Source organism: Jeotgalibaca sp. MA1X17-3 (assembly GCF_021513155.1).
GTDB lineage: Bacteria > Bacillota > Bacilli > Lactobacillales > Aerococcaceae > Jeotgalibaca.
Genome location: NZ_CP090983.1, coordinates 1686373 through 1744043 on the forward strand (window position 1 = coordinate 1686373; position 57671 = coordinate 1744043).

Sequence of the window (57671 nt, forward strand, 5' to 3'; positions counted from 1 at the left end):
ATGAGTCTTTACTGTTTTTAATGTTATAAAAAGCTTATCAGCGATATCTTGATTGGAGCACCCTTCTGCTATTAGCAACAGAACTTCCATCTCTCTTGCGGTTAAATCTTCGTGAAGGTAGTGCGGAATTCGTTTTGTTAGTTTTTGAAGCATTTTATCAGTAACTTCTGGCTCTAGTACTCGCTCTCCTTTATAAGTAGATCGAATGGCTTCAGCAATTTCGTGTGCTGATGATGTTTTTAACATGTAACCAGCTGCTCCTGCTTCTAATGCAGGATATACTTTCTCATCATCAAGAAAGCTTGTTACAATGATAATTTTAGCTTCTGGCCATTCTTTTAGAATTGCTTTTGTTGATTCGATTCCATCCATCACTTCCATTACTAAATCCATTAAAATAATATCTGGACGGAGTGAAAGTGCCATTTCACATCCTATTTTCCCATTTTCAGATTCACCAACTACTTCAATATCATTTTGAATAGATAAATAAGCAGAATATCCTAACCGAACCATTTCATGATCATCTACTATTAAAACACTTATCATTTTGACACCTCTTCCTTAACTTTCCATCGTATTAGGGATACGAATATCTATAATCGTACCCTGATTAGGAAAACTGATAATTTTTAACGTTCCACCTAAACTGGTCACTCTTTCTTGTATGTTCATTAAACCATAACTACCTGTTTTTTGGATGGATGTATCAAATCCAATCCCATCATCAAAAATACGTAGATTGATTTCTTTTGAATTTTGAGTGAGATAAACTTCTAAGTTTTTTGCTTTCGCATGACGTAGAGTATTGGATAGTAATTCTTGAATAATACGAAAAAGATGATCCTCAATTCCCGGTATCGTATCAATCGAAGATATTTCTCCTTTTAATTTAATTTGAATTTTAGTTCGTAATTCATTTAATAATTGCTCGATGCCTTTTTTCAAAGTTTTTCCTTCTAATTTTACCGGTCTTAAATGTAACAGTAACGCTCTCATCTCTGATTGAGACTCATTTACAATTGATTCAACCATCGCTAATTGCTTTTGAATATTCTCTGGTAATGTATCTGCTTTTTCATTTATTGCCGATAAAATCATCATTCCTGCAAATAGCTGCTGACTTACTGAATCATGTAACTCTCTTGCAATTCGATGTCTTTCTTGTGACAAAATTTCTTCTTTTGTCTCTTTTCGAGGGATACGAGGTAAACTACTCAATTCTTGTACTTCTCTAGAAAGTAAAACAAGTTTACTTCGAAGCAGATTAATCTCTTCTTTTATTATCTCAGAACCTTCTGCTAAAAATAAGTTGTTCGTAACAGAATTTTCAGACTCAACGATTGTATAGTTTCCTTTATTTAATAATTGTAGTCTTTCTACGATTTCTTTTTCCAATTTAACTAGAGAATGCTGCAGTACCCATGAAAAGGTAAGGCTAAGAAAAAAAATAACCGCACCTAAGAAGAGAAAAATTGGAACACTAAAATTTTCAATACTCAATAAATCCGGAAAAGATAAAAAAGAGCGTAAGGAAAATAACGTTGCAAGTACCGTTAATAAAAGAATAAGACCTAAAGTGAAAAAAAATCGAAAGAACGTCTTGATTTTCATAAATAGATCACCTCAACATCTCCAATTAACGTACTACAAACAATCTTTATCTTCCTAGAAGCACTATGATAATCCTCATCAACTATCGTAATTGTTTCATTAGATAGGTGGTAAACTTCTTGATTAAAAATCAGGTTACCTTTTAGAACAGAATGTTGAACGGATACTCCGACCCCTAACGGAATAATGACCTTCGTATGTCCCAATCCTTTTCGAATTAAAATTACATTTTGTTCATCGGGAAGTAGTGTATTTCCTAAATCAATGATAGTATCTCCCATTAAGATAGAAATATTGATATTATCCCACTCAAAAATATCACTGCCAATTTCTTTGTTTCCAAGCCACTGTTGCTTTCTTCGAACACCTACTTTGGAATCTGGCTCTCTACTTTCAACACCAACGTATCTTTTTTTCTTCCAAGGGATATCAATAAGTGAATCTAAATTTAAATCTTCTAAAATATTTCCACCTTGCATAATAAAATAAAACATAAGTAAGCCAACCATTACCCACGTAGTAAAGATGGATAAAACACTCAGAATAAGCATGAACCAACCAATTGAGAGATACAAATTCCTCTTTTTCGGTTTTGTTTTACTTAATACAATTAGGATAAATCCGATTAATGAAATCAATAATAAATCAAAGTTACGAAACAGTTGGTAGAGAGTAAAAAGGAATAACAAGCTTTCTAAAAACAAAAAAAGCTTTAAACCGATCTTATCCAAATTGCTCGCCTCCCATTCTATAGTTTTCTTTAAGTATACAGGAATCTTCTCTAAAAAAACGCAAGCTAAAGGCGGGTTGTAGATGCGACTTTAGTCTCATTGTTTTCTTTTCCATTTAAATATCTGAAAAAAAGACAAGAAATAGCCCTTTTGCTATTCCTTGTCTCTACACCTATATTATTTAAAACGTCCTACATTAGTAATTTTAACCATCATATCTCCACCCGGAGTTGCGATTGCTACTTCATCACCAATTTTTTTACCGATTAAAGCCTTTGCAATTGGAGAATCATTAGAAATTTTACCTTCTAAAGGATTAGCTTCTGCACTACCTACTATTGAATAGGTTTCTTCTTCGTCGTCAGGTAATTCTTTGAAGGTAACTGTTCTTCCTAAAGAAACAATGTCTTCAGCAATATCTGAATCATTAATAATCTCTGCAAAGCGAATCATCTTCTCAATTGTTGTAATACGACCTTCTACAAAAGCTTGTTCATCTTTAGCAGATTCATATTCTGAGTTTTCTGAAAGATCACCAAAACTTCTAGCAATTTTAATTCGTTCTACAATTTCTCTTCTTTTATTTACAATTAAATTTTCTAATTCTTCTTCTAATTTCTTTTTACCTTGTTGAGTCATTGGATATACTTTTTCAATCATTAAAATCAAACTCCCTTTTGTCATGTTCTATTCGTCACAAAAGAAAAATGGGTACGCTTTAGTCCTCTTATTACAGCTACTCATTTTGGTAGATGTGATAAAAGCAGGCATCCATTTTTAACGGATACCTGTCTCTAAAAGCTGTTTCGATTGTGTGTATCTATTCTTAATATCAGTGATAACAAAATAACATTATCTATAAGAAAAAGCAATATTTTTTTTGCTTTTATGATTGTTTTTGGACATTATCATCACTTGTTAAGATAGTGGCTATTTTTGTAGTCATCAAATCGATGGCTACTTGGTTTTTTCCACCTTCTGGGATAATAATATCAGCATATTTTTTTGTAGGTTCTAGAAATTGTTGATGCATCGGTTTAACTACAGAAAGATACTGTTCAATTACTTGGTCCAAAGTGCGTCCTCGTTCTTCAATATCTCGTTTGATGCGGCGAATAATTCGAATATCATCATCTGTATCGACATATACCTTGATGTCCATTAAATTTCTAAGTTCTTCATCCTCTAAAATAAGAATTCCTTCTACGATGATGACCTCTTTTGGTTCCCGATGGAACGTATCATCACTTCTAGTATGACGAGTATAATCATAAATTGGTTGATCTATACTTTTCCAAGAAATCAATTGTTTTAAGTCTGATATGAATCTTTGATTATCAAATGCAAAGGGATGATCATAATTGGTTTTTAATCGTTCCTCAAATGGGAGATGACTTTGATCTTTATAGTAGAAATCTTGTTCCAATAGTAAGATTGATAAATCAGAAAATTTATCAAAAATGGCTCGACTGACACTTGTTTTCCCACTGCCAGAACCACCCGTTACACCAATTACGATAGGTTGTTTCATTTATTTCTCCCTTTCTGTTTCTTCTGAGTTCTATTCCGAAGACTTTTCTTCAATATATTTATTTTGTAGTTCTAGATGTTCTTCAAATGTCTTTGAGAAGTATACATCACCTGTTGTTAAATCTGCAAGGAAATAATAGTATTCCGTTTCCTCTGGATTCAAAGTTGCCTGTATCGCTTCTTCACCAGGATTATCAAAAGGTCCAGGTCCCAATCCTTTATGAGCATAAAGATTATAAGGTGAATCAACTTCAGTATTTTTAATGGTAACGTATTCGAGGTGCTTATTTAGAGCGTAAAGAATACTAATATCAGATTGTAACGGCATATCATCTTTTAAACGATTAAAAAATACACCCGCTATTTTTTTACGATCTTCAAGATTAACTCCTTCTTTTTCTACTAAAGAAGCGATCGTCAGTAAAGAGTGAACCGTCAAATCTTTTTCTGCTATTGTATGATAATAGCCGCTCATAATCTCATCCGTTTTTCCTACCATCGTAGTTATCACTTCTTCGATTGTGTAGTGTGATAAATAGTCATAGGTTGCCGGGAATAGATATCCTTCTAATTTATACTTTATATCTTCATTTTTAATTGCATCTGTTAAAAGTTTTGGGTAGGTGGAAGACAATTGTTCAATGAATGCTTCATTCGTAGCAACTTTGATGAAATCTTTTTTAGAGTAATTAGATTTCCGAGAAAATTCTTCTGCTATTTCTTCTAATGTTGCGCCCTCTTTTACTAGAATTTTATAATCATCTGAAATAGGTGTATTGTTTCCACCCTTTTCTAAAACATCTATAATTTCTTCCAGCTCCATTGAAGGTGAAAATTCATAAAAACCCGCTTCGAATTCAGCTACATTTTTTGTTTTCAAGAAATAATTAAAAATGGTAGAATCTTTAACGATTGCCTCTTCCTCTAAAATTTCTCCAATCCCCTTTGTCGAAGTTCCAACAGGTACCTCTACTTCGATTCGTTCCCTATTGGCAGAGTCCAATGGTTGCAAGGAATCCATTACATAGTTATAACCAACAAATGCTACTATAAAGAGCAAAACGACACCTATAAAAATAATAGAAAAAACTATTTTTTTTACTAACGAGTTTTCTTTTTTACGTATATCTCGCTTATCCATTACATATTCTTTTGGATGTTCTTTAGGTATATGCTTTTCGGTCCTCTTCTTTACCTTTTTTGGTCCACCGGTATGTTTGTCTACCAAATGATAACCTCCTTATGCTATGAAGCTCTTTTACACATTTGTATTCATAACTTCAGTCATTATACATGAAAAATCAAATTAAATGAACATCTATAAGGAGATTCATGGTATTTGATCCTTCTTTCCATTAAAAAAACGCCCTCCATATAGGTCACTAAATATGACCTATACTTTAAGGGGCGAATCTTTATTTAAAAAAAGATTTTAGAAATTCAATCATTTAAACGAATTACATGTCTTCGTCTTCCATGAACGTGTTTAAAACTTCCTCAATCATATCCCATTCTTTTTCTGTTTCGATTGCTTGTAAATCGCCTTCTGTGCCATCTTCATTTTCAACATACGCGTATGCTTGTAGTTCAACCTCATCACCTTCAGGAGCTCCTGCAGGATAGATAAGAACATAAGATTTTCCAAAATCTTCTGAATCAAAAGTAAATAGAATCTCAAAAAGCTCTTCGTTTCCATCTTCATCTACAATTGTGATATGTTCGTGATTATGTTCATGTCCTTCTTCGTGTTCATGATTGTGATCATCGTGGTTATGTTCTGTCATCGTGATACCTCATTTCATTTTTTTCGATTAGTGATTCATTAGTATATCGCAATTTAAAAAGCAATTCCAATTATTGAGAATCGAGATAATTTTGCAACAAAATAACTGCTGCTAATTTATCAATAACTTTCTTTCTTTTTTTCCGCGATACATTTCCTTCACTAATTAACATTTTTTCTGCCTGAACAGTAGTCAAACGCTCATCAATATAAGCTACCGGGATTCCTAGTGTTTCAACAACTAGGTCTCCGTAAGCTTGTGAAGCTTTCGCACGAAAACCTATACTGTTATTCATATTTTTAGGGAGGCCAACTACAATCGTTTCAGGTTCATACTGGTCCGCTAATTCTTTTAAACGAACCATTCCAAACTCTCCAGCCTCTTCATCAATACGAATAATTTCTAAGCCTTGGGCAGTCCATCCCATTGGATCGCTAATAGCAACACCAACTGTTTTCGATCCAACATCTAACCCCATAATTCTCATGCGTCTTCTCTTTCCTTTTCAGACAAATAACTTTTTAGCAACTCTTCCATAATTTCATCACGTTCAAATCTTCTGATCAAATTACGAGCGTCTTTGTGACGCGGTATATAAGCTGGATCACCTGATAATAAGTAACCCACAATTTGGTTGACTGGATTATATCCTTTTTCTTCCAAAGCTTGATAGACCCCTGCTAGTATTTCCTTCATATTTTTTTCTTGGTGATTATCTAGATCGAATAACTTTGTTTCGTCTTTCGAGTTCATACTGACACCCCAATTTTTTTTATATAAGCTCATTTTACAAGACTTCTGACTAAACTACAACCCACAGAGACTATATTATGAAATCATTTCCATTTTTATACAGATTATTTATTATTTTTCTGATAACCAAATCGAAACTTGTTTTAGTGCATTCGGGATTCCAGCTGGATTTTTCCCGCCTGCTTGAGCCATATCAGGTCGTCCACCGCCACCACCACCTACAAGTGGAGCAATCTCTTTAATTAAATCTCCTGCTTTTAGACCTTCTTTAATCTTCTCTTTAGAAACGGCAGCTAATAGACTAACTTTTCCATCTAATTCAGAAGCAGCAACAAATACATCGGAATGAGCCTTTTGCTTCCACTGGTCAGCTAGTTGACGTAACGCATTCATATCTTGATTTTTTGTTTGATAAGTAATATAGGTAACGCCACCAGCTTCTGCTACATGATCAAAAATACTTTGAGATTCAAGTTGCATCCATTTTGCTTTTAAAGATTCTTTTTCTGATTCAGAATTCTTTAGTTCTTGTTTCAATTGTTGGATTCTAGGTGTTACTTCTTTCGTTTTCTGAACTTTTAATGTATGAGCTGCTTCAAGTAACTCATTTTCTTTCGTGCGGAAATATTCATAGGCTGCCTGCCCGGTTACTGCTTCAATTCGTCTTACTCCTGCTCCGATACCTGATTCAGATGTAATTTTAAACAGTCCAATATCTTGTGTATTTTGAACATGTACTCCTCCACAAAGCTCTAATGAATAATCACCTACCTGTACCAAGCGAACTTCTTTTCCGTATTTTTCACCGAACAAAGCCATGGCACCCATTTCTTTAGCTTTATCAATCGTTGTTTCGATGGTTTCTACTTGTAAAGCATCCCATATTTTTTGATTGACAACTCTTTCCATTTCTACCAACTCTTCTGAAGTTGCTTGTCCAAAATGAGTAAAATCAAATCGTAAATGTTCCGGTGTAACTAAGGAACCTGCTTGATTAGCATGAGTTCCTAAAACATCTTTCAAAGCTTGGTGTAACAAGTGAGTAGCCGTATGGTTTTTAGTAATATTCCGACGACGAGACTCCTCTACTAGTAACGTATATTCTTCATTCACTCGTATTTCTTTATATACTTCTACCTTATGTAAATTCTGACCATTCGGTGCTCGTTTCACATCCGTCACTTTAGCAACTACTTCACCATCTTCATTTTGAATGATTCCATGATCGGCTACTTGCCCACCCATTTCAGCATAGAAAGGTGTTTGTTGGAAAATCAATTGAGCAGTATCGCCTTTTTCTACAAGTTCTTTTAGTTCATCATCGGAAACAATTACTGACAATTCAGAATGTACTCTAGTATGAGTGAATCCAACAAAGTCACTTGGAACAACAATGTCTACAAGAACAGTAGATTGAACTGAAAATGAATCATCGACTTGACGAGCAGCACGTGCACGATTCCGTTGACTTTGCATTTCTTCATTAAAACCATCTTCATCTACAGTAAATCCTTTTTCTTCTGCATATTCTTCTGTTAGTTCCAATGGGAATCCATATGTATCATATAGTTTAAAGGCATCTTTTCCTTTTAAAATAGTCTCTTTTTCTGCAGACATTTTTTCAAAAACTTCTTGTAAAATTTCTTGCCCTTCGTGAATCGTTTCTTGGAAACGTTGTTCTTCGTTAGAGACTACCTTTATAATAAAATCTTGTTCCTTTTTAACTTCAGGATAGAATTCTTTCATAATATCTGCAACAACTGGAACTAGTTGATTTAAAAATAAACGCTTGATTCCTAATCTTTGTCCATGCATTACAGATCGTCTAATCAAACGGCGTAAGATGTATCCACGTCCTTCATTAGATGGCAAAGCACGGTCTCCAATTGCGAAACTCACAGCACGAATGTGATCTGCAATTACTTTAAAAGAAACATCAGTTAATTTATCTTGTCCATAAAGAGTACCGTCACTTAATGTTTCAATTTTTTTGATAATCGGCATAAATAAATCCGTTTCAAAATTGGTCGGTGCATCTTGCACAATACTAACAACACGTTCCAATCCCATTCCCGTATCAACGTTTTTATGTGGTAATGCTTCATAACTACCATCTGCCTGATGATTGTATTCAGAAAAAACTAGATTCCAAATTTCTAAATATCGTTCATTTTCTCCACCTGGATACATTTCAGGATCTTCATCAGGAAGATCTTGGAAGGATTTTCCCCGATCATAAAAGATTTCAGTGTCTGGTCCACAAGGTCCTGCACCAATATCCCAAAAATTATCTTCTACCGGAACAACATGGTCTTCTGTTAGTTTTACTTTATCTAACCAAATTCTTTTAGTAGATTCATCTTCTGGATAATAAGTGACGTACAATAACTCAGGATCAAAAGCCATCCATTTTGGACTTGTTAAAAATTCCCATGCCCAAGGAATTGCGTCTTCTTTAAAATAATCTCCAATAGAAAAATTACCTAACATTTCAAATAACGTATGATGTCGAGCAGTTACCCCTACATTTTCAATATCATTTGTACGAATACTTTTTTGTGCATTTGTAATTCGTGGGTTTTCAGGGATAATCGTTCCATCAAAATATTTCTTCAAAGTAGCTACGCCAGAGTTAATCCAAAGTAGTGTCGGATCATTTATAGGAACTAATGAAGCACTCGGCTCCACCTTATGTCCCTTTGATGCCCAAAATTCTAAAAACATTTGACGGATTTCATTACTCGTTAAATTCTTCATTGTTTACCTTCCTTATCCATTCGTTTTATAGTTTATCTATTGAGAAAATAAAAAAACACTCCCTTGCATTCAAGGACGTTGGAGCGCGGTACCACCTTGATTGCAATGGAATGTTATGCAGTATACATTCTTCATTACCTCTTCAAGCCTGTAACGCTGGCAGCGATGATGTTTCCATCATACATTAAAGAAAGCGAGCATCATCCGGTTTGTCTCCTCGCACCATTGGTAGACTCTCTTTTTTCCGGTTGATATGGTCTTTCTATATCGATACAAGTATAGCCAAAAATTGAAAACCAAGCAAGTTTAAATCTCACTTTTTTTAAAGAAGATATCCTTTTTTTACATTTCAATCCGAATCGAACGTCTGCTACAGTAATAGCCAGGAGGTAGTTCTAAATCTTCTTTTCCAAACAATGACGATTTGCTATTCACATAGTAACTAGAGTAAGGAAGCAGTTTTTCTAAAATATTTTGTGAGCGAGTGTTCATCCATCCACCTTTTATTAAACTACCATCTTCCACTAATTCAGGGCCCCATCCCATATTTCCTATCATTAAACCAAACATATTTTTTTGTTCCAATACACTTTCTCCTGGTTCAAACATTTTTCGTTGGATTTTATTCCCCCATTTGAATAAACGTCGTGTAGAACCTCCGCAACAATATTCCCACTCATCAGAAGAAAGAAAGCCCATTCCTGTCTTTTCTATTTGCTTTTTGACTTCTTGATAATGAACGGAAGTTGTTCCATAAACGGTATAGTGATCTAAATCATCATTTTGAACAAGGAAATATTGATCTGTCTCATATACATAAGCAGGAAAATCCACAAAAGATTGACTCAAGGTTGGTTCACTAGAAAATAAATGTTTCTCTATTTTATCTTTTATGGAAGAAAACCATTCTTGGTCACCATCAAACATTCCGGATACAATAGAATATTCTCCTTTTTTCAACATCCCTACATAGGAGGGTTGTACCTCTACAAAAAGGGAAGGAATGGAGACAGATCGTAAAGGGGATGTCTCCGAATTAACCAAGTTGTCTAAATCGTCTGGAAGATGTTTGCTTTGATCGGTAAATGTACCAATGTCTGTAAAATCCCATTCTTGTACCCAATGATGAAGACATTTTTCTAACGAAACATAAATTTCTCTTCTATCATCGGCAATATCTAAATAGTTCAATCCATTCGTGCCATTATCCCACCCTAAAATAACTTCTTTTTGACCCGGAACAAATACAAAAGGTGAACCATCAATATCAACCAAGAATGTTTCTGTCTTTATTCCTCCATAGTGAAAGGTAGTAAAACGAATATTCTCAACTGACAACAACGGGTTAATAAAGTATCGAATGATACTACCAGCTAACACCTCTTTATGTTCACGAGAGATTGTTTTCCAAATAGGATTAGTAATTTGTTGAAAAAAGTCCATATTTTTTTCTCCTTAAAAAAACATTTGCATTTTCATCTAGTATAACAAACTATTTGCTCCCTTAATAGCTGAAACCTACTGGAAAAATCTCTACTAAACTTTATTCCCTTCCCCGTAAGGTTCTTCTCAGTATCCATCCATTTCAAAACTATTTTATTTGTGCTATTCTTTCTATAGACAAGATCACTACATACATTCAATATCCAGAATAATTTCGAACATATTTTAATTTTGTGTGGAGGAAAAAAGAATGAGAAACCTATGCTGCCACATTATCGTCAATCAACATTCCGGAAACGGAACAGGTAAAAAAATAGCATTAGATTTAGAGGAATTATTATTAGAAAACAAAATTGCATACTTTTTTTATATGACACAGTATCCTGGACATGCCATTCCCTTAATGGAACAAGTAACCTCATTCATTCATCATGATGATGACAGAATTTGGGTTGTTGGTGGAGATGGTACTCTTCATGAAGTGATTACCGGATTGAAAAAACTAGACCTCTCTATCCCAATCGGATACTTTCCTTCTGGAACTGGTAATGATTTTTCTCGAAGCTTGGGATTGCCAAAGGATTTAAAGAGTAATTTTGAAAATCTTCTATCTATACAAACCCCTTCAACCATCGAATGCTTTATTTATGAAGATATTAATTCAGGAGTAAAAGGGGTTGGTTTAAACAGTCTTGGAATTGGATTTGATGCAAAAGTAACTCAAATTGCAAAAGAAAGTAACTCAAAGAAAAGTATTTTTTCAACTTTAAAGCTCGATCAATTTATTTATTTTTGGAGTATTACTCAAGCCTTTAAAAATCGAAAAACCTTTTCAGCAGAAATTTTGGTTGATGGGGAAAAAATAAATGCTTCTAATCTACTAATTGTCGCAGTAATGAATCACCCCTATTTTGGTGGTGGTATAAAAATTGATCCCGAGTCATCTGCTAATAGTCATGAATTAGCTGTTATGATCATTAAGAATTTTTCTGTTTCAGTTCTTGTTAAATTGTTATGGAAAGTAATAACGGATGGTTCCCACATCCATTCTGCTTATTTTCAAAGAATTCCAGGAACAGAAATAACGATTCAAACAAAAACAAGTCAACTCGCACAAGTAGATGGGGAGCTTATAGAAGAAGAAAATCACCATCTTCAGTTTCAAATGAGTACGTTCTTACTGTGGAAATAGAAAAAAGCATCACTCCTGATTTTTTAATAGGAGTGATGCTTTTTTTATAATAAAAATTCTGCAGGAGTTATCTCTTGCATTCCAATCATGGGGTCCACTTCTTTATTTTTAATAAGTTCCATGGTTAACATATAGCCTTTTGTCTTTTTAGAAGGTTGTTCTTTTTTCTTCTTTTGAGAAATAGAGGGCTTCTCCTCAACAGAATCTTCTGGTTTCTTTTCTTTAAATATGGATTCACTATTTTGGTTACGAATTAGTTTTTCTACGAGCATTGTTTTGCGTAAATCACCCGTATTTTCTGCCGCAAGTACAAAAGCTTCCTGCTCCCCACAAAGAATCAGTTTATTTTTGCTACGTGTAATGGCAGTATATAATAAATTTCGTTTTAGCATTCTACCATATTGTCGTACCATCGGTAAAATAACCATGCTGAATTCACTACCTTGAGCTTTATGAATGGAACAACAATATGCTAACGAAAATTTATTCCATTCATTTTTTTTATAGGTAACTTCTACTTTATCAAAAAGAACGGTTATTTCATCTACCTTATCTTCTGTTTCCTTTGCAAACTGAATACTTGTTATCTCACCCATATCTCCATTGAAAACGTTCGATTCCGGAAGGTTCACTAACTGCAATACCTTATCTCCTACTCGATAGACTACATCAAAATATTGAACTTCTCTTCTTCGCTTCCCAGGGTTAGGATTTAAAATTTCTTGCATCATTTCATTTAAAGCATTAATTCCAGCCGCTCCTTTATACATAGGAGCAAGAACTTGAATATCTTTTGAAGTGTATCCTTTTGCACTTGCTTTTTCAACAACCTTACGAATCAGTGGTTCAATTTGCGCTGCTCGACATGGGAAAAAAGAACGATCGGGTTGATTCTGCATGAAACTAGCAGGAAGAACGCCATTCTTAATCTCGTGTGCCAAAGGAATAATAGAGGAATCATCACTTTGTCTATAAATCTGTGATAGTTCACGATGAGGAATAGCTTTACTACTTAACAAGTCAAAAAGAACCTGTCCAGGACCTACTGACGGTAATTGATCTTTATCTCCTACTAAAATCACTTGCATTCCTGCTGGAATAGACTTCATTAATCGATTCATAAGCCACGTATCTACCATAGAAGCCTCATCAATAATGAGTAGTTTCCCTTCTAATTCTTGCGTATAAACCTCTTCATTTTGATTTTCCTGACCCGTTAACCCCAGTAAACGATGAATCGTACTGCTAGGAATACCCGTCGTCTCATTCATTCTCTTGGCAGCTCGACCTGTAGGTGCAGCCATAATAATAGGATAGACTCCTTTTTGATAGTCCTGATAATCAACCGGTATATCATTCAATTCACAAAACAAGTGTACAATTCCATTTAAAACAGTGGTCTTCCCAGTTCCTGGACCTCCTGTAAGGATGAAAAATGAGGTAGTGATTGCTTCTTCTATCGCACGAGTTTGTGTTTCATCATAATGAATATCAAGCTCTTTTTGAGTTTTTAATAACTCTATTTTGATATCGACACCTGGATAACGAATGTCTGTATTTTTTTTAATAAACGATCGATACTCGAGGCTATTCCCTCTTCGGAAAAATAGAGACTCGGTAATGAAAAACGACTCTGATCTTCAATCATTCTCATCTCTTGAATTAATTCCATTAACGACTCAATGAGTAAATCATCGTGGATGACGAAGCGTTGAGACGATTCCATTAGTTGGACAGCTTTATCCATTAGCTCATTGCTCTCCGCATACGTATCTCCATTTGAAAGACTAATTTCTTGTAGAGATGCTAAAAGCGCACCTTTAATTCTATTTTTATCATCAGGTGGTACATTCATTTCTTCTGCCCATTCATCTGCGCGTCGAAAGCCAATCCCTTCAATATCTTCAATAAGCTGATATGGATTTTCTTTTAAAACTTCCAAAGCCTTCGTTTGATAAAAATGTAGAATAGCTGCAGCTTGATTGTTTGTAAAACCATAATTTGCTAGTTCAATCAATATTTTTTCAGTACCTTGTGTTTGCAAGAGAACTTCATAAATCATTGTACGTTTCTTAGAATTCAATCCGGCAACAGTCTTTAAAGCGTCTGGGTCTTTGATAATTAAATCAATTGCACTCTCACCTAAATCATCCACAATCCGCTCTGCTGTTTTTACACCAATACCTGGAAATCGGTCTCCAGAAAGAAAGGAAATCACTCCATTTTTTCCAGCTGGCTTTTCTCTTTCATAGCTTACCGATTGAAATTGCTTTCCATATTTAGGGTGGTCAACTAATTTCCCACTAAACCGGTACTCAGTATCAGAGGTTATTTCACCAAAATTACCGGTGACTACCATTTCATCTTTATCAAGAGGAAAATTTTTCTCCTGCACTTCAATTAGCAGAACTTTATAGAAGTTAGATGGATTTTCATAAAACACTGCTTTTAATTCACCAAGCAGATAGAATTCATCCTCAATCACTTCGTCATTTCCCCCTTTTTTATTTACGATTCCTGTTTTAGGTTCCAACAAAAAACATACCACAGATAGAGTCAAAAAGAAAGAATCAGATCAACTAAAAAAGCCAGGGTATAAGACCCTGACTCCATTTTTTAAACGTATTGTAATTCTTTTTCATTTTGGAATGCCTTATCAATGGTTCCACCACCGAGACATTCCATACCGTCATAAAAAACGACCGCTTGTCCGGGTGTAATGGCCCGTACTGGATTCTCAAAAATAACTCGTGCTTCTGTTTGGTCTTCATTTAGATAAACGGTAACAGGTGTATCCTCTTGGCGATATCGAAATTTAGCTGTGCAAGTAAACTCAGACGGCATTGGTTTCTTTCCTGTAAAGTGAACATCAGTTGCATATAAACTTTCAGCATACAAGCGTTCGTGATGATACCCTTGACCAACGTATAATGTATTGGTTTCCAGGTCTTTTCCTATTACAAACCAAGGTTCATCGGATTCTCCACCGCCGCCGATTCCTAGCCCTTTTCGTTGCCCAATCGTATAATACATCAATCCGGTATGGTCTCCCATTTTTGTCCCATCTAACGTTACCATATGACCCGGTTTAGCTGGAAGATAGGTAGATAAAAATTTTGAAAAGTTCTTTTCACCAATAAAACAAATTCCAGTAGAATCTTTTTTCTTTGCAGTGGCCAATCCGGCAGTTTCTGCAATTTCACGAACTTTTGATTTATCCATTCCCCCTAAAGGAAACATTGTTTTAGAAAGTTGCTCTTGTGATAGTTGGTTTAAAAAATAAGTTTGATCTTTGTTATTGTCTACCCCTCGTAGCATATGTGTTGTTCCATCTTCATCACGAGTTACTTGTGCATAGTGACCAGTCGCAACATATTCTGCTCCCAAATCCATCGCATAATCAAGAAAAGCTTTAAACTTAATTTCTTTATTACAAACTACGTCTGGATTTGGCGTTCTACCTTTTTTATATTCATCTAAAAAATATTGAAACACATTGTCCCAATATGCCTTCTCAAAATTTACTGAGTAATAAGGAATTCCAATTTGTTGAGCTACTGCCTGCACATCTTTATAGTCTTCAGTTGCTGTACAATAACCAAATTCATCTGTATCATCCCAATTTTTCATAAAAATACCAATGACATCATACCCTTGCTCTTTCAATAACAAGGCGGTCACAGAGGAGTCTACTCCCCCACTCATCCCTACTACTACTCGAGTTTTAGAATGATCTTTCATTATTTCTCCTCCTCACTTTCACTAGTTAACTTGTTTACTATTAAAAAATAAGTGTTATTTATACAGTTACAAATGATACACCAATTCCATTTAAAACTCAAGAGTTTAAACTTACAAAAAGTAAGCATTGTTCTTCTATGTGTATCTTTAAAAAATAATATAAAAAAATCCCAGAGCACATATTGTCTCCAGGATTTCTTATTTGTTATTTTTTAATCGTAATAAACGGTTTCTCCTCGATTTAACCATGAATATACGAAACCGATTAACAATCCTCCACCAATGTAATTACCAACTAGAGCAAATCCCCAGTTATTTAGTACAGTGGCTATACTCATATTAGAAACAGGTCCACCATTCACAAAGAATGCCATCGTAAATGATGCAAAGTTGGCAATCACGTGTTCAAAACCTAAAAAGGCAAAGATAAAAATAATAAAGACAACTGCAAATAGTTTACCTGCGTCATCCTTCATACGAGCAGAAGCGATGACTGCAGTATTAACAATAACATTCGCAAAAATACCTTCAGATAAAATTTGCACGTTTGTTTTTGCTAACTTTCCAGATACCGCTGTAAAAAGAAAATGATCTGCTGGAAGATTTTGGAAAATATTTGTTTTAGAAATTAAGAATGAGAAGACAATACCACCCAATAAATTAAGAATAATACAAGTAACTAAAATTTTCACAGCACCCATTGGTTTTAATATTTTCCGATGAACTGCAGAAGTTAGATACATCATATTACTTGTACCAAGTTCTGTATCCATATAGATGATCATAACTAAAGACCAGCTAAACATAAAAGCAAAGAAAAACTTACCTAAATCTGGGTGAATATGATTTCCTTGTTCTCCAACCATTACTGCAATAGAAGTTCCAATCGTTAAAAACATACCAGCAAAAAAACATCGAACCATATATTTGGGAATAGAATGTTCAAAAAGATGGGCTTTCTTTTTTGCATTTTTATCTAGCATAGCCATAAGCCCTTGATTGTCCAGTTCCAATAACTTCATCTCCTGTTTTGTGATTTCCTGAATAAGTATAGCATAAATCAATCAAAAAGGAATGAAAAATAGTCATTTTTTTGAAAAAAACGTTTGTTTATTATAATAAAATTGTTTTGCTATTATTTTCAACAAAAAAATATTCGCCAGTTACTCACCAGCGAATATTTCTGTTTTTTTAAATTTCTTCCAAAACTTTTTCTGAAACTAATCCTTCTAAGATATATTCCAAGTTATCTCGAAGAGCTTGCATCCCTTTATTCCCGTATACATCAACAAATTTTAAGCCATTCGCTGTTGTAGTGGACATTTTAAACGAGGATAAATCTTTTGTGACTGTTATTTTTAACATCACTCCTTGTTTATTTCCTACAACAGTATCTAAACTACGAATTAATTGGAAATTCCCAGATTTTGTTTCTGTAAATCCATGATCTCGTAACGTATATCGTTTTGCCTCAGAGTTTAAACGATATTTTTTTTCAGAACCTTTAAGTGATCCTTCATTTTCAAATGCCATAGTATCCTCCCTATAATCTTTTCTTTATTTTACCATAGCAACCGCTAACCGACCATCTCAATGGGTATATTTGTTTTGTAAGTCAGAAATCACGTTCGCCAAAATAGTTACTTCTTCTTGTGTATTTTGTTTGCCAAAAGAAACACGAATTGATTCGTGAATTCGCTCGTCCTCTTCTCCAAACATCGCTTGTAACACATGACTTGGCTCTAGACTTCCAGCTGTACAAGCGGATCCAGCAGAAATCATAATTCCCTTCAGATCACATTGAATCAATAATTTATCTGATTGTAAGTGTGGGATCCAAAGGTTAAGAATATGTGGCAAACTATCATCTTTCATTCCATTTATATGAAAGATCACTTCTTTATTTTTGAGTTCTTCTATAAAAAAATCTTTTAAGTCCTGTTTATGTTGATTATTTCGTTCCTGATCAACCATTAATTTTTCAACAGCTTTAGCAAACCCTTCTATATAGGGAACATTTTCAGTGCCTGCACGGTGATCATTTTCTTGACTACCTCCGTGAATAAAATGTGGTAAATGAAGCTGATGTTTCCGGTATAAAAAGCCAATACCTTTTGGACCATTTAATTTATGGGCGGTTACCGACAACAAATCAATGCCCTCTTTCTCCACATTAATTTGTTGATTACCATAGGCTTGTACTGCATCCGTATGGAATAGAATATCTTTCTTCCCCAGTGCTGCTCCAATTTCAGAAATGGGATTGATTGCACCGACTTCGTTATTACCGTAGATAATAGAGACCAAAATCGTATCTGGACGAATCGATTGCTCTACTTGTTGAGCGGTCACTCTTCCGGTCTGATCAACAGGTAAGTAGGTTACATCAAACCCTAACGTTTCTAAGTAGTTCATCGGATGTAAAACAGAATGATGTTCGACTGATGTAGTAACAATGTGCATTCCTTTTTTTGAAGAGCAAGAGCGGTTGCGATAATTGCAGTATTATTAGATTCAGAACCACCACTGGTAATAATAATATCTCTTGGATCAGCATGAATTGAAGAAGCAAACGCAACTCTTGCCTCTTCCACAATTTTCTTTGCATCACGGCCCACTTGATACGTACTGGACGGATTACCAAAATGCTCCTTTAAAGATTTGTAAATTGTGTGGACAACATCGTCATCTATTGGTGTAGTTGCAGCGTTATCTAAATAAATCATCACTCTTTCCTTTCTTTTTCTATACGTTTATCATAAAGGTTTGAAGCCAGTCAATCAAAATGAGTTCCGTTTTCCGGTCTCCTTCAACAGTCTCTTTCATAAAATCTGAATCAACAAGATTCAATGTTTGCTGTGACTTTTCTACACTAGTCTCAACAAAATATTCATAAGCTGCTCTAATGCGTATTGACTTTGTATAGTACCCACGCACACTTGGAAATTTATGAATCTCTTCCCACTTTTTTCGGGCACTTTTTTTCTACCAAACAATGCATCGCAAAAAAGTTCTTCACACATTAGAAGTGGTGCATAAACAGAGGTACGATAATTCGTATGGGCTAAAAATTCTGCTAATCGTTGATCTGCTAATGCAAAATCTAGTTTTGTTAACTGTCGACGATATTCACAAATTTGAATGTACTCACCTAAAAAAGATTCTCTGGCTCTACCTGTCTCCGCTTCTTCATAATAAGAATCAGGAATCTCTAAAAAACTATGTCCCTGATCAAGATAAAAAGCCATTTCCAATTGTTGAAAAAACAACTTCTTAGTTAGGGAATTCTTTTTTATTTCCATAATTACTTTCCCATCCGTATATCCCATGGGAATCATATTGAGAAATAGAAATAAAATCGGAATGATGCTTAGTAGAAAAGAATAAAATCCCCATTTTCCAGGGAAGTAAAAGGAGCCTACATATAATAGTATTCCCGTTATTGCATTAATGAAAAGTCCCCCTGCTAAATAGAAAAAATATGGTTTTTCTTGATAATCTTTTGACTTAGGGGGAACCATCAAACATTGTCCAAGCATACCTGGAATACTATTGTCTTGTTTGGTAATTTTCTTTGTTTTAGCTTCATATCGGTAATTTCCTGCTTGGAAAAATAAAAGAGAATATCCAGTAAGCTTACCAAATAATAAGTGGCCACCTTCATGCAAAAACGTATGAATATAAATAGAGTAAAACATCATCATTAGTATAATAAATAATTCTAAAATAGAAACTTGATTGAAAACCTCAATAAAATGAAGATTATTTCCATACATATAATAGATAAAAAGAGGGATGACAGATAGATAGACTAGACCTCTTAAAGGTTTTTTCATGAATAAACACCCCTATTTTAGTGTTTCATTTCTGGGAAAAGTAAAGCCAATATATCCAAAGTTAATCTTCTGCTTTTTCCTTGATATGGATAAATATGCATCATCATCATTGGATTAAAGTTCGCCTCAATAACTCCATAATTACCTTCTTTTGATTCAGCTGGATTTTTATAATCGATAATCATCATATCAATACCAGAAACATTTGCTCCCAGTGTCTTTGAAATTCCAACGGCTATTTCTTTGTAGCTTTCATCTACTTGATCCGTGTAATCAATGGAGTCTCCACCCGTACTAACATTGGAATTGTCGCGTAAGTAAACATTTTCTCCTTTGGCAGGAATATCTTCTTTATTAAATCCTTGTTCTTCTAGCGTGATTTTTTCAGTTGCACCCATTTCTATTTTTTCTAATGGAGTACGGTGGTTATATCCTCGTAAAGGATTGTCATTCTTAATAGCAACCAATTCTTCAATGGAATGGATGCCATCCCCTTGGACGTTTGCAGGGACTCGTAGAAGAACCGCTTTTGTTTCATCACCAATTACAAAGAAGCGATATTCAGTGCCTTCAACAAAATCCTCTAATAAAACTGTTTCGTCTTCTTGAAAGGCAATCTCAATTGCTTTTTCAAAATTTTCTTGACTAGCACCATTTCGGAAAATATTTATTCCTAACCCAAAGTTGGTTGATTTTGGTTTTACTACAAAACTTTTCTCTCGAAAAAGAGTATAATCTTTTATAGCATCTTCCGCATTTTCATATTCTATACTCTTAGGAACAGAAAATCCGTGGTCTGCTAATATTTTTTTGGTAACTACTTTATTTTCCATAATTAGAGGTGCAATGTATGTATCTTTGGACGTCATATTTCCATTTTTTATATACTCGACATGGTCTTTATACTTTAAGGAAATAAATTGGTCTTTTCGATCAAGAATCTCTATTTTCAAACCTTTTTGAATGGCATCAAACAATAAAATTTGAGTAGATAATTCCATATCTTCGAATCCAGTTAGACTATAAGGCTGCTCTAATGCTATTTTTTTATTTTCTTTTGCTTTTGAAATCCCCCACTCCAAAAGACTACCGCCTGTTTGAATAACTTCAACCATTTTCCCACTTAAAGTTTGAGATGGATCTTCAAAAGCATTTATTTTTTTATCCACAGTTGTAATTCTTGCAGGATCATTTCCTAATTCTACTAGCATTGCTTTCATTCCTTCAAGAATCTCTATTCCCTCTTCTTTAAATGTTGAAGGTTTCAAAGGAGACTCAAAGGCGGTTACAAAGTTCATTTCTTTTCCTTTTTCTCGATTAGACTCATTAGCATCTTCATCCATCCATAACATATACATCAAAAAATAATGAATGAAATTCATATCTTCTTCTAAGATTCCATATGCTGCAAAAGGATTCAAATCAAATAGTCGAAATTCTAAGTAAGCAATTCCCTTTTCCAAAATCTCTTTTGCATTTTTTCCACCACGAAAACGTACGGTGCTATAAAATTCTTTTTCTTCTATTAATTTCCCTTCATCTACCATTGCCTGAATGGTTTCTACATAATCTTCCAGAGTTTCAAAAGAAACATCAACATCATCATTATTAACATATCCATATTTACTACTTCTTAAACTTCTTATATACCCATCAGGAATATCGGATGGGACCACATTATCTTTGAAATACTCTTTTTCTGCTTCTATGGCTGCCCCCATCAAATAAGTAAGAATCCATTGGTAGCGTAAAAAATTATGCGCTACTTTCAAATATACTTTATCTTGAAAATCTTTATAGTGTTCAATTTCATTTTGTTGTTGAAACACATGATTTAAAAAATCTTGATTAAATTCAAAATTATAATGAATTCCACTAACCATTTGCTTTCTTTTTCCGTAAACAGCCGCTAAGTATTCTCTATATTTTCTATCTTCAGGATTATCTAATTTTGCTATTTCTATTTCTTCCTCTTCTGGCATTAATACCGGAACACTTAATGGAAGTAAATACTCCTCTTCTGGAATCGTACCTAAAGTGACATCATGAATAGCGGCAAGCCACTGCATGGTACCTTCAACAGAGTCCACGGGTGGTGTAATCAACTCTAATTGAGCTTCCGCAAAATCAGTTTGAACATACGGATGAAAATCACGGTTTCCAAATTGATGAGGATGTTCTATTTTTGAAATAATTCCCTTCTCATTTATTCGTTGGGATTCCTTTTCAAGTCCGAAGACTCCTTTCATAAATAGGTTCTCCCATGTATTTTCCTTTATAATGGCTTGTATATTCATTTATATAATCCTTCTTTCTTCTGCATTTTTGCACTAGTCCTATTATAGCGATTATCTAGTGCTTTGATAAGAAGAATGCCTATAAGTTTTTCACATTCGTTTATATTTATGATATTATCACTGTTTTTTTCGAATGTTTGTTCTTATTCGTCGTATCCCTTATAATACAATTACAATAAGGAGAGGAACTATATTATGAAAAAACCACTTGCTTATCGCATGCGTCCTACAAATATCGATGAAGTTGTCGGTCAGCGACACTTAGTCGGTCCAAATAAAATTATCCGACGAATGGTAGAAGCTAAAATGCTTTCCTCTATGATTCTTTATGGTCCTCCTGGAACAGGTAAAACAAGTATTGCTAGTGCTATTTCTGGATCCACTCATTCAGCTTTTCGACAGCTAAATGCAGCTACCGACTCAAAAAAAGATTTACAGATTGTTGTGGAAGAAGCAAAATTTTCAGGACAAGTTATTTTACTTCTTGATGAAATCCATCGCTTAGATAAACCCAAGCAAGACTTTTTACTTCCTCATTTAGAAAGTGGAAAAGTTATTTTGATTGGTGCAACTACTGAAAATCCGTATATTAGTATCAATCCTGCAATTAGAAGTAGAAGCCAAATATTTGAAGTTGTTCCCTTATCACAAGAGGATATTCTAATTGCTCTGCATCGAGCTTTAGAAGACGATGAAAGAGGTCTTGGACAATTGGACATTCAAGTGGAAGAAGACGCTCTTCTTCATCTTTCTCGTAGTTCTATGGGAGATTTAAGAGGTTCTTTGAATGCACTTGAATTAGCTGCCTTATCTACTCCACCTAATTCAGATGGGAAAGTGGTTATCACTTTGGATGTTGCCGAAGAATGTCTCCAACGGAAAGCTTTGGTTCATGATAAAGACGGCGACGCTCACTACGATGTTATTTCCGCTTTTCAAAAATCCCTTCGTGGAAGTGATGTAGATGCTTCTATGCATTATCTCGCACGTCTTTTAGAAGCGGGAGAGCTGATCATTGCTTGTAGACGATTGTTAGTATGTGCCTATGAAGATGTCGGGTTAGGTAATCCAGCTGCTGTAGCGAGAACTCTTTCAGCAGTTCAAACTGCTGAAAAATTAGGCCTACCAGAAGCTAGGATTCCTCTAGCACATGCTGTAATTGATCTTGCCCTATCACCTAAATCAAATTCTGCCATAGAAGCAATTGATCGTGCTTTGGCTGATATTCGTTCAGGAAATGCTGGTCAAGTTCCCGCTCACTTAAAAGATACACATTACCAAGGTGCTAAAGAGTTAGGACGGGGATTAACCTATCAATTCCCACATTCATTTGAAAATCATTGGGTGAAACAACAATATCTTCCGGACACGTTGAAAATGAAAATCTATTACGAACCGGTCACAACAGGAAAATATGAAAAAGCACTTTCTTTACAATTAGAAAAACTAAAAAAGATGAACTAAGTATTTTGTATAGTACGCGTTTCCATTGTGATAGGTAAAACGTTTAAAGAATAATTTATATTCTCAACTTCTTGCGTAACAGAAAGTGATGTGGTATTATTTGTATATAGAAGTCTGAGGTGTACGATTTATTCTCAATGTATTGACCGAACAATTAATTACTATTTTGGGATCCTTGATGTAGTTGTTAATAGCAAGCCACTCATATGGTAGCTAGATGCAATACTGTGGAGCCCACCTGCTAACTATGCGGGTTCAAAACTAGTAGAATTACTTAACCCGGCACCACCGGATTTCTTTATAAAGTATTACACTTTAGAAGCCGCTCTTTGAGCGGCTTTTAATGTTTTACACGGTTGTTTTCTAGGAGGAATAGGATGATAAAAATAGGAATGTTTTTTTTAGGAATTTTACTTCTTCTCGTAGGTTGGTTTGTTTTCAAAAAAGCAAAAGATGCTTTTATACTCCTACCTGAATTATATGCAGAAAAAGAATTAGAACAATTTCATCGTTTTTTCCAAACATATGGTAGTCTTTATATTGTTTCAGGTATTCTTTCTTTTCTCACTATTTTAATCGATTATAAATTACTATACGGAGGATTTCTTGTTCTAATTTCTATATTCACAGCTTCCTTTTCCTTACAATTAAGTAAGAAAGTTAGAGTGAAATAAGTCCTATATTTTCCTTTTCTTTTCATTTTGTATAAATTAAGTTAAAATGAAAGTAAGAATAAATTATATTCAAAGGGAGTGGAATATTATGATGCAAGAATACAAAAAGATTCTAGTACCTGTAGACGGTTCTGGAGAAGCTGAACTCTCATTCAGAAAAGCAATTCAAGTAGCAAAAAGAAATAATGCAACAATGATTATTGCCCATATTATTGATACGAGAGCCATTCAGACACCAACCGGTTTCGAAGGAAATTTTACTGATGAAATTGTTCACCAAACAAAACTATTGATGGATGATTATCAAAAAATGGCTGAAGAAAAAGGTGTAGAAGATATTCAAGTACGCATTGAATATGGTTCACCTAAAGTTGTAATCGCAAAAGATCTTGCTGAAGAATACGATGTCGATTTAATAATGATTGGTGCTACTGGACTAAACGCAGTTGAAAGATTATTTATTGGTTCTGTTTCAGATTATGTAATCAGAAATGCTCCTTGTGATGTTCTAGTCGTTCGTACAGATCTAGAAAACGAGCGTAATGAAGAAGTAGATAAGTAAGAAAATATGATTCGCTTTTTTTAATTGTATGATCTGATACTATAAGCTTCTACTAAAAAAATTTAACATATAAAAAAGAACGCTACACCCATAATGGATGTAGCGTTTTTTATTGATTTACTTGCCTTCACCTAAGCGAATAACATCAAGTAGAATTGCTTTTTCTTCATCTGTTGGAACTAATAATACTTTTATTTTTGAATCATCAGTAGAAATAATTCGTTCTTTTCCACGAACATCATTTTTTACATCATCAATTTCGCAGCCAAACCAACTAATTCCATCAATGATAATTTGACGTGTACTTGCTGAGTTCTCACCAATTCCAGCAGTGAAAACAATTGCATCCACACCATTCATTGTTGCAATATATTGACCAATATACTTTTGAATACGGTTATGGAATATATCTAAAGCAATTTGTGAGCGTTTGTCGCCTTCTTCAGCAGCGACTTCTACATCACGCATATCACTTGAAATACCAGATAATCCTAAAAATCCAGATTTCTTATTCAAAATGTTAACCATTTCTTTAATATCTGTAATTTCTAGTTTATCCATTAAATATGGTAATAGAGAAGCGTCAATGTCACCACTACGTGTTCCCATTGTTACACCTGCAAGGGGAGTGAATCCCATGGATGTATCCACAGATTTCCCACCATCTACAGCTGTAATAGACGCGCCATTCCCTAAATGACAAGTAATAATCTTTAAATCTTCGATTGGCTTGTTCAACATATCAGCAGCACGTTCTGCAACGTATTTATGACTAGTTCCGTGTGCACCATATTTACGAGCAGCAAAATCTTCATAGTACTCCATCGGAATACTGTATAGATAATTTACTTCTGGCATCGTTGTATGGAATGCTGTATCAAATACAGCTACACTAGTAATATTTGGTAATAGCTTTTTAAAAGCACGAATTCAGTAGCATTTGCTGGATTATGCAAAGGAGCAAGCTCACCTAGTGCTTCAATTTTTCTTAGTGCTTCATCGTCAACAAGGGCAGATTCTTTAAAATCTTCTCCTCCAGCTACAACTCTATGTCCTACACCAGTAATTTCATCAAAACTTTGGATAATATTTAATTCTTCTAATTGATTCAATAGTTTTTCAACAGCAATTTCATGATTTTCAATATCTTCTACTACTGAATATTTTTTTCCTTCACCATATTTAATAGTAAAGATTGAGTCATTTATACCAATTCTTTCTATGATTCCTGTAGCAATATCTGTTTGTTCAGGCATTTGATATAAAGTAAATTTCAAGCTAGAACTACCGGCATTGATTGCGATTATTTTAGACATTAATTTTTCCGCTCCTTAAAAGTTCAAATTTATATAGCAATGCTACTATTATAGCATCTTTTCAGACCAATTGTGGAACAGTTCTATGAATTCCTTCATTTTTCTTGCATCTTTAATATTAGGGATGTCTCCAAGCAGTACTTGCTTAGCTTGTTTCGCGTTTTCTCCCTCTTTTTGAAGGATTAAAATTGCTTTTTGCATGCTAGCAGATTGGAACAGAGTTTCCGGTAAGTTTAGTACAGCTTGTAAGTACCCTTTTCCTTTTAACCATTTAATTAAAAGACTATTTTCATCACTTTCAAATAAATTCTTAGGAATAATGAAAAAGCCCCAACCAGAATCTTTTACATACTTGAGGTGTTGTTCAATCATCAAAAAATGTGCAAAAGAATGTCCTTCTTCAAAAGAAGTTTCAAATTTCTTTGCTCGATCATCCATTGGATAATAACCTACTGGAAGATCAGCTACAGCTATATCTGCTGGTTTAATCAATAGTTCCTGCAAACTATCTGAATGAACAAACTGAATCTGATCGTTCCAATTTTGAAGGTTTGCACTATTGGATGCAAGAGCAACTAACAAATCATCATTATCTACTGCTTCAGCACTCACCGTATTTCCTCTTTTTTGTAGATAATCCATAACTACCGTCAATAAGTTTCCAGTTCCAGATGCTAAATCATGAATATGTAGTGTTTCAGTAGCGTCCTTTTTAATTTCGGCAATAAAATAGGCAATCAAATAAGCAATGGTGTCAGGAGTCATTTGATGATTTGTTTGAATTTTATCTTCTTTAATTGCTTTGATAAAAGCTAACTGTACAAGCTTTCGAACCGTTTCAGGTGATTCATCCTTCAACTTCAATTTTTTATAAATGGCATTCAGTTTTTTAATTGTCTCATCAGAAGGTTGTCCTTCCATTTGTTGTGCTTGACCATCAAATGATAGATTCTGAAGAGTTTCAGCTAATGATTCTACATAAGATACAGTCAATTCATTTTGAAGCAATAGGATGGCTTGATCCATGTTATTGAATAATACTTCCATTTTTGTTGAATTCATAGGCAATCCATTCCTTTCAGCTAGTTTCGACCAACATACTAATTTAATATCAGAAAAAAACTTGCGTCAGGCAATTGAATACCCTTCGCAAGTCTTATTGTGTATGAAAATTAGATGATTATTTAAAATTAAGCTTCTTGTGCTACAGGATAAACAGATACTTGTTTTTTGTTGCGTCCTAGACGTTCGAAACGAACAATTCCGTCAACTGTTGAAAACAAAGTGTCATCTCCGCCACGACCTACGTTTGTTCCTGGGTGTATTTTAGTACCGCGTTGGCGGTATAAAATTGAGCCACCAGTTACAAATTGGCCATCTGCACGTTTAGAACCTAAACGTTTAGATTGGGAATCACGTCCGTTACCGGTTGATCCGCCCCCTTTTTTAGTGGCGAATAATTGTAGATTCAATTTTAACATGGATTGCACCTCCTTGGTGTTTATTCGGTTTTCGTTATATTTTAATGTTAACATAAGTAGGATATGTCTCAGCGACATCCTCTAAGGAGTAATATAAATGTTTCAACAAAATTTGCGAAATGTAATTCTGTTCTTCCGATAGATCTTTTAGCGTTTCTGCATAAAGATATCCACCTTCATCATCAGCTTCTTTTACTATCATTCGGTGTGAAGCAAGTTTCTCTATGCTATTCACTGTTTCGATTGCCAAAACAGATACTGCTGCACAAATAATATCTTCTCCTGCTTCCGCATAACCGGAGTGACCTGTAATTTCATAGGAATGGATATTCCCATATTCATCTTGTTTAAATTTTGCTGTTATCATCTTATTCACTTCTTCTTATTATGCATTGATTGCATCAATCATAACTTTCGTATATGGTTGACGATGTCCTTGTTTACGGTGAGAGTCTTTTCTTCTCATGTAAGTAAAAGTAGTAACCTTTTTTCGCGTCCTTGTTTTTCAACAGTTCCGACTACAGTTGCGCCTTCTACTAATGGAGCACCTATTTTAGCGTCATCTCCGCCAACAAAAACTACTTCTTCAAAAGTTACTTGTTCACCTGTTTCTACATCTAATTTCTCGATATAGATTGGTTGTCCAACTTCTACTTTCAATTGTTTACCACCTGTTTTGATAATTGCGTACATATTCCTGCACCTCCTATTTTACTTAGACTCGCCAGAAGAAGTGCCCTCTCGGGTCTTCTGTTACTTCAATCCGTGCGGTTGTAGTGTGGCGTGCACATTTACAACAAGAATAGTTTACCAAAAAATCCTAGTCAGTCAATTAAATATTGTCAATCGTTAACTTTTTTTCTGTATTACCTACTTGATGATAATTTTCTTTTGAAAATCCTTTGATGGTCAACATGACCGCAAAGCTTGACAGGTAGCAAACAGAAAGGAAAATCATGACGGTTTGAACGGTCCCTACATCCATTAACAAGCCTATAATAATAGATGAAAACCCACCTACTGCTCGACCTACATTGATAATTAAATTATTTGCCATGGAGTGAACGTGCCTTGGATAAAGTTTACTAACAATTGCTCCGTATCCGGCAAACATCCCATTGACAAAGAATCCGACAATTGCTCCACCTATTAACATAGCAAACTCATTTTTCACGAGTGCAAACAAGAATACAGCGGCTGCAGATGATAACAAGAAGATACTATATGAAATTCGTGGTCCCATTGTATCAATAATTCGTCCAAAGAAAAGCATTCCAAGTGACATCCCGATGATTGTTGAAATCATCCATATGGAGCTTCCAGAAACAGAAAGGCCTAATTCTTCTTGCATGATTTTAGGGAGCCAATTCATTAACCCGAAGTAGCCACCAATTTGAATGATTGCCATGAACATTAATGACAAGGTTTGTTTCGTTAGTTTTGCTGTCTTAAATAATTCTTTGTAGGATGGTTTTTCATGTTTTTTATGTTCTAATTCGTCTGTACTTAAAGTAGACTGATTCAAGACATCATCTGTGACACTAAAATGTACCCAAGCAACTATCAGGATTGGAACAAGCCCCATTAAGAATAGTGCATTCCAACCAAACATAGGAATAATAATACTTGCTAGTAAAGCTGCAAAAATATTTCCTACCATACCTGCTACCCCATTGAGAGAGGACATTCTTCCCATCTTATTCAAAGGAGTCACTTTTGCCAGTAAACTAATGGCAATTCCGTACTCTCCACCCGTACCTACCCCAGCTAAGAAGCGTAAAATATAAATAGTCGTTAAAGAATTTGCGAAAAACATTGCTGCAGTTGCTAAGGAAAAAAGGATCAAAGTAACTTTAAAAAGTTTCAAACTACCATAACGATCTGCTAAATATCCAAAAAGTAATCCCCCCAACAACATTCCAAAATTAGTAATGGTTGAGATTGAACCTGCTTGGATATTGTTGATTCCTAAATCCAACATAATAGAGGATAAAGAAAGAGACAGAAACATGTTGGTTAAATCGTCTGTTCCTGACCCAATGATGGCAGCACGCTGCACTAACTTCTTATTTTTTTCCATAATAAATCGCCCCTTAAAATGAATGCTCTCTGGCATTCTTTATTTCATTACCTCAAGCAATTATACCGGCAAAGAAAGAAAAAGCAAGAAAAAAGAGATTTCTCTTTTCTTGCTTCCTTTCTATCTTTAATTTTGAATAAATTCATCTGATGAGATCACTCGCGTTGCATACTTCTTACCAAAATCTATATCATGCGTAACAATTAAAATACCTGTGCCTGTAGAAGCAATTTCTTGAATTAATTTACCAATACTATCTGCAGATTCTCGGTCTAACGCAGAGGTAGGTTCATCAAAACATAAAATTTTGGGACTCAACATCATTGCTCGCGCAATCGCTACTCTTTGTTTTTGTCCACCAGATAATGTAGAGGGCATTTTATTTATTTGATCTTTAATTTTCATATTATTTAAAAGAAGTTCTGCTTTTTCAATCAATTCCTTTTTTGTACCTAATTTCTGTGCTAAAGGTGCTTCCAAAAGATTCTCTAAAACAGTTAAGTTAGGAAATAAGGCATAATTTTGAAAGACCATGCCAATTTTATTTTGGTAATTCCGTTGCTCTTTTTTAGACGTGTACTTCGCCTTATCATCTTGATCTTTACACAAAAAGTTTTCCTCAATAACAATCGTACCTTTTTCTGCTTGTTCCAAGTTATTAAGAAGACGCATCAAGGTTGTTTTCCCAGTACCTGACTTCCCTGTTAGAACCACTATTTCTCTAGCATCAATTGATAATGAGAAATTTTGGATAACAGATGTATGATGATAATTTTTTGATAGATGATTTGCTTGTAATAACATACTCTGCCTCCTTAATACTTTCTCTTTGTTTCAAAGTAATTCAATGCGATCGTAATGATTCCTGTAATTAATAAGTATAAAGTTGCGACTCCTAAAAATGGAATGAGGGACGCATAAGTATTCGCCGCAATTTGTCCTGCTCGTAACAATTCTCCGATTCCTAAAATATATACTAAGGAAGTATCCTTAACGAGAGATATTACTTCATTCCCTACAGAAGGAAGCACAATTCGAAAAACTTGAGGGGTGATAATTCGTAAAAACCCACGTACTTTTCCGATTCCGAGAACGGCTATTGATTCGAATTGCTCTTCTGGAACCGCCATAATACCTCCTCGGAAGATTTCAGCATAGTAAGCAGCATAGTTAATAATAAACGCTAGTGTTGCAGCTGTAAACCGATCCAGTGTAATGCCTACAAAAGGAAGACCGAAGAAGAAGAACATCAACTGTAGAAGGAGAGGAGTTCCTCTCATCACAAAAATATAAACTTGTACGATAAAACCAATCCATTTTGGTCCAAATATCCGAATAAGGGCTATTAAGAACCCTAAAGGGATACTGGTTATTCCTACAATGAAAAAGATTTTCAGTGTAGTAGTAAATCCATCTAATAAAGATGGCCAAATTAAGCTAAGTAATTCCATTCTTCTCCCTCTTCCCTTTTAAAGTTCCTTACATTTAAGATGATGATTTATCTAAACTATTTTTTATTCAGCAAACCAGTTATTATAAATATCTTCATATTCATCTGATTCTTTAATTTGTTTTAATGCATCGTTGATTGCATCTTGAAGTTCTGTATCTTCTTTTCTCATTCCTACTCCGTATTCCTCTTCACCAAAGTTATCATCTAATACTTTATATTTCTCATTTCCTTTTTCCTTCATGATGTATCGTCCTAGAACCTCATCAACGACGATTGCTTGGCTTCTACCACTATCTAAGTCATTAAACACATCAACAAAGGTAGGATACAGAACGGCCTCTCCACCATCAAATTTATCAACAATTCCAGTTTCATCCGCAGCCAAAGCATCTAGTGTAGCTGAACTTTGTTGAGTCGCCACTACTGCTCCTTCTAAATCTTCTTTCGTGTTAATATCACTATCGACTAACGTAACAATAATTTGTTTATTATCTAAGTATGCATCACTAAAGGCTACTTTTTCTTTTCGTTCTTCTGTAATACTATAACCATTCCAGATCAAATCAATATTTCCAGCATTTAATTCTGTCTCTTTCATTACCCAGTCAATTGCTTGAAAGGTAAAATCTACTCCTAATATCTCGCCAGTTGCTGCTGCAAGTTCTACGTCAAAACCAACAATATCTCCGTTTGTATCTTTAAAGCTCATAGGAGCAAACGTATCATCAATTCCTACTACGTATGTTTCTTTCAATCCACTCTCTGCACTTGAAAGGTTTGTTTCTTCTTGATTGCTGCTGTTCCCACAAGCTCCTAACATTGTTACTGCTGCTGTTAATAAAAATAGACGTTTTTTCATTTTCATTTCCCCCTGATGGTTTTTTGTAGTTTCGTTCCCTATTGAAATGGAATAGATTTCGCCGGTATTTTATTGGCTGCAGTCCAATAAAAAAAGCCCTTTAACCCCCCAAATATATGGGAGATTAAAGGACGATAGCTTTTTGCTTCGTGGTTCCACCTTTATTTATATTGACCTCTCGGACAATATCTCAATACGTTCAATCATTCTAAACGTTTGTGCGTTAACGGGCACACCCGAGTTCACTTACTCGCGAATTATTTCTTTTCAGTGACCTTGCTCTGAGATGTGTGTTCACCTTCTTGTACCACTTGTTTTCACCAACCACAAGCTCTCTACCGATACCAATGAAAGTTACTTTTTCTCTTCTTCGCATTTCTTTTAGATAAAATTATCATAACACAGGTTTTTGAGATTGCAAGTAAAAACTTAATAAATTCTCATTTTCCTTTTACTTATACATCCATTGACTTAGCTTATAAAAAGGATAATAAAAAATAATCAAGAAAATAAGATTTAATAATAAGGTTGGCCCAAGTTTTTCAATTAAGAATCTACCAAAAGAAAGATCGACCATTCCGATAAATTGATACATCACATAAATGAATGTTTCGAGATAAATAAGTGAAGTCGCATAAAGTAATACCATTACACCAGGAGTTATTTCTAAATGATTTTGTACTTTTTTTAATAGATAAATAAAAGTCGCTAAACCAGCTGCGTAAATACCAATAATCCCTGAATAATAACTATCATAAGCAACTCCAAATAACAACGCATAAAGAAAAACAGATTGTTTTGGAAAAAAGAAGTAGATAAAACTAATACCAACAGTAATAAACGAGGTGTCAAAACATAATTCTGACTAATAAACTGGCAGAAAATAAATTCATCACAATCCCATCTAATAAAAGGGCAAAAAATAGCAACAAAGGAATTAAATATGCATGGTTTACTGTACGATTTTTCGACATGACTAGTCCCCCTTGCTTTGCCGTACGATTACTGTCACATAACGAATATCATACATATTTCCAGCTGGCTTAATCAACACTTCTTGAAAGAGTCCAAACTCATCCATTTTCACTTCCTCAACAGTTCCAATCAGTAAGGAACTCGGCGAGACGCCTCCTAGTCCAGAAGTTACAACTTGACTACCTGTCTCAATTTCTTTTGTAGGATCAATTTCAGACATAATAAATAATTTTTTATCATGATTATATCCATCAATAATGCCATGTATTGATTCTTTTGGATTTTGAATTTCTGCAGAAACACGATTAGCGATATCATTAGGAGTAGAAAGTAAAAGTACTTTAGCCATGGTTGGACTTACTTCTGATACTCGCCCAATTAATCCATTTCCAGACATTACCGACATATCAACTTGAATTCCATCGTTACTCCCTTTATCAATTACGATTAAATCAATCCAATTATCTGGATTTCGAGCAATAACCGTACTACTAATTTTTTTGAATTCTGTTAGATTGTTATTCAAGACTAATTCTTGTTTCATATTTTGGTTTTCTTGTTCCAAAGCATAAATTTTTGCCTGCATCTCATCCATCGCATCCACTTTCTTTTTCAAAGCTTGATTTTCTTCAAAGGTGTGAACCAAATGGTCGACAGAATCTACAAAACTTGAAACCGTTTCTGCTGGCTTAGAAAGAATAGAGGTTGAAATACCAGCCATATCATTTATAAATAGCTGGGGGATCGAAGCTTCTTCTCGATTTCGAGAAATAGCAATTGTGCTAATAAAAACAATAACTGATATAAGTAATACGATCATCCTTTTATTATTAAAAAATTGATTCACCTTACACCCTCATTTCCTTTCCGTTATAGCTGTCTTCTAAAGAATATTTTGCAACCATTTTTTAGAAATTACTTTATGAATTACAATATATTTTACCATAAATCTAATGGGTAAAAAGGGGTAGGAGGAAATCTACTCTATTTATTTTTCATTTAAAAAATAAAATGGAAAAAGCTGGAACAAATTAATGTCCCAGCCGTCTTCATATCTATTTTTAGGTTAAAGGTTAACGAGAAATTAGATCTTTTCTACGTTAGCAGCTTGTGGTCCACGGTTTCCGTCAGTAATGTCGAAAGAAACTTCTTGACCTTCTTCTAAAGCTTTGAATCCGTCTCCGTTAATTGCTGAGAAGTGTACGAATACATCGTCTCCGTTTTCGCGCTCGATAAATCCAAATCCTTTTTCTGAGTTAAACCATTTTACTTTACCATTTTCCATGAAAAATTCCTCCTCGTGCTGTTGCACATATGTATTGTTGTGATTGCAAGTAGTACGATCAGAATGTTCATGACATAATTTTCTTTCCCTTACAAAAGCACTCCCTTAGTATAATACAACATTCATAATAAAGCAAATCTTTTTTGCATTTAAATTATACCGTACTCTTTTAGGCTTAGAAACGTATCGGATCCAATGATAAAATGATCTAATAAATCAATGCCCATCATCTCACCGCACTCCACCATTCTACGAGTAAAAACTAAATCTGCTTCCGATGGTTCAGGATTTCCAGATGGATGGTTGTGCGCAATAATGATACGTGCGGCAGAATAACGTACTGCTTCTCGAAATATTTCTCGCGGGTGAGCAACCGATATAGCCTGTATGAGTTACGATGAAAAAATAAAACTATAAAAAGATACTACCAAATGGTAGAATTTACAGTATGCTTACTAACTTATTATGTGGGAGGACAGATATGGAAGAACAAAACGAAACGATTAATATAGCGATATCAATAAAAAGGGAAAATTTGTTGCGGCTACAGAACCTTGCCCTGCACTATCAAACCTCTCCTGAAGCAATTATCAACCGATTGTTAGAAGAACATATCAGGATGGTGAACACTTCGGTTATGGAAACCAATAAATACAATGCCTTTACACGTTCCTTCTATAGATATACGCAAGATGAGTTGAAAATATTGGGAGATAGCACGTATACAGAAGAGGACGAGAGATTGTATAAAGTGTTTGAGGCATTGATTGATCATGCGTTTGATAATAAGATGTTACTTTCGGAGTTGTACCAGGTGCATAAGAAGGCATAAAAAATAAGCCTACCTCAATGAAGAGAGTAGGCTTCTGTTCGTTAGACTATTGAAAAATAAGCAATAATAACTGAGACGATTGCTATACCAGTTCCGACAATCCATTTAATATTTTCTTTGCGTTCTTTCTGCAATTCTATTTTTTGTTCTAAAAATAAATTTTTCATTTTTTCTTCCATTGTTTCAAACTTACCATTTAAAGTTGTTTGAAGGGTATCAATTTTACCTTCTAGAGGCTGAATCGCTACTTTAATCTTTAAATCTATTTTATCTTCTAGTCGTTCCAAGTCTTTCTCCGTTACATAAGATTGAGGCATGTTTTTTTCCTCCTCTATTTTTATAGGTTCATTTTGCGTTGCGTTTGGATTTATCGTTAACTTACTCAAAGGTCCTTGTGATGTTAAAAAATCGTTTTTAAGTATAGTTATATTTGACTCTTGATTATTCTCCATGAGCGTAATCTCCACGTAGTTCAAACTCAATGTAGGTAGAGATGCTATCGAGGCCTGTCCCATTTAAATCTTTTAGCATAAAGACCGCTCTGTACCTACCAACTTCGGTAACAGAAAGAGGCATTTCTATTTGTACGGTACTTGAGGCTCTATCCTCTTTTGGTTGACGAGATAAGTTTTCTTCTTCTAATTTAAAATTTACATCACTGTTATGGAGTGTTCTTCCAACCTCATTCTCCAACTTTATATTTATAGTGTATTTCTTAGAGATAAATAACTCAAATAGAACAGCTTTAAAATAAATGACATAGTTACAAGGTAATTCATCAAAAGTAAAAACTACAATAGGGTTTCCAAGTGTTGCCCGTTCATTAGAAACAGGATATAAATAACTAATTTTTTCTAGAAAATCCTCCATAAACTACACCTCTTCGAAATTCATTACCTTCATTATGCATGAAAAAAACGAAAAGGTGAACTATTAAAAAGTTTGCCCTCCACTAATAGAGTAGAATTTTACTTTATTTCTTTTCTTGGTAAATTTCATTGGAACGAATGGAAAGGAAGTTGTTACTGTGTATATACCCTTCGTATTTTGTACCCTTGTCGATTAATAGCCACACACTATTTCCTTCTTTATCGTGTTCTCCGTATGCATAGAAGGAAGCCTTAATGGAACTTTTCTTCGATTTTGTATTTACATACTCCCCATCAAAGTTTGGTATTTTGTATACATTTGCATTTCTAAAGTTCGATAACATGATCATTCTTTCTTCGACCTCCACTTTCACCGGTTTTTTATTTTCATTTAGATTGATTTCTTCCACTGTTTTCCCTAAAGACATATAATGTTTCACTTTGGCGATAAAGTAGTCTTTGACGCTATTGACGGAGCGTCCGTGTAATTTCCATGAACGGTGTGGGCAACTGGTATCAGCAAACTCTTTATGTAATCTGATTGTTTGACGATTCGGTTTCAATCCATAGAAATGGAAATCCTCTGCAACTTGTTTCAATACTGCATTTTCATTCAAGATAAACGTTGCATCATCTACTTTCACATACTGTTCATCATAGGACTCACATACTTCATATCCCAATGCCCACGTATTCCCTGTTGCATTTCCAGCATGATAGGCACGCATGAATGTATCTTCACATCGGAGCATGGCATGTCTATTTCCATAATAATGTGCAAATCCTAATTCAGAATCGCCACGATCATACCTACGCTGCAACCATTCCGCATATGCTTCTGGTGTCATGGCTCCATAATCGTTATGGATAATTGCCATCGTCGGATTTGCTCCTCTTGCTCCTGCAATTCCTTTAAAGATACTCTTATTGATAGTTTCCATTTACCTATTCCCCTTTCGTCTGCTTAACAGATTCGAACGCTCCAACACTTGCGAAACCACTTAATATACCCATTAAAACACTCTCAACAAGTGGGTAATCTCTCAAGTAAGCAACTGCTCCAAAGAGTGCCACACCTACCAAAATAGCTGTTAAAATAACCTCTATCTTCTCAATGCCTGTATTTTCTTTAATCTTATTGGTTATTCCACTAACAATTGGTGCAGATGCCAGTGCCACTATTACCATTTGCATAATTTCATTTTCCATTTCTTCCATCCTTTCGCCAATCTTCTAAAACAGTGATTCTGATTTCATGGTTATCTACAATATCTTCTTGCACATCTATCTTTCCATGAATAATTTTCCTATCTGCTTGACTATCTTCCAATAGATGATTTAATCGGTCAATAGCAGTAGTGAGTGGTGTAATACTATCTTGCATATTTCGATTGTTTTCATTTTGCATTTTTTGTGCAATGCTATTGTACGGATCAGTTATATACTTTTTATAAAAACCAATAATCAATCGTACTACTCCAGTAGCAGCACTTGACACTGCTCCTAGTTTTAATATGAAGTCTACCCAATCGACATCTGGCATGGTTCACGTCCTTTCTAAAAAAGTAAAAGCACCCTGTTGAAAGAGTGCTTTATTTTGTTATTCGACTACGGTGCGTGTGATTTCTTCTTTCACAACGGAATATGTGAATGGTTTTCCAAAAATAACCGCCATTTGATTCTGCAAGCTAGCCACACCTTGTACCATCTCTAGTTCATCAAATTTAGTAGCTTGGTTCACGTTTTCTACGGTTGTTAGACTGTTATTGTATTCATTGTAGAATACCGCTTGTTTCCGTTCTTCTTCGCCACCTGTGTTCGCTTGTACCAAAATGTATTTTACTTGTACTCCTGTTAGTTCGTTCATATTATAATTCCTCCTCAGTTTGTGTTTGTGCATTTTCCCAGATATCCAATAAGCGATCATATCGGTTCGCTTCAATACCCGATAACTCCATATCAAAATCTTCTGAATCAAGATGTTCAAACAGTGGTTGAAAGTTTGAAGAATATTCTCCTGTTTCGATTGCCACTTCTTCTGCGAATAACTCTTGAACCTGCTCGTTTAGTGCTTCCATATCAAAAACCTTGTACTGTTCATTCTCAATAATCGGTTCGCCTTGTTCGTCCTTTTCGGAATGTTCTTTTACGAGTTCCACTCGTTCTTCTTCTAACTCTTGTGTGATGGTTGATAGATTTTTAATCAACTTGTTTCTCAATCGACTAATCTTGTTTTTTAAAACCAATCCTTGTAAAAATTCCACCAGTGGTTTGGCTTCTTGTTTTTGTAACACCATTTTTTTCATGCGACTAACTCCTCCAGTTCTGTTATTCGTTTCTTCAAGTTTTTAATTTCTAGTTCGTGTTGGTTGACGAATGTGTGAACACAATTCACTTTGGAATCTAGTTCCTGTATTCCTAATGTATTTAACATTCTATGTTTCATACCATCAAGACCGTAATAGCCATCTTCCCCCACAACCGCTAGGAATGGACTATCTTGTGCAATTAGTCCGAGTTGAACCCCACCTACTCCATTTTTCCATGTGAAGTCTACAAGGGTTAGTTTGTTAATTTCTTTTAACCCTTGTGTCGTGGTTGTTTGTAGTATATTCTTCCATCTTCTATCAGACGATTCAGTTACCTTGTACCCTGGCATCATTTCAATGTTTCCATAACTTCTCGTATTGGCATATCCGACTTGTAGCGTTTTATAAATATTACCAGTTGATGGGTTGGATGCACCCAATGACAGCCTTCCATAAGTCGACCAAACAGAATTTTCATAACCTGAAACATCCTGAACATCCGTAATTGCCTTTCCATTCATTGATAAATCTTTGTGAACTTTCACATACCCTAAACTTTCGTCACCCTGTGTTGTCCCTTTATACTCTAGCGAGATATAAGGGTTAACAGAGGCGTTAGGGTTTGAGATTAAATAGTCGCTAAATCGTCCAATGAATAGTTTCTCCGCCCTTGCTACCGCTATCGATCCACGTTGTTTTCCTTCCCCAACGATTGGATGAGCGCCAACGTTTAGCGTGGCAACTCCATCTGTATCACGGAAGTACAGTCGTCCGTTACGCATATAACTTTGAGAACCATCCATCCCTCCAGCACGACTGATAAACTCACCACCAGAAGTCATGCTTGCAGTAATTCCACTTGAATCTGTGGCAGTAATACCAGTGCTATCAATTTGAACTTGTGTGGAAATACCGTTCCAACTTGATTTCACAAAATCAGAAGTGTTTCCGACTAGCTTGCTTACATTCAAGTTAATAATATTCACGTTTGAAGCGTTCAACGTTCCTGTTGTAATCCTATCAGCGCTAATATCAATCGCCTTTATACTGTTGATGAAAGCAGTCTTAGCAGTCAATTGTTCTACCAATGCAGTAGTTGCGAACAAATTATCAATCATGGCGCTATCTGCTTTCACATGAGTTGACGTGACACTGTTGGTTACTAGCACCTGAGAACGAATAGACGTGATATTTGCAGTGATTGCAGAAAGTGTGTTCACGTTCAATTTGTTCACATACGCATTGGTCATCTGGACATCACCATCGAGAATAATTTTCTTCCCTTGGACCAATGCGCCTTCTTCTGACAAGTTTATTTGAGCGATCAGTGTATTTTTATCCGCCACATCTTCAGGAGCCGGTGTCCATTCGGTCCATGTGTCGTTGTTTTCTACTTTCACATTCCCTCGTAATAATCGTGATACCCGAATGTGCGTGACACCTGACGGTACTACTAATTTTCCAACGCTCTTTGAGATTAATTTCCTTTCGATAAATACTACCGAAGTTGATAAATCGTACAAACCTACTCGGAATGTGTCTAGCGAACCTTCATGATCTTTGAAACAAACCGTTTCGCCAGCGTACACTCGAATATAGTGAGATGTTCCGTAACCAGTAAATGCAGATAATGTTCCATCTGAGCTTAGAACAAAGTCTTTTGTTTCGGTTGATGTTATATATAAGTTCCGTTTATCCAAAGAGTTGATTCGCAAGTTAAAGCTATTCGCGGTTTGTGTGAAGCGAGTTTCCATTTGTTCGCTTGTAACCTTATTTTGAATGGCGTTCGCTAATTGTGTAACCTGTGATTGTTCTGCCTTGTTTGCAACTGTTGTCTGCATTCCGTCAATCGTTGCAACTATGGTTGTATATTTGTCTAATGTCGTAACGTCTTCAGGAGCAGGTGTCCATTCGGATAATACCGAGCTTCTCTCTACTTTTACTTTACTTCCTGATTGTTTACTTACTCGAATATGTGTAACATCACTAGGAATAACCAGTTTCCCATCGTTTACAGAAACTCCCACTCGCCTTTTGAAGTCGGTTGATGTGTTTAAATCATACTGGCTAACCCTAAACGTATCTAGCGAACCACTATGCACTTGAAAGGTGTATGTTTCACCAGCATAAACTCGGATGAAGTTAGATGTACTGTAAAAACTATTTAATTCTGTACCACCTGTTGAATCTAACACACGTCCAACTTGTTCCGTAGAATCAACGTACAAGTTTCGAGCGTCCAAACTGTCCACTTTAGAACTTAGTTGTGTAATGGATGTGGTAAAACCGTTAGCTGTTTGCGTAAGTTTCGTTTCATTGACATACTGTTTTCCTGTGAGTATATCCTCCACATCCACTGAGCTAACTTTAGATGTTATGGCGTTTGTGTTTAGTAAAATTTGAGCAGCGTTTGTGGAAACTTTTTTGTCTACTGTGTTCACGCTTGTTTGACTTGCTTTTAATGCAATAGCATCCGACTGAACATTGAGCGTTGCCGTGTTTGAATCTACTTTTCCGTTCAAAAGGTCTACAAAAGATTGGCTTGCTTTTAATTTAATTGCACTTGCATTGGTGCTGATAGAAGTTTTATTTGTCGCCACCGTGCCACTCAACGTGTCCACTTCTGTTTGGTTAGCTTTTAATGCAATTTGATTCTTATTTTGCGTTATGGAAGTATCGTGTGTACTAACACGACTATTTAATGTATCAAAAACAGATTGGCTAACTTTTTGGGCAAGTTCTCCATTGATATTTGTGATACTCACCTTGATATCTTCGGGAGCTTGTGTGTAGCCAGATGGAACTGTGCCTTTTTCAATCTTTGATGGTCCTTTTGACGATATGCTTGCTCGAATATGAGAAACACCTGACGGTACTGTATACGTCCCACCGTCTTTACTAATGGAAACCCTCTCGATAAAGTCGCTTGTGTACGCATCGTATGAGGATATTCTAAACGCATCAAGCACTCCGCTATAATCTTGGAACACATACGTTTCCCCAGCGTACACTCGAATGTAGTCAGATGTGTTATAAAAGTCATTCGTGACTAAAATACCCTCAACGTTTATAACACGATTCTTTAACTCGGTAGATTCAAGATACAAGTTTCTTCCATCTAGGCTTTCAAAACTTTTCAACGCTAGTTGTGCATTGGTAATCGCTCTATTTGCATCCCCTTGTGCTGCTTCCGTTCCTAAAAAGGCGCTTTCCGCTTGGCTTAGAGCTTGTGTCGCCTTCGTGCTATTCTCTTTTACGCTAACAAGACCTTCTGTCAAGTCTTTGAAACCAGAACTCGTGATTGCATTTTCGATTTCTGCCTGTGTTTCGTCCGCCTTTTTAGATATACCGTTAATTTCTTCTTGTTGTGCGTTCAGACTGCCTTCAAAAATCACTTTTTGTTCAGAAACCAATCGTTCGGCTTCCAGGACTGCGTCATCATGTGCTTTGATGGCGTCCTGTTTCGCTTGGTCGGCGGTTGCTTGGGCTTGTTCCACTTCTTGCTTACTTGCAAACCTAATCGGAATCCATTCGCCGTCTTGATAAATTCTTAATTCAATTTCATTTGGACGTTCCCATTCGAAGTAAAACCATTGATCTCCATTAATAGGATTTGGTACTGGATGTGGTCCCCAAGCGTTCCGATTTTTCCCGTTTGCAGCCATTCCAACATATGCGATATTATTTTTTATTTGTTCCAATTCTTTGTCAGTCGTATCAATAATGCTTCCTGTAATGGTATTGAGAAAGGAATCTTTCCAGTCACCTAAAGTAACACTGTAATAGGTAGCCCTTATTGGATCATAATCATATCCTACACAACGAATAATCTCGTCTACATCATGGACTAAATATTTAAGGACTAAATCATCCCCATAATTTATTTCAGTGCCATCAATGATATTAGTCGAGACCCTTATCGTTCGTTTTGGCTTATCAATGTTTTGAGTGTTGTATTTTAATTTCACCCAATCAATTAATTCAGCTTCTGTATGACAGTCGTTGTTCATATAAGATTTTTCATAAACTTGTGCGTACTCGTCAAGCAACGGACTATCTACAGTTACGGAAATAGTGGTATCCTCTTCTCTACCTTCGGCACGAAATGTACTCGTAGCATGAATTCGAGTAGCCATTCCTCTCATAGTGGATTCATCTTCAAATTCAGAAATGTTTTTCTTTTCATACAAAAGTGCATCAGTTTTTTCTCCCAATCGCTTAATCATCCGAATGTCAAACCCGTTTAACATTAGTTCGCTATCCCAACGTTTAGTAATACGATTTAGAATTTCCAAAGCATTATGATTGAGAGTATTATCATCTTCATCATTCGTAGAAAAATCATGCAGTTCTGTTACAGGGGAATCTAATGTAAAGGTACCAAGTGAAGATTTAAATGAATTTTGAAAACTTTGAATAACTTGTTTCCCATTTGCTTTTTTTAGCTTAAAAGGGTTCACTTGCTTATTGTCAAAGTCATACATCAGTTGTACGGCCATGATTTCCAAGTATGTATCTCGTTTCCAGGTATCATATACACGGAATTGATTTCGTCCTTCAGGAGTTAAAGCACTTATAATCATTTCTTTGTGTATCGTTTTATATTGTTCCTCTTTATCAAGAAGAAGTTTAAAAGATAAATAAAAACCTTCGTATCGTACGACATGTTCATCATAAGAATGACGAATAGGATCACCATTAGTTGTAAAATCAGAAGCATGTTTGCCATAAAGATAGAGCAATCAAGACCACCCCCAACGGTTGAGAATTTGAATGTTTGTTATACCAGGACTTTTTGAAACAGCATGTTCTCCCGGAACAACTTCAAAAAAAGGACCGCGCACCTGACTATTAATACTTTTGCCAGCTCCCGTTTGAACATCTTGTAAACCGTGTTTACATTCTACTGTTACAGTTCCCATGATCCCTTTTGTGAAGGTCATTTTTTGATTACCAATCTGAACGAATAAACTAGAATTAGCATTTCCAGTGAGTGTCAGTTTTGGATACATGGGAGCATTTGTATGATTAACGATACTGTTACCTAATACACCTGTTGTTTCAGATTCATATTCAAACGGTTCACATGTAAAGGTTACAGTGACCGTGTATCCATTAAATTCATCCAATGGTTCAGAATCGAATAAGGCATTTACGAATATATAACGAATATCTGGATCATCAGAAGGAGTAAACCATCCCGTATAACCAATAAACGCTTTGAGTTTACGTACGTCATTCTTTGTCGCTTCGTGTAAATAGAAACGATATGCTTTTGTGACAGCTTTCCATGCTTCCACGGTTTGAATGGCTACCCCGTTCGCCATTTCCAAATCGTAATATTTGTTCTTCTTTTCCGCACGAGTAGGTGCTGAGTTTTCTTCTACACCACAAAAAAATGGAAGGTCACCTGTAGACCGTCCATTAATTATTAGTTCATTATATTTAGGCATAGGTCCCTTCCTTTCCTTTGTTAAATAAATGGTTGAGCTTTGTATTAAGTGTTAATTTATCTTCAACTGCATTGACTAATTTTGCAATATCTTGTTCTTCGCGAATAACTGGATTGTTTATTTCTAATATAAGTTTTATAGGACTTGCAAACTCATTTTGATTCCCATACCCAACTCCACCTGCATATCTTGGAATTTGTTTTTTTGTTAAAGAAGCTTTCAATACTTTTGCCCCTCTGGGAGCGTCAGGGATGAGCACGTTTCGTCCCTTAGGAATAAATGACCTACCATCTGGAAAAGAAACTAACTCTTCAAACAGCGGTCCTTTTTGGTCATTCACCATCATATCCCCGCCTCGATGAAAATTAGTACCAGCAGAGTACCCGATAGGAGCAGCACCACTGACGATATTATCCATAAAGGAACGATGGTACGTATCTACATAAGTACTTACAATTTTCCCGTTAATGCCATCTAGCGAATTTCGAGCGTTTCCTACAACAGTTTCAACATCACTCGTTGCATGTAGATGTTTCGGACCAGGATGAACGTTCTGATTGTAATTACTGATCCTTCCTTCAACCGTACTAATTTTTGATACAACATTTTGATTTTCACCAAGAAGTTTCTTTAAGTCTGGGCCTACTTTGTTGTAATCTTCTAACGCCTTTTGAGATTCATTAAACGTTAGAGTAGAAGGATCTTCTGCTAACAGTTTTTTCAATTCTGGTGGTAGTTGATTGTATTCAGCTAACGCAGTTTCTGATTGAGAAATAGCGTTTAGTATTTCAAAGTTGTCTGCATCAAAGTCTTTTATTTCTGCTTGGTACTCGTCCCACAACCCTAAATCGAGCATGGTTTGAGCCATCACTTCAGGAGTATTAGAGTACAAGAAGGCATTCTTTTCAGGGAGGCTTAATTCGTCCCATTTACCTGTTTCTTCTAAAGCTTTATACATGGTTGTAGAAAATTCATCTTGTAGGACTGCTTCTTTATCTTCCCAAGACATCCCATCCCACCAACCATTGGCAATGGCAGCTTCCCCTATCATTCGTTTTGCGTTGGAGTCAAGGTCAGCATTTTGTAGTTGGAATCTCATTTCATTCCATTTTGCAGAATCCTTACCTGCTTCAATAATTACTTCTCTAACATTACTTTTTACTTCACCTGTTTTAGGATCCAAAATAATATTATTCCATGTTTGACCCGCATGAGTGGCTTCGTCGCCCATCCATTTCAGCTTTTCTGCATTACGTTCTGCTGCAGCTGCTATTTCTCCTGAAAGGGAACGTGCACCTTCAACTATCTTCTGATTACTAGATAGCATTTCTTTAGCGGTCTCTGATGATGCGTCCACTAATTGTCCATTTGCAAAGAAAACTTCCTCTAATAACTCTGGATACTTTTCTGCAATAGTAGCAAGTTGTTGGTCAATACCATCCGTTGTAGCTTTGTTTGCTTTGTCCCACATTTTTTCATGTTCATTTAAAGCTTCATCGCTATAGCCTAACTCCTTCAATGCATCTAAGTAATCTTTCTTTTGTTCTGCATAATGATTTTTTTGTTCTGCTCTTTGCTTTCCTAAGTTCTGTGCCCAAATACGAGCTTCTTCTTGAGAGGATTTTTCAACATCGCCATTCATCGCATCCAGTATAGTTTGCTTTTCTTGTTGAGATATTTTTAAGGTGTTTATATACGCTTCGGATGATTCTTGATTAATATTTTTAATGATAGATGCCTCTAAAATACTTAGCTCTCGATTATGAGTTGATGCATTTTCTCTTATCTCAGCTATTCGAGCGTTATTCTCTTCTACGATTGCTAAGGAAGATTCTGCTTGCTTCTTATCTTCCTCTAGAATCTTAGCCAATGATGTTTTTACCGTATCCGGTAGCCCTTCAATTAATTCATCCAGTTTAGAGATACGATCCTTTAAGCTACTTTCGATAACTTCTCCCATACTGGCAAAATTCGCAGACATTTCTTCCGTGTTTCCACTTACCCCTTGTGCCATGAGATTAAATTGACCGGTAGCGGAATCACTAAATCCTTTAATTTCATTTAGTGTATTACCTACTGTTTCGCCAACATCTGTACCCCATTCTTTCGTACGTTGAGCAGAGTTCCAAGCATCTTCTCCCCAAACTTTCCAAGCAGTATACCCAAGTAATGCGGCTCCTGCAATACCTAGCACCACAGGCAACCCACCAATGACTGATGTCAATGTACCTACTTGTGTAGAAGAAGTTGTTGCACCAGTTGCAATGGTACTAAACACTGTACTGGTATCTCCTATTAGTTTAGGAGTAGTCATTTTCCCAATCCATTGAACAAGAGATCCTACTCCTTGACTTGCTGTTCCTAAACCACCCGTTATATTTCCCAACATGGAAAGAACAGGTCCACCTGCCAATGCAAATAACCCCAACTTAATAACCGCTTGTTGAGATTCTTCATCCATTTCAGAGAACCTTCTTGCTAGATCTCCAGCACCTTCAATAAGAGGTTGTGCCGCCGTTAATCCATCTCGTAAAGCATCAACTAAAGGTCCACCAAATTCAATGGCTGTATCTGTTACTTGGTTTTTTAGGATTCTTAATTTAGATTCAGTCGTTTCATATCGCTTGCTTGCTTCTTCTGTTAGAGCTGTATTTTCTTCAAATGCTCTACTAGATGTTCCTACAGCATCTGCAAACAATTCGCTAGCGTTCCCTGCACGAAGCAAAGCATCGCGTAAACGTACTTCCTTAATACCCATTTCATCTAATAATTCAATAGCGGTTGTTCCTTTTTCTTCCGCTTTTCCTAATCCTTGAACAAAAGCACCAATGGCACCAACTGCATCCGTTTCGAAAGCAGTTTTGAAATCTGCTGCACTCATCCCTGCAATGTTTGCAAAATCTTCTAAATCTTGGCCACCTTGAGAAGCGGCTAATTGCATGTTCACCATCACTTTACTAAAAGCAGAACCTCCAGCTTCAGCTTCTATTCCAACAGAACTTAATGCTGTTGAAAGACCCAAAATATCTGATTCACTTAATCCAATTTGTGAACCTGCACCAGCTAATCGTAACGCCATTGCTACAATTTCACCTTCTGTAGTAGCAAAGTTATTCCCTAAATCAACGATAGCAGAACCTAAATTAGAAAATTTGTCTTGACTGAGTCCGGTTATGTTTGCGAAACGAGCTAAAGCAGTTGCTGCTTCAGTCGCGCCCATATTCGTGGATTCTCCTAAATCAATCATGGTTTTAGAAAAGGTTAAGACATTTTCCGTTTGTATTCCTAATTGACCAGCAGATTCAGCTACTGCTGATATTTCTGTAGTCGTTGCCGGCAATTTTTTAGCCATATCACGAATTCCTTGAGATAAATCTGCATAAGAAATAACTAATTTACCGTTGCTATCATATACTTCATCAACTGTTTTCTTTACCCCAGCAAATGCACTCTCAAAATCAATGGAAGCTTTTATTGCGGCAGTTCCTCCTAAAAGCAAAGGAACGGTTAAGAACTTGGTTGCAAAAGAACCTACACCCTTCATGACATCTCCGGTACGTGTTAAAGTGTCGCCAAGGGTCCTATACTTATCTGCAGTGTCCGCTAATCGTCCACCCGCATTCCTGTATTCTTCATGTAGCTTTTGCGCTTCATTCCGTAATTTTTGACTTGCTAGTTCCGCTTGATTCAGCGAAAAAGGAATATTTTTTAATTCTTTGTCTGTAGAAGCAAATGACTTCTCTAAAGATTTTACTTCATCACCAAGTAGCTTTGTTTCAGCCTTCGAATCTTGATAGGCTTTTTTAGCCTCCTGAGTTGCTTCGTGATTCCGTCCTAATGCTTGGCTCATTTGTTCGTAATTATTCTTTAAACGTTCCGTTTTATTGGCAGAATCTTGATAAGCCGCATTGGTTGTCTTTAAACTTTTACTCAACTGATTTTGAATCCCTGGTAATTCTTTTTGACGACTGGCCAATACTTTTGTTTTACCTGTTGCCGCTTCGATTCGCTTTGAATAATTATCCATCTCATTTGTGTACGTTGCTTGGCGACTAGCCTGTGTGCCTAATTGAGCGACTGCCAATTTCGATTCTTGTGCTAACAAACGCATCTCACGATTGATATCGGTAATGCCCGCCTTATAAGCCGCTTGTCCTTCAATCGTTAAGCTAATTCCTGCTTTTCTTAATGCCATCTATTCACCTCCTCATTATAAAAAAAGAGTTCTATAAAAAGAACTCCCTCGGGTTAGATGTTTCCATTACTTTTTCTTCATTTTTATCTGGCAGTAGCCCATTAAACTCTGCATGGCGATTTAATAAATCTGCTAGTGAATTTAAATCATGATCATATAAGAACTCGTTCAGAGGCATTTTAAAAAATTCTTTCGACAAAAAATAGAGGAAGTCCCAGTCGGGCTCCTCTACTTTCCCTCGCTCTTATCCTCTTCGTCTTTCTTTTCTGATTCGTTTTCCAACATAGACACTTGATAATTGGTGATAAAACGCATGATATCCACTGAATTGGTGTTTTCGATCACTTCAGCTTCAGTTGTTTCCAATCCATTTGCTCTTAGCACACACGTTACGAATTTAGCGCCATACAACACTTCATCTTTTCCATAGCCTTCTGCCCATTCGCTCTGACTCAACTTGAAATCTGATTTGAGAATGACCCAAACCGCATTATTAATCCGGTAGTTTTTTGGCTCACCGGTAATATCTGATTCAAACGTTTTTAAACTTTTTACAAATACGGACATGATTAGCCGCCCACTTTCTGTGCTGCAGTAGCAGTAGCGGTGTCGTACCATCCTTGAGTCAATAATTTGTCACGATCGTATTTTGTTTTATTTTCAGGAACAGCGAGATCCATTTGATGGTAAACCAATTCGTTTTCAGCGTCTCCTTTATAGACAGGAACAACTGCTTTAATAACGTACTGGCGTAATTGTTCACTGATATCTTCACGTTGTGTTTCGCCATTAATATTGACAGGACTTAAGGTACATTTCGTAAAGTTATAAATGATTTCATCGCCTGCAGTATCGGTAATCGGAATCGCTAAACGGAATGGTTTTTTCTTTGGATTCGTTGGCATGGACCAACCGCCCCCAACTTTAATCATTCCCTGCGCTTCTTCAGCAAATCCAGTTGGGAAGTAACCCGCATCCACTGTGATATTGGCAAACTTAACAGACGTTAAATTGTCGTGCAATTTATTTGATAGATAAATTTCTTTTTCTGCAATTTCAAGTGCCACCGCTACTTTATCTAATGAAGGTGTTTCGTAGACTGTTTCTGCATAGACTGGTGCTACATCTGGTGTATCCTCCGTTGTCATCATTTGTAAATACATGTTTCCGACACCGGTTAATAATGTTCTTTTTTCATACGTTTTTGTTGCTACCATAAATTTATGACACTCCTTTTTCTAATGTTTTTTGAATTGCTTTATAAAATTCTGGTTCAATGGCATCAAATGCCGGTCTTATGTGTGGTTTCGGAGAAACGTAAGTTGCTTTACTACTTGAATAAATTCTTGCCCGCTTTCCTTTTGAATTTCTACTCAATCGTATTCTGCCCCGTCGATTATCAAGTGCATGAAAGCCTAGCTCATGGAAATATAAATGAAAGTTGGGGCGTTGACTCCACCCCACATCCGTTCCTGTTTCCGTATCTTCCACTTCAATCCCACTGACACCTGCACCAGAGCGAACCAGTTTCTTTGACTGTGCAATTTGTCGCGCACGATCGCGCATTTTAATCGCATACTTCTTTGTTTCGGGTTTAATATCTTCTGCATTCTTGGCCAACTTATTTAAATCAGATTGAACGTCTTCAAAACCAAAGGATTTCATCCAATCACCTCAATCAGATAATCATAACTTCCGATTTCACTGTCGATATCGATGTCTGTGATTTCCATCCAATCTGTTGTGATAAATCCTCTTTCTTCTAGCAACGTTTCGATGTTGATTAAAGTCGCATCTGTTTCGACATCGAGTGCACGGTCTGAATAATACATCACCTGATAGCGTAGATAGCGATTGTGTTTTTTGTTACTTAAGCGACTTGATACGTTGGATACAAACGACATGACCATTTTAGGTAAAACAGAAGTGGTGGACTCGTTATAGCTGACAGGAATATTTGTCTTTTTTAGGATTTCATATATTTCTTTTTTGCTACTCATTTGTCCACCTCCACCAGACTGATTTCTGTTTCATCTTTTTTATAATTGTAGTAAGCACGAAAAATCTCAAACTCTCTTGTTCCAATAAAGGCGCGCCACCGCGAACTCACTTCTTGATTACCTGGTACCCCAATTTTTTTGGTGAGTGTCTTTTCAATGGCCTTTGCATTGAGATCCTCTTGACTGGTAATTCCTAATGTTCGCCACCATGATTTTAATTGCAGTGCATAGGTGTACTGGCCAGGAATCGGAGTCTCATATTCGTCTAGGGACGGGACTTTTTCGTTTAGTTCGACAATGCCATCGTTATACACTTGCTGGACCAACTCATTCGGTTTTAGGAATCGCATCATCCACAGGCACCTCCATCAAGCTAAAACCAAAACTGATAATTTGTGTTTGGAAGTTCTTATAAAAATACTCACTGGCACCTGCGTGCATATAGCGCACATAATCAAAAACAAGCTGCTTGCCTTCTTCATTCTCTAAATCAAACAACCCACACCACCTTTTTAAGGTAGCATGAGCTGTATTTAGTAATGATTTTAGGTTAGTATCATCCTCACTTGATACAATGTGAAGGTATGCTTTTAAATCGCTTAAATCGTCATTTATTTCCCTTTTGGTATCTTCTACCATAAGAACCCTCCTATTCTTTTTTAGAGGATTTTGTTTTGTCCGTTTTGTCTGTTTCGTCCTTGTTATCAATACGGGTCATGACTTTTTTAATATGGGGAAAGTTTTTAAAGATAGTCGTTTCAATTTCTTTTGAACGTTCAACGTTCATTTCAAACTCGTCACCTTTTTTAAAATCTTTTTTCTCTTTGAACCCTCTGAAATCAATATCTGCAACATATTTAGCCATTTATAAATCTCCTTTCTTAACCACCAACAACATCAGTAGGAATCGCGATATCGTAAACTTGAGCAGCATCATTGTTAGCAGGACGACCATTTCCAAGTAAATCTACTGCATATAGAGTTGCACGCTTCATCGCGAATGTTTCTTTATATACATATACTTTTTCTGCACGAGACTGACTTGCGTCATATTCTCCTTCGACAAAAGCAATCAACTTGTTAGCTGGAACATCTAACGATTCAATAATTCGATCTTGAGAGATAAATGGTAGATTGGTAACAAAAGCACCATTCGCATTTTGAGTAGTCACACGGGCTACAATCTCATAGTAGTTTACTGGATTCACAATTAAGTAAAGTTTTCCGTTTACCTTACGATATTCATCTGTTCCTGCATCTTCTTTATTAATTTTGTATTTATATTTAGCAGCACGAGTCATTACTCCAGCTAACTCTTTTACCATTGTTGCAGAATCTGCAAACGTTAAGGTTCCAGCAGAAGCTTTGTCTGGATAAACTCCCAACGTAACGGATCCATCTAAATCTTTCAATAAACCAATTGGCTTATCATCTCCGTCACCCGCAATGATTACTTTTTCCCATGCTTCAGCAATTGCTTCTTGTAAGCAAAGACGTACAAATCGGTCTACCCAACGTGGTCCTAAGTCCAATGTGTCATTGGAAATCAAGAAGAAAGCAGTTAGAGCAAGTTGAGTAAATTCAGATGCTCCAAACTCTGCATCCAATTGTCCTTCTAAATCTTTATGAAGCGGACCCCAAACGGCTACTCCTTTACGACGACCACGAATAATTTTTGTTTTCGCACTAGATGGTGCAAAATTAATAATTTTCAATAGTGGACGATCCGCTTGAATGTCTTCAAATACACGTTCTAAAATGGTTTCAGGCCATACGAGGTCTTTGTCAAATCCGCCTGCCTTTTCCGCTTCATTGTAGAATTGTGTTTCTTTTGCAGTGAGAACATGAATCCCACGCGCTTGTAAAATAGAGTTGTCACTCACGTCTTTAAGCTCCTCATGTTCAGCAAGGACTTGATTCCATTTTTCTGCTGAAACGGCTGTAACAAAATTCTCTAGTGCTGCATTTACCTGTTCTGGAGTAGCGTCATCTTGAGCAGAAATATTGTTAAAAGCAATTCTTGCATTCTTTGTTGTATCAGTAATTTTTAATGGCATATCTTTATTCCCCTTTTCTCAATCTATTTAGTAGTGATTTTGTTTGTGATTTATCTTGTTCTTTAGGTTTTTCAGGTGTTTCAACCGATTTTGTTTGTGCTGTGAAACGTTCCATCGCTTCAGCAACATGTTGATTAATAATTGCAGCGATATCAATCTGATCTTCAATGGCAACTTTTTTTGTTTGACTTCATTGGCAAAGCCGTATTGTACAGCTTCTTCTGCGGTGAACCATTTTTCTTCATCCATCCAGTTCGTCAATTGTTCTGCGGTCTGACCCGTCTTTTCTTTATAAATACTGATAATAGAATCATCAATTGTTTCTAATGCTCCTAATGTTTTCTTCAAGTCAGCTTTATTTCCCCAGGTAATCGTGCTTGCTTCGTGAATCATAAGGGAAGTACCTGTATTCATAATAGCCTCGTTTGCACCAGCAACGATAAAAGTAGCCGCACTTGCAGCAACTCCGGTTACTTCAACGGTAATATTGCTTGGGTGATCTTTTAAGTAGTTGTATATTTCGATTCCTTCAAAGACATCTCCACCATTTGAGTTCAGCTTAATGACAATATCATCATTGATTGTGTCTAAGTTTGTTCTTAACATATCAGCATCGATATATTTATCATCTGACCAACGGCGTTTCTGAATCACACCACTCAATACAAGGACATGCTTTCCATCCGTTGCTTGATTAGAAAATTCAAAAGGTATTTTATTCATTTTTGGCATGTTCATTTTCACCCCCTCTCTCGTCTAACGCTTCGATGTTTTTCGTTAGGTAATGTCGTTCCATTTCTGGAAGACCCGTTCTCTTGCGACCAAGCATTTCCAATACATCATCTGGTGTAAAGACAGAACTACCCACAATCTTCTCAATATCTTTTGCCATCTCAAATACATTGTTATACGTAAGTGGAGTGACGTTCGCAATCAAATCAGACTCATGGACACGACCAAAATATTTCTTGTTGATCTCCGTTGTAAGGACTTCGAATAAAGGACGAATCGCGTACTTAATTGCATTCTTTTCATGTTGCTCCACATCTGCTAAATCTCCTGTAAATAAAAGAGGCGACAACTGCAATGCGTTTGCTACCTTCGCTAAATAAATATTTTCTAGTTTTTGGATTTCATCTACAGAACGACCTAAATAATTATCAGACTTTTCTTCTAAGTCATACGCATCATTTCTTGGAGATACGACTACCGAATTATTTTTTAAAGCACTTGATAAACTTTCTAAATAGGATTTATATTTTTTCATTTCATCTTTATGACCATCAGGATTATTAATCCCTTTGAATTTTGTATAAATCCGTAGTTGGTTTTGTCGCATCTGTACATCAATCAAACGGCTGAATAATTTAGCATAGGAGTTGTCTAGCTGCTTCATAAGTTTGCTTAAGTTGCTATTGTAGTATTTGAAATGATATACCTCACTAGAATGAAATGTTTTATGTAGTTCCAGTCCATCGACAAAAATCGAAGAGTAACGTTTTTCTGCCAACACTTTTTCATCTACCGTAAAATTATCAGCGATGTACCACTTATTATTAATTTGGACAACTACTACTTCACCATCACAGATAAGTTGTCTCAACAGTTTCGCGCGGAAGTCTTTTGCGTTATCGTTATCGTTAGGTGCTACGTTTAATAAATAAGATAATTCATCATCACTTGTCCGAAAGTCAACTAGGTTTGCACTTGCTACTACTCGACCCAAAACAGTATCTAATGCTGACTGTTTGAGATGAACATTTTCAAAATCTTCAATCAAAAACTCCCACTCGCTTATGGGTGGAGTAAACATGTTTCTTAAATAACTGAATACACCAATCAGAATCACCACCTTTCATAGAATAAAAATAGCCACTATCTACTAGTGACTCAAGAAACAAAATTATTTTTTACTAAATATCCTTCTAGCAAAGCTTGCTGAACTGCGAGTACACCCTCTGCTCCCAATTTCTCAATATCAATATTGAAGTTCTTTTGAAGCATCTGCTTATTTTCTTTTTGACTCAACACGATTTTCATCGTGCTGAAAAGTAATGCTGCAACTTCATCTGTCGTAAATCCATTCAATGATAAATCAGTAATTAATTGTTCTTGAAAAGCATTTAGATCCTTTTCGTTAAATGTTTTTTCCATGTCTGCTAAGAAAGGATATTTTTCCTGGTCCATTTTCGAAAGCTCCTTCGTTTTCTAATTAATTATTTAACGGATAACTCCGAGATTAATGGATCACCTCCCGATGGCTGCACAATGGTCAACTTTCTTTTTATCAGGAGGTTTCTTTATTTTTCGTTTCTGCCAATTGTAGGCTATCTTGAGATGATTCAATGTCATATCATTACACTGCTGGTCATTACGATTATCTGCTTCTGTTAAACTCTGTTCGATGGCAAGAAGTACTTCTCTTATTTCTTCTGTCATAAAAACCCTCCTTAAAATATCCATGAGTCATCAAAATCGAATGACGATGGACCCGACTCTAATAAGTCATCACTTTTCCAAACAGCTAACATGAATGCCATAAAACCATCTATTTTTCTTCTTACTCGTTCTTTCTTTTTAAATACCAAGTTTTCATATTGATCTCTATCTACCCAAACGTTATTTGTATACCAATTCATCAAAGGGTTCATTCCCCAGGAAAGTAACTGCCTACTAAACAACGACTGAATTCTAATTCCTATTCCTGCAGCAATAGCTTTTGATTTATATACCACTATTACAGTAAATCCAACATCTTCTAACGCTTTTTGAACAATATCTTTTCGATAGTTATCAATAATGATCGTATCGAAGTCATATATCTGTCTCATGGAAACGTAGTAATCAACGATCAATTGAATATTTATATCGACATCATCCACAATTGTAAGTAACGGACCTCTTTTTGTTTCAAAATCAGGCTTGGACCATTCTTCAATAGGTGCTTCTAGTTGATAATTATCTAAAAAGGTTTGGCATACCCACGAATGAGTTTTCCAATAATACTTATCGTTATCCCGAAATAGCAATCCAGCTGCGACAAAGTCCTTGTTACTTGCAAAGTCCAACGAAGCAATAGCCTTCCACCCTTTCAAATCAGGTAAGTGTTTATTCGCTCGAAGAATATCCTTTTTATTGGCTACATCATTTTGTGAATCGATATCTGAATAGTTCATCCTTTTGACAACGAACTTAATCTTGTCGCCACCATATGGTAAATCTTTATAATCGGACTCTACTTCATCAAAAAGGATTTCTGCATATTCACTCATAGGCTGATGGAACATAGGATTCGCTTTTTCCCATAATTTAGAATCGTCCACTTCTTTTATATCGTCTAACTTACAAACAAAAGGAAAGAAGCTTAGATCATCAATCTTTCCTGTTAGGATATCCATACTGCGACGAAGTAAATCGTCATATACACCATCACGAACGAAACCAGTCGTTCCAATAAAGAACCGTCTGCTATAGGGTCGCTTACCAAAACCAGAAGTAAACACTTCGATAATATCATTTGTAGTGTACTCATGAATCTCGTCAAAAAAGATGCAACCCAAACGGGCTCCATCTTTTGTTTTTGCATTACTGGTATAGTATTTAAACCAATTTCGGTTAGATCGTGAAGTAATTTTAGAAACGTTGTGCTTAAAGAACTTTTGCAAAGGTTTGTTATCATCTACCACGTTAAAAACTTCTTCTACCGAAGTAGTTGCTTGGTCTTCAGAAGTAGCCACAATCCCAACGTTATATCCTTTTACTTTATGCCGTGGACTGATGAAGTAGGCACTCAATGCAGAAGCAAGTCCATTTTTACCAGCACCACGAGCAAGCGTCCAAAAGTGTTTATTAAAGACGACTTTCTTTTTCCCTTTATAAAATAGAAATACAAAAGCAATCAAGAATTTTTGAAACGGCTCTAATGTAAAAAACCATTTTTCTATGAAGCTGATGCAATCTTCAATCATTTCATCGTTGAACCACATATCATCTCGTGGATATATTTTTTCTTCAATCCACTTAATCAGTAAAATTCTCTCTTCGTTGAGCACAATTTTATCATCACGATATTGAGAGATATATTCATCCACATATTTTTGGCTGATCATTACACCAGCTCCTCATCATCGAGGGAGTTATCAGGAGTTGAGGGAGTGTCAGGTGAAACAATGCGAAAAGACTTCTCAATATTAAGCAATTGCGTATTGATTGCAGTCATTTTATCCAGCGCAGGATGTGCTTTTGTAAACTCTTGAGAAGCATTCACTGTTGTGATGGTCACTCCGTCTTTATTTACTTTTGCTCTTAGTTTTCTCATGGTCGAAGTCAACATACAGTAGCGATTCACCTTATCAACTTCAACTAAATCAGAATTATCAATATTAGCCAATAAGTACTCTTTTAACTTTTTTATGGACACCTCCGCCATCTAACCCCCCCTCTCAATGAATTTATTTTTGAAATTTTACCGGAGAGGCCTATGCACCCGCTGAACAGAACAATAAAATATCCTGAACCTTTTCACGGGGGTATCCTCACAGAAAAAACTTCTACCACCACTCGTCGTTGAACTTGGCCACACTCAATCCGTGTATGATGTTGTGCTTTGATTGTGTTACCGTGACGAGGTTGCTATCGTCCATTGCCAATGATGGATGGTACTCCAACGGTTTGATGTGATGAACAATTAGCTTCTCCTGGCACACACCACCCTCTGCCTTTGTCACTTGGCATTCGTAGTTGTCTCTTTCAAGAATTTGTTTCCGTTTGTTTCTCCACGTTTGAGATTGATAAAACGTATCTCGAACTGCAGGATCCTTGTATGTTGTATTCGTACTGGTTAACTTCGCTTGTTGGATTAAGTAGTCAAGGATGTGAACTCACCTCTTTGAATATAAATTAAAATAATAAAACATTTAAAATAAAAAGTATAAAAAGAATAAGGTTAAAAATAAATAAGCGCAAAGAAAAAGCAACCGAATAATTCAGCTGCTTTTTTAATCGTATATTAATTATCTCTAAATATAACAAAACCTCTCATACGCTTTGTGTGAGAGGTAATATGAAGGAGGATAAGGGAAATATCAAAGTGTTTCGAACTAGTTTGTAAATTCCCTTATACACATAATACCACTTGACTAGGTAGCAAAACGGACATAAAGCGGACATTTTTATTTAGGAAGTCCTAATTCATCTGCTATTTGTTCAAAGAACATATTTCGCAATCTTCTGCAATGTCGTTCACTGATCGGTATTTCCATTGCAATCCCCTGCCATGTTTTTGTTCTTGGTTTTTTAAAGTAAAACTCATGAATGATTTCATTAACTAAGTCGCTGGAATCTTCTAAGACACTACAGATAGCATTCTTATTCTCAATAATTTTGTGAAGTCGTTTGTCATCTGCAATAGAGATTGCTGCTCTTTCTGTTGGACTTCCTACTGTATTTGATCTTCCTCCTCCAATATTTTCATCTGCTTCTCTTTCCAAGGGATAGCGTAATTCTTCTTTCCGTTGATTAATATATTTATCGCTATCAGGAAATTCTCTAAGGATTTGTTCTATGTATACATACGTTCCTCTTTTCATTTACGCCTCCTGTATCTTTGCCAGTGCCTCTTCTGCACAACGAAACTCTACCAACCCATTATCCAACCGCACATAATACCAAGTATCTTTTTCGTAAGGAAGGATATGAATAATAAATCCTACTTGATTAGCATTTAACCCTCCGATGTATTAGCAGTTATACATATCTCTGAACTCAATACGAGTCATGATTCCTATTACCGTAAGACGATACCAATCAATTACTTTTGGCTCAGGTTCGTTCTCAAATCCAATGTATTCGCAGTGGATTCCAAATACCATCTTTGGTGGATACGGTCCATTCAACGGTTTCTTATACCAGTGATAGATCAAGTTCTCGCCTCCATTCCTCTCCACGCTATCCGTGTTAAACGTTGTATTTCAGAAGATTGCATAGCTCGCGCAGGAATAGTCTTCATACGGTTTAGAAAAGCTTTATCTTCTTCCAACGTTTCTTCTCCATTTGCTAAGAAGTCACGGTTACAATCCATTTCTACTTTCCCACGAACGACTGCTTTTTCTTGTTCTGATTTCATTACAC

At 35.8% G+C, this 57671-nt stretch carries 61 protein-coding genes, 1 other RNA gene, 5 pseudogenes and 2 other annotated features (1 of these 69 running past the window's edge); of the genes and pseudogenes, 6 read left to right on the forward strand and 61 right to left on the reverse strand.

Annotated features, from left to right (window positions below):
* From LZ578_RS08370 to LZ578_RS08420, 11 genes are all read right to left on the reverse strand, one after another.
* Positions 1-549, reverse strand: the 5' portion of a protein-coding gene (locus LZ578_RS08370) for a response regulator transcription factor (protein WP_235144726.1). It extends 84 nt beyond the left edge of the window; only the first 549 of its 633 coding nucleotides appear in the window; its start codon is at positions 547-549; its stop codon lies beyond the left edge, outside the window.
* 15 nt (positions 550-564) lie between these two features.
* The gene (locus tag LZ578_RS08375; RefSeq protein ID WP_235144727.1) at positions 565-1614 is read right to left on the reverse strand and encodes a sensor histidine kinase; all 1050 of its coding nucleotides are present in this window, start codon (positions 1612-1614) and stop codon (positions 565-567) included.
* Positions 1611-2345 carry a cell wall-active antibiotics response protein LiaF gene (gene liaF / locus LZ578_RS08380; protein ID WP_235144728.1) on the reverse strand — a complete coding sequence of 245 codons (735 nt, stop codon included), beginning with the start codon at positions 2343-2345 and terminating at the stop codon, positions 1611-1613. The genes LZ578_RS08375 and liaF overlap by 4 nt, the downstream gene beginning before the upstream one ends.
* Positions 2346-2522: 177 nt before the next feature.
* Complete coding sequence (gene greA, locus LZ578_RS08385; RefSeq protein WP_235144729.1) at positions 2523-3005, reverse strand: transcription elongation factor GreA; 483 nt, start codon at positions 3003-3005, stop codon at positions 2523-2525.
* Between the two features lie 226 nt (positions 3006-3231).
* On the reverse strand, positions 3232-3876 hold the full coding sequence (gene udk, locus LZ578_RS08390) for a uridine kinase (RefSeq protein WP_235144730.1): 645 nt from the start codon (positions 3874-3876) through the stop codon (positions 3232-3234).
* A 30-nt stretch (positions 3877-3906) separates the two neighbouring features.
* The gene (gene mltG, locus LZ578_RS08395; RefSeq protein ID WP_235144731.1) at positions 3907-5103 is read right to left on the reverse strand and encodes an endolytic transglycosylase MltG; all 1197 of its coding nucleotides are present in this window, start codon (positions 5101-5103) and stop codon (positions 3907-3909) included.
* Between the two features lie 229 nt (positions 5104-5332).
* On the reverse strand, positions 5333-5659 hold the full coding sequence (locus tag LZ578_RS08400) for a DUF1292 domain-containing protein (protein ID WP_235144732.1): 327 nt from the start codon (positions 5657-5659) through the stop codon (positions 5333-5335).
* A gap of 70 nt (positions 5660-5729) precedes the next feature.
* Complete coding sequence (gene ruvX / locus LZ578_RS08405; protein WP_235144733.1) at positions 5730-6146, reverse strand: Holliday junction resolvase RuvX; 417 nt, start codon at positions 6144-6146, stop codon at positions 5730-5732.
* The gene (locus LZ578_RS08410; RefSeq protein WP_235144734.1) at positions 6143-6412 is read right to left on the reverse strand and encodes an IreB family regulatory phosphoprotein; all 270 of its coding nucleotides are present in this window, start codon (positions 6410-6412) and stop codon (positions 6143-6145) included. The genes ruvX and LZ578_RS08410 overlap by 4 nt, the downstream gene beginning before the upstream one ends.
* Positions 6413-6523: 111 nt before the next feature.
* The gene (gene alaS / locus LZ578_RS08415) at positions 6524-9169 is read right to left on the reverse strand and encodes an alanine--tRNA ligase (RefSeq protein ID WP_235144735.1); all 2646 of its coding nucleotides are present in this window, start codon (positions 9167-9169) and stop codon (positions 6524-6526) included.
* A 342-nt stretch (positions 9170-9511) separates the two neighbouring features.
* A complete protein-coding gene (locus tag LZ578_RS08420) occupies positions 9512-10612 on the reverse strand; it encodes a hypothetical protein (RefSeq protein ID WP_235144736.1) in 1101 nt (366 codons plus the stop codon).
* Between the two features lie 250 nt (positions 10613-10862).
* Here LZ578_RS08420 and LZ578_RS08425 point away from each other — a divergent pair, with 250 nt between their 5' ends.
* Complete coding sequence (locus LZ578_RS08425) at positions 10863-11804, forward strand: diacylglycerol kinase family protein (protein ID WP_235144737.1); 942 nt, start codon at positions 10863-10865, stop codon at positions 11802-11804.
* A 44-nt stretch (positions 11805-11848) separates the two neighbouring features.
* Here the strand turns inward: LZ578_RS08425 and LZ578_RS08430 are convergent.
* The 8 genes and pseudogenes from LZ578_RS08430 to gshAB all read right to left on the reverse strand — a co-directional run bounded on the left by LZ578_RS08430 (position 11849) and on the right by gshAB (position 21678).
* Positions 11849-14289, reverse strand: a pseudogene (locus tag LZ578_RS08430) (ATP-dependent RecD-like DNA helicase).
* Between the two features lie 131 nt (positions 14290-14420).
* Positions 14421-15545 carry a tRNA 2-thiouridine(34) synthase MnmA gene (gene mnmA, locus LZ578_RS08435; protein WP_235144738.1) on the reverse strand — a complete coding sequence of 375 codons (1125 nt, stop codon included), beginning with the start codon at positions 15543-15545 and terminating at the stop codon, positions 14421-14423.
* A gap of 212 nt (positions 15546-15757) precedes the next feature.
* Positions 15758-16558, reverse strand: coding sequence for a formate/nitrite transporter family protein (locus LZ578_RS08440; protein WP_235144739.1), 801 nt, complete (start codon positions 16556-16558; stop codon positions 15758-15760).
* 178 nt (positions 16559-16736) lie between these two features.
* Positions 16737-17078 carry a DUF1831 domain-containing protein gene (locus tag LZ578_RS08445; protein ID WP_235144740.1) on the reverse strand — a complete coding sequence of 114 codons (342 nt, stop codon included), beginning with the start codon at positions 17076-17078 and terminating at the stop codon, positions 16737-16739.
* Between the two features lie 57 nt (positions 17079-17135).
* Entirely contained in the window at positions 17136-18008 is an 873-nt protein-coding gene (locus LZ578_RS08450; protein WP_311198572.1) for a cysteine desulfurase family protein, read from the reverse strand.
* Positions 17957-18271 carry an aminotransferase class V-fold PLP-dependent enzyme gene (locus tag LZ578_RS12635; protein ID WP_311198573.1) on the reverse strand — a complete coding sequence of 105 codons (315 nt, stop codon included), beginning with the start codon at positions 18269-18271 and terminating at the stop codon, positions 17957-17959. The genes LZ578_RS08450 and LZ578_RS12635 overlap by 52 nt, the downstream gene beginning before the upstream one ends.
* Before the next feature lie 141 nt (positions 18272-18412).
* Positions 18413-19381: a hypothetical protein gene (locus LZ578_RS08455; protein WP_235144741.1), complete on the reverse strand. Its 969-nt coding sequence runs from the start codon at positions 19379-19381 to the stop codon at positions 18413-18415.
* 17 nt (positions 19382-19398) lie between these two features.
* Positions 19399-21678, reverse strand: a complete 2280-nt coding sequence (gshAB, locus tag LZ578_RS08460) for a bifunctional glutamate--cysteine ligase GshA/glutathione synthetase GshB (protein WP_255763842.1) — start codon at positions 21676-21678, stop codon at positions 19399-19401.
* Positions 21679-21873: 195 nt separating this feature from the next.
* Here gshAB and LZ578_RS08465 point away from each other — a divergent pair, with 195 nt between their 5' ends.
* The 4 genes from LZ578_RS08465 (at position 21874) to LZ578_RS08480 (ending at position 24378) form a co-directional block, all read left to right on the forward strand.
* Positions 21874-23142: a replication-associated recombination protein A gene (locus LZ578_RS08465; RefSeq protein WP_235144743.1), complete on the forward strand. Its 1269-nt coding sequence runs from the start codon at positions 21874-21876 to the stop codon at positions 23140-23142.
* A 108-nt stretch (positions 23143-23250) separates the two neighbouring features.
* Positions 23251-23441, forward strand: a non-coding RNA gene (gene ssrS / locus LZ578_RS08470) — 6S RNA.
* Between the two features lie 78 nt (positions 23442-23519).
* Complete coding sequence (locus LZ578_RS08475) at positions 23520-23816, forward strand: hypothetical protein (protein WP_235144744.1); 297 nt, start codon at positions 23520-23522, stop codon at positions 23814-23816.
* An 88-nt stretch (positions 23817-23904) separates the two neighbouring features.
* Complete coding sequence (locus LZ578_RS08480; protein ID WP_235144745.1) at positions 23905-24378, forward strand: universal stress protein; 474 nt, start codon at positions 23905-23907, stop codon at positions 24376-24378.
* Positions 24379-24495: 117 nt separating this feature from the next.
* On the opposite strand, the pseudogene LZ578_RS08485 reads toward LZ578_RS08480, so the two are convergent.
* From LZ578_RS08485 to LZ578_RS08545, 14 genes and pseudogenes are all read right to left on the reverse strand, one after another.
* Positions 24496-25694, reverse strand: a pseudogene (locus LZ578_RS08485) (acetate/propionate family kinase).
* Between the two features lie 48 nt (positions 25695-25742).
* On the reverse strand, positions 25743-26756 hold the full coding sequence (locus LZ578_RS08490) for a class I SAM-dependent methyltransferase (RefSeq protein WP_235144746.1): 1014 nt from the start codon (positions 26754-26756) through the stop codon (positions 25743-25745).
* Between the two features lie 128 nt (positions 26757-26884).
* Positions 26885-27175, reverse strand: coding sequence for a 50S ribosomal protein L27 (gene rpmA / locus LZ578_RS08495; RefSeq protein ID WP_235144747.1), 291 nt, complete (start codon positions 27173-27175; stop codon positions 26885-26887).
* Between the two features lie 34 nt (positions 27176-27209).
* Positions 27210-27542: a ribosomal-processing cysteine protease Prp gene (locus tag LZ578_RS08500; RefSeq protein ID WP_235144748.1), complete on the reverse strand. Its 333-nt coding sequence runs from the start codon at positions 27540-27542 to the stop codon at positions 27210-27212.
* 18 nt (positions 27543-27560) lie between these two features.
* Positions 27561-27868, reverse strand: a pseudogene (rplU, locus tag LZ578_RS08505) (50S ribosomal protein L21).
* A gap of 14 nt (positions 27869-27882) precedes the next feature.
* Positions 27883-27958: a sequence feature (ribosomal protein L21 leader region), on the reverse strand.
* Between the two features lie 49 nt (positions 27959-28007).
* Positions 28008-29255, reverse strand: coding sequence for an MFS transporter (locus LZ578_RS08510; protein WP_235144749.1), 1248 nt, complete (start codon positions 29253-29255; stop codon positions 28008-28010).
* A 126-nt stretch (positions 29256-29381) separates the two neighbouring features.
* Positions 29382-30059, reverse strand: a complete 678-nt coding sequence (locus tag LZ578_RS08515) for an amino acid ABC transporter ATP-binding protein (RefSeq protein WP_235144750.1) — start codon at positions 30057-30059, stop codon at positions 29382-29384.
* Between the two features lie 11 nt (positions 30060-30070).
* Positions 30071-30706: an amino acid ABC transporter permease gene (locus tag LZ578_RS08520; protein WP_235144751.1), complete on the reverse strand. Its 636-nt coding sequence runs from the start codon at positions 30704-30706 to the stop codon at positions 30071-30073.
* Between the two features lie 63 nt (positions 30707-30769).
* On the reverse strand, positions 30770-31567 hold the full coding sequence (locus tag LZ578_RS08525) for an amino acid ABC transporter substrate-binding protein (protein WP_235144752.1): 798 nt from the start codon (positions 31565-31567) through the stop codon (positions 30770-30772).
* A gap of 124 nt (positions 31568-31691) precedes the next feature.
* Positions 31692-31947 (reverse strand) — a binding site (T-box leader).
* 71 nt (positions 31948-32018) lie between these two features.
* Entirely contained in the window at positions 32019-32405 is a 387-nt protein-coding gene (gene mreD / locus LZ578_RS08530; RefSeq protein ID WP_311198618.1) for a rod shape-determining protein MreD, read from the reverse strand.
* Between the two features lie 10 nt (positions 32406-32415).
* Positions 32416-32541 carry a hypothetical protein gene (locus tag LZ578_RS12515; protein ID WP_255763843.1) on the reverse strand — a complete coding sequence of 42 codons (126 nt, stop codon included), beginning with the start codon at positions 32539-32541 and terminating at the stop codon, positions 32416-32418.
* 2 nt (positions 32542-32543) lie between these two features.
* Positions 32544-33389: a rod shape-determining protein MreC gene (gene mreC, locus LZ578_RS08535; RefSeq protein ID WP_235144753.1), complete on the reverse strand. Its 846-nt coding sequence runs from the start codon at positions 33387-33389 to the stop codon at positions 32544-32546.
* 237 nt (positions 33390-33626) lie between these two features.
* Positions 33627-33827: a cold-shock protein gene (locus LZ578_RS08540; RefSeq protein WP_235144754.1), complete on the reverse strand. Its 201-nt coding sequence runs from the start codon at positions 33825-33827 to the stop codon at positions 33627-33629.
* Between the two features lie 149 nt (positions 33828-33976).
* Positions 33977-34204 (reverse strand): annotated as a pseudogene (locus LZ578_RS08545) (JAB domain-containing protein); the annotation flags it as partial.
* 104 nt (positions 34205-34308) lie between these two features.
* Between LZ578_RS08545 and LZ578_RS08550 the strand changes: the two are divergent.
* Positions 34309-34659: a hypothetical protein gene (locus LZ578_RS08550; protein ID WP_235144755.1), complete on the forward strand. Its 351-nt coding sequence runs from the start codon at positions 34309-34311 to the stop codon at positions 34657-34659.
* Positions 34660-34700: 41 nt separating this feature from the next.
* On the opposite strand, the gene LZ578_RS08555 is transcribed toward LZ578_RS08550, so the two are convergent.
* The 28 genes and pseudogenes from LZ578_RS08555 to LZ578_RS08690 form a co-directional block, all read right to left on the reverse strand.
* On the reverse strand, positions 34701-35111 hold the full coding sequence (locus tag LZ578_RS08555; RefSeq protein ID WP_235144756.1) for a hypothetical protein: 411 nt from the start codon (positions 35109-35111) through the stop codon (positions 34701-34703).
* Positions 35101-35529: a hypothetical protein gene (locus LZ578_RS08560; RefSeq protein WP_235144757.1), complete on the reverse strand. Its 429-nt coding sequence runs from the start codon at positions 35527-35529 to the stop codon at positions 35101-35103. The genes LZ578_RS08555 and LZ578_RS08560 overlap by 11 nt, the downstream gene beginning before the upstream one ends.
* 103 nt (positions 35530-35632) lie before the next feature.
* Complete coding sequence (locus LZ578_RS08565; protein ID WP_235144758.1) at positions 35633-36469, reverse strand: N-acetylmuramoyl-L-alanine amidase; 837 nt, start codon at positions 36467-36469, stop codon at positions 35633-35635.
* 4 nt (positions 36470-36473) lie between these two features.
* A complete protein-coding gene (locus LZ578_RS08570; protein ID WP_235144759.1) occupies positions 36474-36746 on the reverse strand; it encodes a hypothetical protein in 273 nt (90 codons plus the stop codon).
* Positions 36727-37071, reverse strand: a complete 345-nt coding sequence (locus LZ578_RS08575; protein WP_235144760.1) for a hypothetical protein — start codon at positions 37069-37071, stop codon at positions 36727-36729. Before LZ578_RS08575 ends, LZ578_RS08570 begins: the two co-directional genes overlap by 20 nt.
* A gap of 57 nt (positions 37072-37128) precedes the next feature.
* Positions 37129-37395, reverse strand: coding sequence for a hypothetical protein (locus tag LZ578_RS08580; RefSeq protein ID WP_235144761.1), 267 nt, complete (start codon positions 37393-37395; stop codon positions 37129-37131).
* Between the two features lies 1 nt (position 37396).
* Positions 37397-37834 carry a DUF1617 family protein gene (locus tag LZ578_RS08585; protein ID WP_235144762.1) on the reverse strand — a complete coding sequence of 146 codons (438 nt, stop codon included), beginning with the start codon at positions 37832-37834 and terminating at the stop codon, positions 37397-37399.
* Positions 37831-42579 carry a tail fiber domain-containing protein gene (locus LZ578_RS08590; RefSeq protein ID WP_235144763.1) on the reverse strand — a complete coding sequence of 1583 codons (4749 nt, stop codon included), beginning with the start codon at positions 42577-42579 and terminating at the stop codon, positions 37831-37833. Before LZ578_RS08590 ends, LZ578_RS08585 begins: the two co-directional genes overlap by 4 nt.
* Complete coding sequence (locus LZ578_RS08595; protein ID WP_235144764.1) at positions 42580-43290, reverse strand: hypothetical protein; 711 nt, start codon at positions 43288-43290, stop codon at positions 42580-42582. It abuts the gene before it with no gap.
* Positions 43283-47485, reverse strand: a complete 4203-nt coding sequence (locus tag LZ578_RS08600) for a phage tail tape measure protein (protein ID WP_235144765.1) — start codon at positions 47483-47485, stop codon at positions 43283-43285. The genes LZ578_RS08595 and LZ578_RS08600 overlap by 8 nt, the downstream gene beginning before the upstream one ends.
* 31 nt (positions 47486-47516) lie before the next feature.
* Positions 47517-47684, reverse strand: a complete 168-nt coding sequence (locus LZ578_RS08605) for a hypothetical protein (RefSeq protein WP_235144766.1) — start codon at positions 47682-47684, stop codon at positions 47517-47519.
* A gap of 29 nt (positions 47685-47713) precedes the next feature.
* On the reverse strand, positions 47714-48052 hold the full coding sequence (locus tag LZ578_RS08610; RefSeq protein ID WP_235144767.1) for a hypothetical protein: 339 nt from the start codon (positions 48050-48052) through the stop codon (positions 47714-47716).
* Between the two features lie 2 nt (positions 48053-48054).
* Positions 48055-48702: a hypothetical protein gene (locus LZ578_RS08615; RefSeq protein ID WP_235144768.1), complete on the reverse strand. Its 648-nt coding sequence runs from the start codon at positions 48700-48702 to the stop codon at positions 48055-48057.
* A gap of 4 nt (positions 48703-48706) precedes the next feature.
* A complete protein-coding gene (locus tag LZ578_RS08620) occupies positions 48707-49150 on the reverse strand; it encodes a hypothetical protein (RefSeq protein ID WP_235144769.1) in 444 nt (147 codons plus the stop codon).
* The gene (locus tag LZ578_RS08625) at positions 49147-49485 is read right to left on the reverse strand and encodes a hypothetical protein (protein WP_235144770.1); all 339 of its coding nucleotides are present in this window, start codon (positions 49483-49485) and stop codon (positions 49147-49149) included. Before LZ578_RS08625 ends, LZ578_RS08620 begins: the two co-directional genes overlap by 4 nt.
* On the reverse strand, positions 49482-49838 hold the full coding sequence (locus tag LZ578_RS08630) for a hypothetical protein (RefSeq protein ID WP_235144771.1): 357 nt from the start codon (positions 49836-49838) through the stop codon (positions 49482-49484). Before LZ578_RS08630 ends, LZ578_RS08625 begins: the two co-directional genes overlap by 4 nt.
* A complete protein-coding gene (locus LZ578_RS08635) occupies positions 49813-50124 on the reverse strand; it encodes a head-tail connector protein (RefSeq protein WP_235144772.1) in 312 nt (103 codons plus the stop codon). Before LZ578_RS08635 ends, LZ578_RS08630 begins: the two co-directional genes overlap by 26 nt.
* 10 nt (positions 50125-50134) lie before the next feature.
* Complete coding sequence (locus LZ578_RS08640; RefSeq protein ID WP_235144773.1) at positions 50135-50350, reverse strand: hypothetical protein; 216 nt, start codon at positions 50348-50350, stop codon at positions 50135-50137.
* A gap of 16 nt (positions 50351-50366) precedes the next feature.
* Positions 50367-51542 carry a phage major capsid protein gene (locus tag LZ578_RS08645; protein ID WP_235144774.1) on the reverse strand — a complete coding sequence of 392 codons (1176 nt, stop codon included), beginning with the start codon at positions 51540-51542 and terminating at the stop codon, positions 50367-50369.
* Positions 51543-51546: 4 nt separating this feature from the next.
* Positions 51547-52274 (reverse strand): annotated as a pseudogene (locus tag LZ578_RS08650) (head maturation protease, ClpP-related).
* Complete coding sequence (locus LZ578_RS08655) at positions 52258-53322, reverse strand: phage portal protein (protein ID WP_235144775.1); 1065 nt, start codon at positions 53320-53322, stop codon at positions 52258-52260. The pseudogene LZ578_RS08650 and the gene LZ578_RS08655 overlap by 17 nt, the downstream one beginning before the upstream one ends.
* A 110-nt stretch (positions 53323-53432) precedes the next feature.
* The gene (locus tag LZ578_RS08660; protein ID WP_235144776.1) at positions 53433-53729 is read right to left on the reverse strand and encodes a hypothetical protein; all 297 of its coding nucleotides are present in this window, start codon (positions 53727-53729) and stop codon (positions 53433-53435) included.
* A gap of 60 nt (positions 53730-53789) precedes the next feature.
* Positions 53790-53981 (reverse strand): hypothetical protein, encoded by a 192-nt coding sequence (locus LZ578_RS08665; RefSeq protein ID WP_235144777.1) that lies wholly within the window; start codon positions 53979-53981, stop codon positions 53790-53792.
* A gap of 11 nt (positions 53982-53992) precedes the next feature.
* Positions 53993-55651 carry a terminase TerL endonuclease subunit gene (locus LZ578_RS08670; RefSeq protein ID WP_235144778.1) on the reverse strand — a complete coding sequence of 553 codons (1659 nt, stop codon included), beginning with the start codon at positions 55649-55651 and terminating at the stop codon, positions 53993-53995.
* The gene (locus LZ578_RS08675; RefSeq protein WP_235144779.1) at positions 55651-55971 is read right to left on the reverse strand and encodes a P27 family phage terminase small subunit; all 321 of its coding nucleotides are present in this window, start codon (positions 55969-55971) and stop codon (positions 55651-55653) included. Before LZ578_RS08675 ends, LZ578_RS08670 begins: the two co-directional genes overlap by 1 nt.
* 742 nt (positions 55972-56713) lie before the next feature.
* Positions 56714-57130, reverse strand: a complete 417-nt coding sequence (locus LZ578_RS08680; RefSeq protein ID WP_235144780.1) for a hypothetical protein — start codon at positions 57128-57130, stop codon at positions 56714-56716.
* Between the two features lie 150 nt (positions 57131-57280).
* Positions 57281-57463, reverse strand: a complete 183-nt coding sequence (locus tag LZ578_RS08685; protein ID WP_235144781.1) for a hypothetical protein — start codon at positions 57461-57463, stop codon at positions 57281-57283.
* Positions 57460-57666: a hypothetical protein gene (locus LZ578_RS08690; protein WP_235144782.1), complete on the reverse strand. Its 207-nt coding sequence runs from the start codon at positions 57664-57666 to the stop codon at positions 57460-57462. The genes LZ578_RS08685 and LZ578_RS08690 overlap by 4 nt, the downstream gene beginning before the upstream one ends.
* Between the last annotated feature and the right edge of the window lie 5 nt (positions 57667-57671).

What these genes read in the sequence shown, in the direction of transcription:
- ruvX (WP_235144733.1), bottom strand. Translation starts at nt 6,146, where the DNA reads ATGAGAATTATGGGGTTAGATGTTGGATCGAAAACAGTTGGTGTTGCT.
- LZ578_RS08620 (WP_235144769.1), bottom strand. Translation starts at nt 49,150, where the DNA reads ATGAAATCCTTTGGTTTTGAAGACGTTCAATCTGATTTAAATAAGTTG.
- LZ578_RS08455 (WP_235144741.1), bottom strand. Translation starts at nt 19,381, where the DNA reads ATGAAAAAACCTTTAAGAGGTCTAGTCTATCTATCTGTCATCCCTCTT.
- LZ578_RS08425 (WP_235144737.1), top strand. Translation starts at nt 10,863, where the DNA reads ATGAGAAACCTATGCTGCCACATTATCGTCAATCAACATTCCGGAAAC.
- greA (WP_235144729.1), bottom strand. Translation starts at nt 3,005, where the DNA reads ATGATTGAAAAAGTATATCCAATGACTCAACAAGGTAAAAAGAAATTA.
- LZ578_RS08625 (WP_235144770.1), bottom strand. Translation starts at nt 49,485, where the DNA reads ATGAGTAGCAAAAAAGAAATATATGAAATCCTAAAAAAGACAAATATT.
- LZ578_RS08540 (WP_235144754.1), bottom strand. Translation starts at nt 33,827, where the DNA reads ATGGAAAATGGTAAAGTAAAATGGTTTAACTCAGAAAAAGGATTTGGA.
- LZ578_RS08565 (WP_235144758.1), bottom strand. Translation starts at nt 36,469, where the DNA reads ATGGAAACTATCAATAAGAGTATCTTTAAAGGAATTGCAGGAGCAAGA.
- udk (WP_235144730.1), bottom strand. Translation starts at nt 3,876, where the DNA reads ATGAAACAACCTATCGTAATTGGTGTAACGGGTGGTTCTGGCAGTGGG.
- LZ578_RS08675 (WP_235144779.1), bottom strand. Translation starts at nt 55,971, where the DNA reads ATGGCGGAGGTGTCCATAAAAAAGTTAAAAGAGTACTTATTGGCTAAT.
- alaS (WP_235144735.1), bottom strand. Translation starts at nt 9,169, where the DNA reads ATGAAGAATTTAACGAGTAATGAAATCCGTCAAATGTTTTTAGAATTT.
- LZ578_RS12635 (WP_311198573.1), bottom strand. Translation starts at nt 18,271, where the DNA reads ATGATTTATTTAGATAACGCTGCAACTACACCAATAGATGACGATGTT.
- LZ578_RS08630 (WP_235144771.1), bottom strand. Translation starts at nt 49,838, where the DNA reads ATGATGCGATTCCTAAAACCGAATGAGTTGGTCCAGCAAGTGTATAAC.
- LZ578_RS08600 (WP_235144765.1), bottom strand. Translation starts at nt 47,485, where the DNA reads ATGGCATTAAGAAAAGCAGGAATTAGCTTAACGATTGAAGGACAAGCG.
- rpmA (WP_235144747.1), bottom strand. Translation starts at nt 27,175, where the DNA reads ATGTTAAAATTGAATCTACAATTATTCGCCACTAAAAAAGGGGGCGGA.
- LZ578_RS08375 (WP_235144727.1), bottom strand. Translation starts at nt 1,614, where the DNA reads ATGAAAATCAAGACGTTCTTTCGATTTTTTTTCACTTTAGGTCTTATT.
- LZ578_RS08585 (WP_235144762.1), bottom strand. Translation starts at nt 37,834, where the DNA reads ATGAAAAAAATGGTGTTACAAAAACAAGAAGCCAAACCACTGGTGGAA.
- LZ578_RS08500 (WP_235144748.1), bottom strand. Translation starts at nt 27,542, where the DNA reads ATGATAACAGCAAAATTTAAACAAGATGAATATGGGAATATCCATTCC.
- LZ578_RS08480 (WP_235144745.1), top strand. Translation starts at nt 23,905, where the DNA reads ATGATGCAAGAATACAAAAAGATTCTAGTACCTGTAGACGGTTCTGGA.
- LZ578_RS08520 (WP_235144751.1), bottom strand. Translation starts at nt 30,706, where the DNA reads ATGGAATTACTTAGCTTAATTTGGCCATCTTTATTAGATGGATTTACT.
- LZ578_RS08515 (WP_235144750.1), bottom strand. Translation starts at nt 30,059, where the DNA reads ATGTTATTACAAGCAAATCATCTATCAAAAAATTATCATCATACATCT.
- LZ578_RS08690 (WP_235144782.1), bottom strand. Translation starts at nt 57,666, where the DNA reads ATGAAATCAGAACAAGAAAAAGCAGTCGTTCGTGGGAAAGTAGAAATG.
- LZ578_RS08660 (WP_235144776.1), bottom strand. Translation starts at nt 53,729, where the DNA reads ATGGACCAGGAAAAATATCCTTTCTTAGCAGACATGGAAAAAACATTT.
- LZ578_RS08615 (WP_235144768.1), bottom strand. Translation starts at nt 48,702, where the DNA reads ATGGTAGCAACAAAAACGTATGAAAAAAGAACATTATTAACCGGTGTC.
- LZ578_RS08555 (WP_235144756.1), bottom strand. Translation starts at nt 35,111, where the DNA reads ATGGAGAATAATCAAGAGTCAAATATAACTATACTTAAAAACGATTTT.
- LZ578_RS08680 (WP_235144780.1), bottom strand. Translation starts at nt 57,130, where the DNA reads ATGAAAAGAGGAACGTATGTATACATAGAACAAATCCTTAGAGAATTT.
- LZ578_RS08670 (WP_235144778.1), bottom strand. Translation starts at nt 55,651, where the DNA reads ATGATCAGCCAAAAATATGTGGATGAATATATCTCTCAATATCGTGAT.
- LZ578_RS08465 (WP_235144743.1), top strand. Translation starts at nt 21,874, where the DNA reads ATGAAAAAACCACTTGCTTATCGCATGCGTCCTACAAATATCGATGAA.
- LZ578_RS08640 (WP_235144773.1), bottom strand. Translation starts at nt 50,350, where the DNA reads ATGGCTAAATATGTTGCAGATATTGATTTCAGAGGGTTCAAAGAGAAA.
- LZ578_RS08595 (WP_235144764.1), bottom strand. Translation starts at nt 43,290, where the DNA reads ATGCCTAAATATAATGAACTAATAATTAATGGACGGTCTACAGGTGAC.
- LZ578_RS08400 (WP_235144732.1), bottom strand. Translation starts at nt 5,659, where the DNA reads ATGACAGAACATAACCACGATGATCACAATCATGAACACGAAGAAGGA.
- LZ578_RS08525 (WP_235144752.1), bottom strand. Translation starts at nt 31,567, where the DNA reads ATGAAAAAACGTCTATTTTTATTAACAGCAGCAGTAACAATGTTAGGA.
- LZ578_RS08580 (WP_235144761.1), bottom strand. Translation starts at nt 37,395, where the DNA reads ATGAACGAACTAACAGGAGTACAAGTAAAATACATTTTGGTACAAGCG.
- LZ578_RS08490 (WP_235144746.1), bottom strand. Translation starts at nt 26,756, where the DNA reads ATGAATTCAACAAAAATGGAAGTATTATTCAATAACATGGATCAAGCC.
- LZ578_RS08560 (WP_235144757.1), bottom strand. Translation starts at nt 35,529, where the DNA reads ATGGAGGATTTTCTAGAAAAAATTAGTTATTTATATCCTGTTTCTAAT.
- LZ578_RS08550 (WP_235144755.1), top strand. Translation starts at nt 34,309, where the DNA reads ATGGAAGAACAAAACGAAACGATTAATATAGCGATATCAATAAAAAGG.
- LZ578_RS08450 (WP_311198572.1), bottom strand. Translation starts at nt 18,008, where the DNA reads ATGCACATTGTTACTACATCAGTCGAACATCATTCTGTTTTACATCCG.
- LZ578_RS08665 (WP_235144777.1), bottom strand. Translation starts at nt 53,981, where the DNA reads ATGACAGAAGAAATAAGAGAAGTACTTCTTGCCATCGAACAGAGTTTA.
- LZ578_RS08575 (WP_235144760.1), bottom strand. Translation starts at nt 37,071, where the DNA reads ATGCCAGATGTCGATTGGGTAGACTTCATATTAAAACTAGGAGCAGTG.
- LZ578_RS08610 (WP_235144767.1), bottom strand. Translation starts at nt 48,052, where the DNA reads ATGTCCGTATTTGTAAAAAGTTTAAAAACGTTTGAATCAGATATTACC.
- LZ578_RS08410 (WP_235144734.1), bottom strand. Translation starts at nt 6,412, where the DNA reads ATGAACTCGAAAGACGAAACAAAGTTATTCGATCTAGATAATCACCAA.
- LZ578_RS08570 (WP_235144759.1), bottom strand. Translation starts at nt 36,746, where the DNA reads ATGGAAGAAATGGAAAATGAAATTATGCAAATGGTAATAGTGGCACTG.
- LZ578_RS08420 (WP_235144736.1), bottom strand. Translation starts at nt 10,612, where the DNA reads ATGGACTTTTTTCAACAAATTACTAATCCTATTTGGAAAACAATCTCT.
- gshAB (WP_255763842.1), bottom strand. Translation starts at nt 21,678, where the DNA reads ATGAATATACAAGCCATTATAAAGGAAAATACATGGGAGAACCTATTT.
- LZ578_RS08475 (WP_235144744.1), top strand. Translation starts at nt 23,520, where the DNA reads ATGATAAAAATAGGAATGTTTTTTTTAGGAATTTTACTTCTTCTCGTA.
- LZ578_RS08635 (WP_235144772.1), bottom strand. Translation starts at nt 50,124, where the DNA reads ATGGTAGAAGATACCAAAAGGGAAATAAATGACGATTTAAGCGATTTA.
- LZ578_RS08510 (WP_235144749.1), bottom strand. Translation starts at nt 29,255, where the DNA reads ATGGAAAAAAATAAGAAGTTAGTGCAGCGTGCTGCCATCATTGGGTCA.
- mnmA (WP_235144738.1), bottom strand. Translation starts at nt 15,545, where the DNA reads ATGAAAGATCATTCTAAAACTCGAGTAGTAGTAGGGATGAGTGGGGGA.
- LZ578_RS08445 (WP_235144740.1), bottom strand. Translation starts at nt 17,078, where the DNA reads ATGGCATTTGAAAATGAAGGATCACTTAAAGGTTCTGAAAAAAAATAT.
- LZ578_RS08645 (WP_235144774.1), bottom strand. Translation starts at nt 51,542, where the DNA reads ATGCCATTAAAAATTACTGATACAACAAAGAATGCAAGAATTGCTTTT.
- LZ578_RS12515 (WP_255763843.1), bottom strand. Translation starts at nt 32,541, where the DNA reads ATGTCGAAAAATCGTACAGTAAACCATGCATATTTAATTCCTTTGTTG.